This is a genomic window from Chryseobacterium sp. sg2396, from assembly GCF_042610505.1.
In the GTDB taxonomy this organism is placed as follows: domain Bacteria; phylum Bacteroidota; class Bacteroidia; order Flavobacteriales; family Weeksellaceae; genus Chryseobacterium.
In genome coordinates this window covers 1-57,671 of sequence record NZ_JBHGAQ010000019.1, presented here as the reverse complement: position 1 = coordinate 57,671, position 57,671 = coordinate 1, and the positions used below count along the sequence as shown (strand labels likewise).

Here is a 57,671-nt window from a genome sequence, read left to right as displayed (position 1 = left end):
AAAACAGGTGCTGTCTGTATTGCTTTCGTAGTCTACATTTCCGCCCAGCCTGCGCATAATCCGGTGTACGATGGAAAGGCCCACCCCGTTTCCTTTGAATTTTTTGGCATTATCCATCCGGTTAAAGATCTTAAACATTTTATGTTTATTTTCCTCAGGAATTCCGATCCCATTATCCGTAATCCGGTAAACTACCGTATCGCCTTCTTCCTTCCCTTCGATCTCCACTCTCGGATTTTCATGACGGGAAGAATATTTGATGGCATTGTTGATGATGTTTAAAAACACCTGATGAAGCATGGTCTTATCGGCAAGCACATCAGGACAGCTCTTTATGACCACTTCACTTTTCGGGCTCCCGAAAGTAATTTTTGCGTTTTCAGAAATTTTTTCGATGGTATTTGCAGTCTGAAGAACTTCCAGCTGAATCTCACTGTGTTTCGCACGGCTAAGCTGCAGCACATCATTCATCATTTCCGCCATATTGTCGATTTCCTCGATGATGGAATTGATCTTGTTCCTGCTCTTGTCCGATTCTTCGTTCAGGCTTTTCAGCAGCATCTGTGCATTAAGTTTCATGACGGTAAGCGGGGTTCCCAAGTCGTGGGAAATGGTGTATGAAAAACTGTCGAGTTCCTCATTTACCTTTTTCAGCTCGTCATTGAGCCTTTTGATCGTATTATAATTTTTGTGGGAAGTTTCAAGAATAAGGTCTTTTACCGCCTGTAGTGCCGTAATATTCCTTGAACTCCATCTTTTTGAATTTCCTTTGATGTTTTCCGTAAATATATGGAAGGAAGTACGTGGGGAAACAATCTTCCGCTCTTCGCCGTTCTCAGAAATTGTTCCAATCGTTTTCTCGGGATTTCCCGCCCAATCGATGTGCTCGTCAAATTCTTTACGGAACCAGATCAGGAGGTTGTTTTTACTTCTTTCAATAAAATAAATAGCAATCCCGGCAGCATTTTCCGTTAGCCCCAGCTCTGCGCCGTGATCTTTCAGAAAGCTTCGGCTCAGGTACATATCATCTTCTGTGTACGCATGCGCCCACTTTATGATTCTGAGTATCGTATCGTGTTGTGGTACGGAACCTTCAGTTACGATGTTTTCGTCGGCAATAATTGCCAGCCCGTCCGCTTCCGGAAGGCTTTTGATCTCTTCTTTATTCTCAATAAGAGAGTTGAATAAATTGTTGTGCTTTAAAAATTCCGTTTTCAGGTTTGCCATCTTTCCGTTAAGTTCCAGACGGTAGTTCAGCTCATTCTTCGATTTGAAAGAAGAGTAGGCATTGGAAGCCAGTGCCGTAAAAATCCCTGCCTGTACGCGGTCTGCCAGATCGATGTGTTTCGGTTCTACATTCTGGCAGGTGACAAGACCCCACAGCTGATCGTCTATGATAATCGAGATGCTGAAACTCGAAGAAGCTCCGGAATTCTTTACATACTGCCCATGGATCGGCGACATGCCGCGTGAAGCAGAATAGGTAAGATCGATGGTTTCGTGGGATTTGCTTAAAAGAGGTACGGTTTCCGCATGCACATTGCTGAAGATTCTTTTTCTCTTTTTAAGATAAAGATCCCTTGCCTGCCTGGGAATATCGTTTTCAGGATAATGCAGCCCCAGGTAGCTTTCCAGGTTTGCGTTGCTTTTTTCGGCAATCACTTTTCCGGAACCGTCCATCGCAAACTTATAGATCATCATCCTGTCGTAGTTGACGATTTTTGAAAGCGTATTCAAAAGCTGGTCCCAGATTTCCTGGTAATCATCGATAATATAAAAATTATCGTATTTATTGGAAATTCTTTTGTTCGGATTCAGGAGAACCTTTTCAAACTCAAGAAAAATAATATTTTTGCTTTTGTAGACGGAGAAATGATAATCTTTTCCACCGATAACAATTTTATCGTAATAGGTTTCGTTTTCTCTTCGGGTAAATTTGGGCAAAGAATTATAAATATCGGATTCTATAATGCTTGCAAAGCTTTCGGGAAAATCCGTAAGCTTCCTGTCGAAAAGCTGATGTAAGTTTTCGACAGAAAAAATATCCTCGATATTCTTGCTGAAAAAAGTAATGGAATGAGACTCCGCATCAATGCCAATCAGATAACCAAAACTTTGTATGTAGCCCGGAATATGGATAGGCTCTTCATGACACTCTACAAAATTCATATAATACTTTGACCAATCAAATATAACTCTTTTTTTCGTGGTACGATCTTTTTTCTATACAAATAAGTACCACAAGTTTGAAAAAAAAATCACTTTATAATGACATTTTCAGGATATTATTCAGGATATATAAGGGTTTATAGTAATTTATTTTCAAATAGATGTAAATCCAGTATTGTAGAAATAGCCTTCTTTTTTATGCTGGCTTATTTATCATCCATAATGGCCACTACCCTGGCCGGTGCAGCCGATCCGCCAACGATTTTTAACGGAAATACACATACTTTAAATCCGGAGGCGGTAAAGCGGAGAGGTTGGTAAGCTGTTCTATATGGAGGTATTCTTTTTCAATCCCTACCCTGTGGCCTTCCCAGAAATACTCGGGATTGTTGAGTTCCTTTGCTCTTTTAGCCATGAATTTCAACGGCAGATCCCATCCCCACTGGTCGATCCCCATCACTTTCACACCCTGATCGATCAGCCACTCCGTCGCTTCGCGGCTCATTCCGGTTCCTTTATTGGGAAAATCCGCTGTTCCCATCAGCCGGTCGCGGCCTGTTTTGATGAGTACGATATTTCCGGGTTGGATGGAAATTCCGTTTTTCTCCAGATCCGCTTTCAGGTCTTCCACTGTAATGGCGACAAAATCCTCCTTATGCGAACAGTCGATCACAATACCTTCCCCATAGCACCACTCCAAAGGAACCTGATCAATGGTTTTTGCAGGTTTCCCTTCCACCACCGGACCGTAGTGCCACGGTGCATCAAGATGCGTAGTAGCATGTAATCCCATGCTTTTGATCCTGTCGTCTGCCCAGCCTGTCCAGTTCTTCGGGAACAGTTTTGCCGGAAGCCCTAGTGCCAAGCGAATCAGCCAGTGCGATTTTTTATGTGATTTATGCTCGATTTTCACTTTCATAAACCACGGATCTCCCGCGTTGTACTGAATCGGCTTGGAGAGATCGATAATTTTATGCTGCTGCATGGAGAATTAAGTTTTTCCAAATTTAAACTTCTTTCTCGAAATACAGCATATAATATTTTCCGTTCTCATCTTCACCCTGTGCGATCTTCTGCCGGTCGCCGTGGATGTAGATGTGGAAATTTTTATCAAGCTTAATAATACTTTTGAAATGCCGCTGTGTTTTCTTTACTGCCGCTTCACTAATGGGAAATTCTTCAGCGATATTGATCTGCATATCCTGCTCGTAATCGGTTTTAAAATTATTAAAGCTTTCGATCACATGCTCATCGCCCAATACTTCGCTGGCAAACTCATCAAGCTTAAATTCTTCTTTTTCCTTGAAGAAATTAATGGATTTATTCAGGAAATCCGCCTGGTCCGCTTTGGAAACTTCAAATTCCTGCGGCAGCTGCTTGGTAATGTAATCTTTATACACCATCAGAGCTTCCTGGGTGTGGAAATATTCGTCGTCCCGCTGCTTTACCTTTAAGAAATCCTCAAACCAGTAATACATATCGCCGTTCTTATTGTTATCCACCACGGAAAGCACATAGCCGGTTTCTTTATCATTGTTATAGATCAGTGCGGCCTTATCGATCTTGGAAAGGCCGATCCCCTGGTCTTTTTCGATTTCAAAATTGTCTTCCTGGGAAGCAATTTTCAGGAAAGATTCTCTTTTTTCGGTTTTAAAGATTCCGATCTTATCGACTCTTTCAGTCCCTTCCCTTTCATCTTCAAAATAAACGATAAACAATTCCCCGCCCTGAACCCTTGAGTTCTCAGCCGCTTCAAAAAGATGCTTGGCAATATTTTCGGACTCCCAGAGGAATTTGGCTTTGTCGTCAAAAATTTCCGATACGGAGCTGTACACCGGATTGTTTACCAGATAAGAATCACTGTAAAAGTGAAAGGTTTCCTCCGACTTGAACGAACCTAAAAAATAGTTCTCCAGCAGTTCCGCCATTCCTTCTTCCAGCTGCAATTCCTCCTGCGAAAGGATTAGCGATTCCCCGTTGATTTTATTTCCTACCCTGTGTACTACGATTTTTGAAAACATTTCCTGAATATTTTTGGACTGCAAAGATATCAATTATATCAGAGAATCCGGTGTATTTCATTCTGATAAAATCCTTATCATTTTGAGGCGGTTTTCTCCTTGTTTCGGCAAAGGATTTACAAGTAAAATATTGAATATCAAAAACATAAAATAAAACATCCCACACAGGAACGGAATTTGGCATTATGCTTGTGAACATTTAAAACAGAAACAATGGACTTAAAAACGTTAAACAGGATTGATACGCTGAGAAGACGCAGAAGCAAAGGTCCGGAAACCCCGAAATGGCTGAAGCCTTACCATCTTCTTCTTTTTGTATTCATCTTTATTGCCACGACAGGTGTATTGATAAGATTTTTTTAACCAAAACCACAAAATATATGAACTACTTACAAGCTACCCAGGAAATTACCGTTGCGATTCCGGAAATCTGCAATGATCTGAAAAAAACCAATGTAAAGAATTCTTACCACATCATTGAATTCTTAACCGATAAGATGAAAACGATGATCCGGGAAAATAATACCGAATGCCTTTTCAAATGCCTTCATAAAATGGATGAACTGTACCGTGATGGTGATAAAACGGTAAAAAATGCCATCGAAAATTCTTTTATCTATTCGCTGGATAACTACACCGCATCATGCCATAAGGAATATCGCGATATGATCTTCAGCCGGATTTCACCCGAACTGCAGAAAGTCTATGCCAGGCAGATCTACAGCCATAGTATCTGATGATACCATTTTTAATCAAACAAAAGTACTGACCATAAATATTATTTAACATCAATTCTATGAAATCTAAAATACGTAAAATATCCGACTGGAACACTTTTAGAACCAATACCAACAGACATAACATCGAGATTCTGGCTACCCATATTGCCGTCATTGTAGGGGTATTTGTTTTTGCTGCGTTCCTGTAATAAACTTCCTAAAGAGTAATACAAGAATATGCCGGCCCAAACTTTTGGGCCGGCATATTTTTTCTGCAATGCGAATCTGAAAATCCTATGTGGAATTACCGATATTTCATTTTTAAAATCACCAGAGATTTTGCAGGAATGGTAGTGAAAATTTTCCCTTTTTTAATGGGTTCTCCGTATTCTTTCGGGACAATATTTTCCTGCCCGAAGGTATTTGTCTGATCCGGTTTCAAAACCGTAAGAACAGTCTTTGACATTTTTTTCCCAACTGCCAAATGATCAGCAATAATCTCAGCTTCTTTATCCTGATCGTCTACATTAACGATTTTGATGATTACTTCTTTTTTGAGCATGTCTTTCACTGCAGAAGCATATAATTTCTGCTGTCCTATCATTGCTTTTCCGTTTTCGCGGATGCGGAGCAGATCGGTTCCTTTGTTAAGCGAAAAAAGCTGCTGGACATAATAGCTTGGCGTTGCGTAAGACTGCAGGTTATTGAACCATATAAGATCCGGTGCCCACTGCCAGTTATCGATGTGCGCAAAAAGCGGTGCATAGGAACTCATGCAGACAACGTCGGCATTCCGTTCCAGTCCCGTCATAAAGGCAGCTTCGGAAAGCGCAGCTTCCCAGTTGTTCCTTTTGCTGCCGTCATTCCCTGATCCGCTGTGGGCAGCATATTCCCCGGCAAAAACCTTCGGGCCTGAACGGCTGTACCCGTCGTATCTTGCCGCATTTTCCAAAAACCACTGAGGAGATTTATAGTAATGCTCATCAATCAGCTGTGGGTTCAGTTTTTTAAGTTCCTTCCATCCGTACTCGAAGTATTCTCCGTCGGAATAGGGACCGCTGCCGGATACGATACTGATTTCCGGATATTTTGAATGAATAGCCTGCTCAAAAATTGCATACCGATCAATATAATCCGGTCCCCACTGTTCATTACCTACCCCGATAAATTTAAGATGAAAAGGTTCGGGGTGCCCAAGCTCTGCACGCAGTTTTCCCCACTTTGTTGCCGCCGGATCCCCGTTGGCAAATTCAATTAGATCCAGAGCATCCTGTACATACGGTTCCAGCTCTTCCAGTCCTGCCAATTCTCCGGTATTGAACTGGCATGCCATTCCGCAGCTCAGAATCGGAAGCGGGGCTGCCCCAAGATCTTCCGCCAGCTGGAAATATTCCATAAATCCCAGCCCAAACGTTTGGAAATAGTCGGGAGAAGACCGATGGGCAAATTCGGTATTCCAGCGGTTAATGATGAGCTCACGGTCTGCCACATCACCGATCGTTTTTTTCCACTGGTACCGGTTGGCCAAAGTTCTTCCTTCCACAATGCAGCCTCCCGGAAATCTTATGAAGCCGGGCTCCAGATCGTATAGTTTCTGAACAAGGTCTTTCCGAAGTCCGCCTTTTCGGCCTTTCCAGGTATCCTGCGGGAAAAGGGAAATCATATCCATCATCAAAGTTCCCTTTCCGGTAAAGGTGAGTCTAAGTTTTCCTTTTTCTACGGTTTCGGAAGCTTTCATGACGGCAGAATATTTGTGCCAGCCTGAATCTTTTATTTCAATTACCGCTGATGATACAACCTTATTATTTTCATCCAGAAGCTCAGCTTTGACCGCGGAAATATTTCCTTCTCCTTTGGATAGTATACCGCTGAAATCATAATAGGCGTCCTTCCGTATCCCAATCCCCCTGAATCCTTCATTCACCAACTGATACACTTTATCGTTGTTTACGCTAATACGGACATAATTGTGATTGGTTTTATCCGGATTGCTGAAAACGGTTGCATATCCCGAATCCGGATTTTCCGACTGGTATTGGGTTTTCGGTTGCTTCCATCCCATTAACGGTTCGTTGAATTCAAAGGAACGGTTCTTAATGAGTTCTGCATACAGGCCACCGTCGGCCGCCTGATTGATATCTTCAAAAAATACCCCGTACATGGTAGGCTGGATTTTAATGCCAGTACTGTTCATATCCAGCTGTAACATATGTCTGGATGCAGACTGCGCAGGCAGACCGGAACCGATGCAGAGGAAAACCGCAGGAAACACTATTGTTTTTTTAAATAAATTCATCTGTAATTCTTTACTAGAGATCGATTATCTGTATGAAATTGTATTCATGTGAGCTCAAGGTTAAAACGCTGGAGAAGGAAGCAGGAAGTTTCTTCTATACACGTTACTGTTGAAAGCACTGTCTCTTAAATGATCTCGTTGCACTTTGTTAAAAGAAAACGCTATTTAAATTTCTTATTTTTTCTCTTTGTTAAATCACTGAAAATAAATTAAAGTCAAATTCACATGATATTAAGAGCCTGTTTAAATTTACCTTTTATATTTTAACATTAAGAATTTAAGGTATTTTAGCTTAAAAAAATAATGTGTCGGTTGCCCGGCGATATTCAACTAAATCAATTGAAATCATCATATTAAAGTGAAGAATAAGCAAAGTTTATTTAATTCAGAAAATTAAGAGAAATGACGGAAAGTTTGCTGAATTAAAATTTAAACAGGCTCTAAGAAAAATTCCGTTCCGTTAATTTGGGGATATTTCCGGAACGGAATCTGTTGTGAGGTAAGCTATTTTTTAGAGAAAGTAAACGGCTTCCTGCTGATATAAAATTTAAAATCTCTGATCATGCCTTTTCTACTCTTATCGATCCGTGGCAATAATCTAATTCCCGATATTTTCACTTCTTCACCCAGATCTATGATTACCGTATGAGGATAAGGCGTCTGCTTTGAAAGCGAAGTCTGCCAGATCACCGATTCCTGATGATCAAACAGCTTATCTGCCGAATTATTGGCCGTGATTACCTCTTCACTGTCTGCATAGACCACTTTCCATTTCTGCGGATCTACAGCCTTTCCATCTTCGCCTGTCACTTCGAGTTCCGCCAGTGATGCGGAGGTATCTTTGCTGTCCTGTGCATTGAGAGCGACCAAGGCAATATACCGGGTATTTTGAGGTTTAACGGACGTACTTTTCCAGCCAGGCTCACCGGTAAAACTTCCCGTTGCCACAGGCTGTACATTCCTGAAATCGGGCTGTTCCCCTCCTCTGTTATGAAGCAGTGACGAATCAGCAATGATTTCATAGACCGGTTTTTCCGTAAAGGATATAGTGCGGTTATCTTTAGCCATTACATCATAAACGACGATCTCATTACTTCCCTCTTTCAGGAAAGTCCCCGGAAGGAAAAGCGTCTGCGTAGGACCGATATTCCAGTAATGGCCGAGGTTATGCCCATTGACCCAAACCATCCCTTTTGTCCAGCCGGTAAGGTTCATAAAGGTATCGCCGATGCGGTTGATATTAATATGAGCCTGATACCAGCCAGGCCCCGAAGCCTGACTGTTTTTATATTTTAATCCGTTTTCAGCAGCCAGGTTAACCGGTAAAGCATACATCTTCCAGTTCTTGAGTATGTCTTTTTTGCCGTTGTTTTCAAGGATTACATTTCCGTTGATTCCCTTTCGGTCGATAATGGCCTGCCCGTAGTTTACCCTTCCCGTCGTTTCTACCAGGATATCCAGCTGTACGGGTTTGGAAAAAGACGGAAGTTCTATGTTTTTTTCGTTCAGCCTTCTGTCCAGTTTTCCAATGTATTTTTTATCAAGAAATACCAATGCATAATCATGCGCATCTTCTATATGCAGGACTGACTTTTTACCTGTTGCCGGAATGGTTTTACGATACAGGATGCTTCCCCAGCCCTGATTCAGAAACTCCATGGTTACCGGATCTTCATCGGTCGCAGGCTTGGGAAGATTATCGAAAACGGAAGCGAAATTTTTCAGGTTAAGATCCTGAAAAGCAACCATTTCCGACACCGGTTTAGGAATTTCCGGAATGGATTCTCCCGGGTTAAGGTAATTTTTCAACAGATTGCGGATGGCAAAAAACTTATCGGTAGGTTTTCCGGTTTCATCAATCGGGGCATCATAATCATAAGAAGTTACCGTAGGTGCATACGGCGGAGCATTGGCTCCTGCCCACTGGCCAAAAGAAGTACCTCCGTGTGCCATGTACAGGCTGAAAGATATTCCGCGGTCCATCATATCTTTCAGGCTTCCGATAAAGGTATCCACGCCGCGGGTTTCATGTGGTCTTCCCCACTGGTCGAACCATCCGGTCCAGTATTCACTGCACATCAGAGGAGCGTCCGGATTAACCTGTCTGAATTTTTTAAACTGTTCATCGATATTGGATCCCGCTCCAAAATTTAAGGTACCCGCAACGCCCGGCAGCTGGTAGCGGTCGAAATTGGAAGACCAGTCGCAGCGGAACAGCTGGACTTTGTCGAAGCCGGAACTGCGTACGACATCCCGAACGGCCGCCATATATTGCGAATCGTCTCCCCAGGTTCCGTATTCGTTTTCCACCTGCACCATGATGATGTTCCCTCCATGCTGGATCTGTAGAGGAGCAAGCTGTTCCCCGACTTTTTTCATGTATTTTTTCAGGCCCGACATATACACAGCATCTTTTCCTGTTCTTACCTGAAGGTCTTTTTTCTTAAGCAGCCACCACGGAAGTCCTCCCATGTCCCACTCCGCGCATACATACGGACCGGGACGCACTATACAGAACATACCGTTTTTCTGTACGAGGCGCACAAATTCGGCCACATCATTCTGTCCGGTAAAATCATACTGATTTTCTTTCTGCTCATGAAGATTCCAGAAAATATAGATGCATATGGTGTTCATCCCCATCGCCTTACAGAGCTGTATACGTTCTTCCCAGTATTTTTTGGGAATTCTGGGATAATGCAGTTCGGCTGCCCTTATCAGGAAAGGTTTTCCATTGAGCTCAAAATGACCTTTACCGGCCCGGAAATCCTGAGCACCGGCCGCCTGCTGGGCACTGACCTGAATACATAAAAATATATTCACTAGTAATAAGGTTACTGTTTTTTTTAAATTCATTTCGTAAGATGCTTTTTCTTCCGGTATGGAATGTATGGTTTACCAACCGGACCTTAATTCTATATTATTCAGCTTTTGTTTCGATTTCAATTTTTCCTGGTTTCAAACCCTTTCCTGTTACTTTAAGCGTTATGTTTCCTGGTTTTTCCGTCGACTGGACCGTTACCACAAGCTTTCCTTTAAAAGCTTTCATGACCGGTAAATGGAACATCTGAAGGTTTGTGGCATCGCCGTTGGCCGCCACTTTATACGTTCCGGCACCGGAAACGGAAAAACTGAGATCCTGATCGGCATCAGGACAAAGATTTCCTTCAGCATCTACAACACTTGCGGTAATATATGCAAGATCTTTCCCGTCCGCACCGAGTGTTTTACGGTCGGTTTCCAGTAGAATATGATGAGGCTTTCCGGCAGTTTTTACGGTTTCTTCCGCTACTGCTTTTCCATCGGCATCATAGGCAATTACTTTAATTTCTCCTGGCTGGTAGATTGCGTCTTTCCACATCAGACGGTATCTTGCCGTATTGGAAGTTTTGTTTTTTTCCTGTCTGCCCTGACTTTTTCCATTGATGAAGAGTTCAGCCGAAGGATAGCTGGTGTATACAAATACCGGTGTTACTTTTCCTTCTCTTCCCGGAAACGTCCAGTGCGGAACGATGTGCAGGGTAGATTTTGAAGTGTTCCAGTGGCTCCGGTATAAATAGTACCGGTCCTTTGGAATTCCTGCCAGATCGATGATTCCGAAATAGGAACTGTGGGAAGGCCATTTTTCGTCATAAGGAGTGGGCTCACCCAGATAGTCGAATCCTGTCCACACAAATTCACCGATGACATAAGGCAGATCTTCCTGCTTTACGAATTCATCGTCGGGGATCTGGGACCAGTTGCAGTATTCCAGGTCGTAAGATGAAGATTGGTTATCGTCATACATTTTGTGTTTCTGCGGCTCTGCAGGAAATTTATATACGCCTCTTGAACTTACGGTGGATGCCGTTTCACTGCCGAGGATCATTCCCTGTGGGAGCCTGCCGTAAGCCATTTCGTAATGTTTCGGCTTGTAATTGAATCCGGGGATATCCAGAACGGCCGCAAAATTATTATCCAGAGCATTCTGCAGCCTGTCCATTCCTGCGGTAACCGGACGTGTAGGATCTTCACGGTGGCAGATGTCCTGAAGGAATTTCAGTAATTTCCCGCCTTCTTTGGTACCCTGGTCGGGAACTTCATTTCCGATGCTCCACATCACCACGCTGGGGCTGTTGCGGTTGGCATGGATCATATTGATAAGATCTTTTTCCGCCCATTCGTCGAAAAGGTGGCTGTATCCATTGGTAACTTTCGGAGATTTCCATTCATCAAAAGATTCCACCATCATCATAAAGCCCATTTCATCACAGAGTTTTACCAGTTCAGGTGCAGGCATGTTGTGGGAAGTCCTGATGGCATCCACTCCCATGTCTTTGAGCAAAACCAACTGACGGCGGAGAGCAGCTTCGTTAACAGCCGCTCCTAAAGGACCAAGGTCGTGATGATTGCATACCCCTTTGAATTTCCGGTATGTACCATTGAGGGAAAATCCTTTTTCGGGTTCAAATTTTAGGGTTCTGATGCCGAAACGTGTCGTATACTCATCTTTGAGCTGGTTTCCAGAATACAGTTTACTTTCGGCCATATATAAATTCGGATTCTCCGGTGACCACAGTGCCGGATTACGTACGATAATCTCCTGATCAAACTCATTTCCGTCGGTATCTTCCAGATTTTTAACCGCCGTAGCCACGATTTCTCCTTTTGCATTTTTAAGTGAGGTTTCCAGGCGAAGGTTTTTAAGATCTCCATTGACTTTGGTCTTTACACTGACTTTGGCAAAATCTTTATCGATTACAGGTGTTGTGATGTAGGTTCCCCATACCGGAATACTCGTATCTTCGGTAATGATCAGGTGAATATTACGGTAGAGTCCCGCTCCCGGATACCAGCGTGAAGCCTCCGGTTTATTTTCCAGTCCGATCGCCAGTGTATTCTTCCCTTCTTTCATCTGGTCTGTAATATCCATTGAAAAGGAATTGTAGCCATACGCCCAGTGCCCTACTTCTTTTCCGTTCAGATAAACTACAGGATAGCTCATGGCACCATCGATCAGGAGGGTTGCTTTTTTCCCTTTTTTGAATGCGGGAACCTCAAAAGTATTCCGGTACCAGCCTTTTCCTATAAAGGGAAGTCCTCCTGTCCGGCCGGTTTTAACGGTGGCTTCTTTTTCTCCGTTTTGCACGATCTGAACCTTCTGGCTGTCATTATTTCCGTCAAAAGGTCCTGTAATAGCCCAGTCATGCGGAACGGTAACGGTCTGCCAGTTTTTGTCACTGAAACCGGCCTGTACCGCTTCCGGATGGTCGCCTTTGCTGAATTTCCAGTTTTTATCCAGAAGGTATTCCGTTCGTGTCTGTGCATAGCCGTAAGCCGTACACAAGGCCAGCAGGCCGGTAAATGTAAAGCTGCGGATATGTTTTGGTAAAATCATATTTAAATTATATTAAGAATGAAAATAGTACTATTAAGCTAAATGTAATCAACAAGCTGTACTTTTTGAACCGTATTTTTCAGGGCTCATAAAGATCAGCTTCTTATTTTTCGTTCATGGGTTTGCCTATGGTCGCCAATATTCCGCCATCTACATAAATGATCTGTCCATTGACAAAATCACTCGCTTCAGAGGCCAGGAAAACCGCTGTTCCTGCCAGGTCTTCCGGGTCCCCCCACCTTCCTGCCGGGGTACGGTTGAGGATGAATTCGTTAAAAGGATTTCCGTCTACGCGTATCGGTTCGGTCTGGCTGGTAGCAAAATATCCGGGACCGATTCCGTTGACCTGAATATTGTATCTGGCCCATTCGGTCGCCAGGTTTCTGGTCAGCATTTTCAGTCCGCCTTTGGCAGCCGCATACGCAGAGACATTATCTCTTCCCAGCTCACTCATCATCGAACATATATTGATGATCTTACCGCCATTACGTTCTTTCATCCCCCTAGCAACGAGTTTTGACATGATGAAAACGCCCACCAGATCCACATCAATCACTTTCCTGAAATCTTCCACTTCCATGTCCAGCGCCATGATTCTTTTGATAATCCCGGCATTGTTAACCAGAATATCGATTTTCTGATGCTCCTGAATCATTTTCTCTACATTTTCCTTTGCGGCCTGCTCGTCCGTAACATCAAAGAGATATCCCGAAGCCCGGTATCCTTTCTCCCGGTACCGGTTCAGGGCCTCTTCCAGTTTTAAGGGTGTCGTGCTGGTAATCAGCAGTTCTGCTCCTGCCGCGGCGAGCCCTTCCGCCATTGCCATTCCCAATCCGTGGGTCGCTCCGGTGATCAGTGCCCTCTTTCCATTTAAATCGAATAAACTTTTCATAGCTGTTATTTCATTTGGTCCGGTGATACCACATCCATATCACTGTAATCCAGGTTTTCGCCTGCCATTCCCCAGATAAAAGTATAGCTGGAGGTTCCTGCTCCCGAGTGGATCGACCATTCCGGAGAGATTACGGCCTGATGGTTCTTCATAAAAATATGTCTCGTTTCCTGCGGCTGGCCCATAAAATGGCAAACGGCCTGGCCTTCTTCCAGTTCAAAATAGAAATAGGCCTCCATACGCCTTTCATGGGTATGGGCGGGAAGGGTATTCCAGATGCTTCCGGGGTGCAGTTCGGTCATTCCCATCTGCAGCTGACAGGTTTCCAGTACGGTATTGACGATTAGCTTATTAATGGTTCTCCGGTTGGCATATTTCTGTTCGCCAAGCTCTACAATCTCAGCTTCGGTTTTTGTAATTTTACGGGTAGGATACGCATGATGCGCCGGAGCAGAATTCATGTAAAAATAAGGCTGCCCTGCCTCTGTTCTGTCAAAAATGATTTCTTTGTTTCCTTTCCCGATGTAAAGTGCTTCTTTGTGATCCAGCTCATACACCACTCCGTCTACGGTAACTTTTCCTTTTCCGCCAACATTGATGATGCCTAGCTCTCTTCTGTCCAGAAAATATTCGGATTTAAGCTCATCAATGGTTTCAAGCTTCAGGGGCTGGTTCACCGGAAAAATACCTCCCACCATATAGCGGTCATAAACCGTATACACCAGTTTAATGGTATCTTCCTGAAAAAGATCTTCAATGAGGAAATGTTTCCTCAACTGTTCTGTGGTATAATTTTTTACATCTTCAGGGTGATGCGCATATCTGAATTCCGTTTTTGTCATTGTATCGTTATTTATATATTTTTTTAATTGTTTTATTTAGATGAAACCGGCTGAATGCCTTGCAGGGTCGGAATAATGGGAATAATGAATCCCCGGTCATCAAATCTGAGCCGGTCTATGCAAACCTCCCTGTTGTAACCAGCCGCATCGCCCATCGTAATACCGTCCGGAACATTAAACCTGTGATATACGATATACCATTCATCTGTTCGGGGAACCTGAATCACCGAATTATGGCCGGTCGCGTAAATACCTTTTTCAGGAACTTTGCTGATCACGATATTATTTGGGGGAATGGTAACGGGACCTGCAGGGCTGTTCGAAATTCCATAACGTACCCTGTAGTTTGGGCTCCGGGTATCATCTTCGCTCCAAAGGAAATAATATTTGCCTTTTCTGTAAAATACTTCCGTTCCTTCCCGGAATGTCGCGTCCGGTGTGATGGCTTTCACTGTATTTTTTTTAACCGACAGCCCGTCTTTATTAAGCTCGGCTACAGCAAGATATCCATTACCCCAATACAGATAGGTTTTCCCGGACTTCCGATCGGTAAAAACGTCCGGATCAATTTCCTGCCCTCCTGAAACGCCTTCCGGTTTAAAATGAATTAAAGGTTTTCCCGAATCTTTAAACGGACCATTGGGTTCATCCGAAACAGCCACGCCGATTTTTTGGGCAGCGGTGAAGTAAAAGAAATATTTATATTTTCCATGGATCTTTTTCTCTGCAATTGTCGGTGCCCAGGCATTACGGGGTCCCCACGGCACATCTTTTTTCAGATCCAGAATAATGCCTTCATCTTTCCAGTCGGTAAGATCATCTGAAGAGAATGTTTTGAAATAGGTCCCGCTCCATGAGGTAAAACCATCTGAAGTAGGATACAGATAGTATTTTTTATTTTTCCGGGAATATAAGATTTCGGGGTCGGCGTAGAATCCTTCCAGGGCAGGATTATTATTAACCACAGGAAAATCCGCAGGCTTTTTCCATTTTGAAAACAGACGTTTCAATTCGGTATTGGTGATGGGCATTACCGTACCGTGGCGCGGGTGGAAATCCATGGATATATCCTGATCGATCACGCTGAAATGTTCCAGGTCCGTACTTTTGGTAAACTGGTATTTTCCTTTAATGTACACATCATACATGAGAATATATTCATCCGAATGATTCAGCTTAAATACTCCGGCTCCTTCTACAGCTTCCTTTGTCTGTTGTTTATAATCTTCCTCTTCCGTCCATTTTCCCGAAGTAAGTTTTGTCGCAGTTGCTTCTTTGATGCCATTGCCGTCACCTTCGGTTTTGTAAAAGAGGTGATAAATGCCGTCTTTCAGGATAATATCCCCGTCGATACAGGATTTACCGTTTTTCGGGAAGAAAAGCTGCTGCGGTTTGTTTTCAAAGCCGGAAAAATCTTTATTCGCGTAAGCATAATAGATGATATCCGGGCCGTTCCCATTTTTCATAGAAAAATAAACCATGTACTTTCCTGCCTCACGGTCATAAATCGTCTGAGGTGCCCATACTCTTTTTAAATCTTCGTTTCCGGAGTAGGCTTTCTGTATATTGATACTGCGGGAGGTCCAGGTAATAAGGTCTTTCGACTGCAGCAGGACAATTCCCCGGTTGGAATCCCAGCCTTTATTTGAGGTCATGTCGGTTGCCACCATATAATAGGTCTTTCCGTCCTCTGATCTAAGAATATGGGGATCCCGTACCCCTCCGGTTGTACTGATCTTTTTTGAATCGATCACCGGCTGATTATCGTTGAGGGCATAGTAATGATAACCATCCCTGCTCACCGCAAAACGGACAGCTTCTTCTTCTACTTTATTTCCGGTGAAGTAAACGAAAAGATAAGCGTTCAGGTCTTTATCGGCAACGGTTTTCGGCATCTGCTGCGAAAAAAGCGGCGTACCGGTCATCACTGTAAATAAGATATATTTTAAAATGTCCGACTTCATAGGTTTTATGTTCAGATTTTAACCAGATTTTTAATATTAGTAAGAAATTACTTTTTTTGTGCCGTCTGCGAAATCTACCGTCACAAGGCCGTCGGAAGATGAGGCTATTTTTTTTACCGGCATCAGCTCTTTTTCCGACCATCCACTGCCTGATTTTTTCCAGAGCATTAACGTGGAATAGATGTTTTCTTTTCCGGGACTATAACGGGCCGAAGCATCCAGTACCATGCTTTTTTTACTGACCGGATGAAGATCTTCTGCTGCTACAGCTTCCACCTTTTCCCATCCGGACAGCGGGATCATTGCCAGCTGATAGATTCCGTTATCAATAATGGTTGCCGTAAATTTACCGGTTTTCCGGGTAGATATTTTTATTTTCTGTTTTAATTCGGGAAGTGCATAATGTCCTAAACGCATATCAACAGTTTTCTTGGAATTATTTTTATCTATTCTTAAAATCCCGTCAGGCAATGTGATATCTGCCAGCTGCATGGTGATGTCTGCATCGGTTTCCAGGACAACGTCCCGGTAATAGATGCCGTTTTCATATTTTTTAAAAGTGTAAAGGCGAAAAGGTTCCCATTCATTTTTCTGATTTTTCAGGACGTAGTTCATAGCCACCTCACCGTTCTTGCCGTCTGCCTGCCACGGAAAAGCCGTGTTGTAAGCAAGGCGGTTGTAATTTTCTGAGGAACGGAACTGCTGCCAGTCGTCCGCTGCTTTTTCATGGCACCAGGACCTCATCTCGGTAGCACCGATGGCCGGATAATCCGTAATCATCAGGTTGCTTATTTTCTGGAATCTGTTATAAACCCGGTCTTTTTTAAATTCGGTTTTCCACGGACCGGTATTCTCTGTAGCCGTCCAGAACGGATTGTCTTCAGGAATGAGCAGTGCCAGAAACGCTTTACCCATCCAATAGACACTTCCCCTGCAGCTGTAGATCTGTACTGCCGGTTCAAAATGACCGTAGAATCCCAATGCAGGAACATGATCTTCCATAAAATCAGGATTTTCAAGAAACTGGAGCAATGTGCCGGAAGATATTCTCCTCATCCAGCCACAGTTGGTTTCGGTGTCCTTCAGTATACCTAAGAACGGTAAAGGGCTGATGGAGGCAAACCGGTAACTGATGCTTCTTCCCCACATATTCATTTTGCCGTCTTCCGAAAAAGCATAGGGATAGTTTTCACCCATTTCTTTAAAATTGCGGATCAGTTGAGCGGCGATTTCCGGCTCATGCTTTTTACCGTAAAAATCAGACCACAGGATTCCGTACAGCTGAAATGCCCACATGCTGTAATAATCGTAAGCCGGGGAGTCGTTGTACCACCCGTCTGCCCTGTACTGTTCGAGAGATTTGGTAAGATATTCCTTCATCAAAGCCTCGTTAACTTTATATCCATTTTCCCTGAAGAAGCTGAGAATAAAGATGTTGAAAAACCTCCAGTTGGAAGCGATGGTCGGACCCTCGCCATAGCTGAGCATGGTAGCCGCCAGCTGATCCTTCTGCTTTTGGGTAAGCGGCTTCCACAATACATCCGGTGCCACAAAAAGAGAAATAGATAATGCCCCGAATTCCACCAGAATCTGGCTGGGACCGCTTTTAGGATCTTTTACCGGAATGTAGGAAGGGCTTGCCGGATCAATCAGATTCAGGATCTGATGGCGGTAATAGTCGGAAAGTTTGATACCGTTGATTTCCAGATCCGGATTTTCCCGCAGGAGTGCGGAGGCAATAAAAAGAGTTCTGCTGAGTCCTTCCAGTTTTTCGGTAGGGATCTGTTTCGGATCTCTGGGATAGCTTTTTCCGGGCTGTTTCGGAAATACCATAGGATCATCAAGGGTATGAACATAGCTGAATGCGCCCTGAAGCATATACTTTGCAGCTTCTTTCCAATGCTCACGGGTCATCCCGGTATACGGACTTCTTTTATAATCCGGATTTTTAACCGTGAAAATTTCCGGAACGGTATTTTTCGCTGACTGGGCATGGAAGTTCCCAGCCATCAGGCTCAAAAAAAGTATTGAAAATATATTACGAATCGTATTCATTCTTTTTTATTTAATTCCTATTATTTTTCATTGGGTTTCCAGTCCAGTACTTTGACGGGAGTAGCTTTTTCGTCAGACAGCCCTTCACCGTCCACCTGCCTGGTTTCCTGTACGAAGAGGCTGATATATTTATGTGTGCGCCAGAGTTCCGTATCGATATTCGGCTCCCATGATCCTACATTTTCCTCCGAAAGATCTCTGATAAACCATCTTTCTGTAAAAGGAAAGCTGTTTTCAGCCACTGAAATCCTGCTTCCGCGTTCCGCATCCCTGAAGATCAGGTATACTCTTCCAGTTTCAGAAACGGCCAGCTGAGGACGTGCCATAGGAATGGTTTTCGTTCCGCCACCGCTCAGACTGAAGGCCTGTGTCCTGAAATTCATATTATCAACTTCCCAGATATTTCCTTTTTTATAAATAAGATGATATTGCGGGATGAGACTGTTAGGTTCCCGCCAATAGCTTACAATAAAAGGATTTCCCTGAGCATCGGCAGCCATGGAAGTCTGATTGATGAGTTCGCTTTTCTGTGGAATGGAAACAATACGTTCCGCCGTCTCTATGGTCATGGGCAGCTGATATTTTTCCCCGGTGGATTTCTGCCATGTTTTGCCCCCATCGCGGGAACAGGCATATGAAAGATCGTGGTTGGATGCCACATCGGGCGATTCCCTCCACACCCATGAAAGATGGATGGTTCCCTTCCCGTCGATACAAGCCTGAATGTAAGCATTCCGTTTCCCTTCACCAGTAATGAGATTTTCGTGTAAACGCGTCCATTTTTTTGTTTTACCGTCATATCTGTTGAGGACAAGGTTCCCATTTCCTGAACTTCCGTCCCTGTAGAAAAAGATGAGATCACCTCCGGGAAATCTGTAAAATTCCGGATAGGATACTTTTTCTTCATTTTGTCCCGTCATAGGAAGGCGTTCCGTAAAATCCAGGGAGCCTGGCGCTTTGCTTCGGGCATACTGTAGAGGTGTATCATGATGGTTCCATGCGATATGCAGGTAACCTTCCGCATCGGTCATAATGCTGATGGTATTATGGGCATCCTGTGCATGTCCGGAATAAGAGGTTTCTTTTGTTTCCCATTTTTGCGAATGTATATTTCTTTTCCCGACAATCACCTTTCCCTGCGGATCGTAATAGGCAATGTACTGACTGTTATGATCCGTTACCAATGCATTTTTCCGGAATACCACCGTATTAACGGAGTTTTTTGCCCAGCCTTCCCCTACATAAGATTCTGAAATCTTATTTCCTGAATCATTCTGTACAGCGGAACATCCCGTACATAATGAAAGGATAAGACTTACTAAAATACCACAGTTTTTCTTATTCATTAGTCTAATGATTTACCCAAATATCTTAATAATGCTTCTACGTAATAATAATCGCCATAGGACAGCGGAACATCGACTTCGGTTTTATCGGGCATGTTTCCTACGCCGTGCCTGAGGATAAACCCGCCATTTTCGCCATTACGAGCAAGGTATTGCGGAGAAGAAAGGGTTTTCAGCATTATTTCTGCTGCCTTTGCATAGGTTTCTGATTTTGATTTTGGGACATAGTTTTTAAGCTCCAGGAGGGCAGACGCCATTACGGCTCCCGCAGAAGCATCCCTTTTTGCCCCGGGAATTGCAGGATCGTTGAAATCCCAATACGGTATTTTGTCTGCCGGAAGATTGGGATTATTCAGAATGAAGTCTGCAATTCCCTGCGCCTGTTTCAGAAATTCCGGTTTTTTGGTAAACCTGTACATCACCGTATATCCGTATAATCCCCAGGACTGGCCTCTAGCCCAGGCAGATTCGTCGGCATATCCCTGATCGGTGTTCTTCATTTCCACCCTGCCTGTTTCAGGATCGTATGAAACGACGTGGTAACTGCTGAAATCGGAACGGAAATGGTTTTTGAGTGTTGTTTCAGCATGCTTAAGAGCGACTGCCCTGAACTCCTGATTTTTAAAATGATCTGCCGCCCATAGCAGCATTTCAAGGTTCATCATATTATCAATGATCACCGGGTATTTCCATTTGCTGTTCCACGGTGCGGGATCCCAGGAACGTATGGTCCCGGTAACCGGACTGAACCTGGAAATCAATGACTGTGAAGAGGTATCGATTACTGCTGCATACTGAGACTGGCGGGTAATTTTATAGGCATTCCCAAAACTACAGAACATCATAAACCCTAGATCGTGTGTCGTTTTGTTGTTTTTTTCTTTTTCGAGGACAGCGAGCTTTTTTTCCGCTTCCTGAAGAAAAAATTTTTCACCGGAAGCTTTATAGAGGTAAAAAAGGGTTCCCGGATAAAATCCGCTGCACCACCAGTCTGAACTGCTGGTGATCAGTTTTCCGTTTTCAAGTGTTTTTGGGAAGCGGCCGGCAGGGGTTTCTTTTGCTAAAAACCGGTATTGCTGTTCAGCCGTCTGCAGAGCGGAGGCTGCCCATTCTTTGTCTTCAGATAACAGGAAGACTGGTTTTGTTTTGCAGGAAAACGCACACAGAATAAGTATTCCTGTGATTATACTGCTGATATATCCGGTATTTGTTCGTTTCATATGCCTATCGTTTTTAGTTTCCGGCAGGAATTTTAATGTATTTTTAATGATTCTGAAAAGTTACTTTTAAAGGATGTTTCAGTTTTTCAGCCTGCCGGATAAGCAATTGTTCCCAGTCGTTGAAATTATTGATCTGCCCGCTCTTTTCCCAGGCAAAACCTGCATAATAGGTCACTTTATTTTCAGGCCTGGTTATCATAAGGATGTTGCTCTGGTCCGGTACTTCAGAAATACGTGCAAAAGTGGAAGAAACGGCCGCAGGATCCATCACTACCCCGCTTCCAATGTACGAACCGTCTATTTTTTCCCAATAGCTCATCCATCCTTCCTTTTTTTTGATTTTATATTCTCCTTTTTTATCATGCATGGTAACGCCGACGGTATAGTCTTTCAAAGGCTTTTCAGATTTAAGGCTGATATCAAATTTTGAGAAATTGGATCCTACATCCAGCGTAATTCTTTTTACTTCTGAAGTTTTATAAGGACCATACGGAGCATAGGTCAGCTCAAACACGGTACGCAGCGGGCCTGCCGCTATGGTATTGTATGCTGTATAATTCTGAGAGATGTACAGGCTGTCGTTTTTCCAGACTCCGGTTCCCCCGGTTCCGCGGCTGTCTCCCACATGGTAAGCATCGTATCCTTCTCCATGATCGGTATGGTAATAAAACGGTGTTTTTACATGTCCTGCATACCATTCGTTGATGACGGATTTACCGGTTCTTTTGAACCAGAGGTCGATCCCACTGGAAATGGTACTTCCCTGAACTTTTTCCAAAGCCTCCTTCTGTCCTTTCGGGCCGTACGTACGGAAGGCCACCCTGTCATTCTCCCAGGTATAATCGTCGCTGCGTTCGGGAACAAACCTGGAATAGGCAACGCTGCTGCTTTGAGGTTCTTGGGCATCAGCATCAGAAAAAAGCGTGTACCGGGATGTACTTTTCGCCGGAACATCCGCCTGAAACAAAAACTCATCTGCCTTTCCGTCTTTGTTATAATCTATCCACTGGGTCCTCAGTATTTCGCCGGTTTCCGCACTTTTAATCCTCAGTGCTTTTTGGGACAACCCTTTCAGTTTTGATACCGGAATCCCTATGATTTCTTTCCGCTCAAAGCAGAGATCATTGGTAACTCTTACAGTAAGCGTCAACGTTTTTCCGGAGGGTAACTTACTGAATGAAAACGGAATTATTACTGCCGACAGTGCGAGAAATTTCAGGTTTTTACTATTCATCTGATCATATTTAGAAACTATCTGTTGTATTTTTTATTTAAAATCTTTCAGCGACCAATGGTCTTTCCATCGGATGACAGGTCTTCCGTTTTGGAATTCCAGCGGCAGCCAGATATATCTTCCGTCGATCGGGTTTTTGGGCCTCCAGCGGTCTGCCATGAAAATAAAGGCATCTTTTTTTCCGTGTACCGGAAGAACAAACGTGCTTTGTGAGTGAAAGGTGGTTTCCGCATCTTCACCGATCGCCGGATTACCCAACGATTCCCAAGGCCCCCAAATGGATTTTGCCCGGAACGATCTCGCGGCATTGGGATCCCAGCTGGTACATCCTGAAGTTATAAGATAGTACATTCCGTCTTTTTTGAAGAGGGCCGGTGCTTCATTCTGTCCACCCGGCGCAATTAAGGCATATTTTCCGGTAAACCCTTTATAATCGTCGGTAAGTTCTGAAATATGAAGGGTCATATTTTCTTCGGAAGAATGAATATGGTAAGCCTTTCCGTTGTCATCTACAAAAAGCGTCATGTCCCTGGCCATCTGTCCGTTTTTAAAGTCTCTGCGGATGTACAATCCTTCCTGTACTTCTTTTTCCCATTCGGGTGTCCAGCCTTTCAGGTCTCCTTCCGTGATTTCTTTATGTTTCCATTCTTCTTTAAATCCCAAGGGCCAGTGTCCTGCGTCGGGATTATAAGATTTTACGTAAACAAACGGCCCTGCAGGTGTTTTGCTTACGGCAACCGCGGTTTTTGCCGCTTTATATCCCTGGTCTTTAAGTTCCAGGTGAAACCACATGATGTATTCTTTATTTTTTTTATTGTAAATAACCTTCGGTCTCTCGATAATACAGCCGGAAACGATTTCCGATCCCGGATCATTACTTACCGCAAGAGCAACCCCTTCGTATTTCCAGTTGTATAAGTCTCTGGAAGAGTAGCAGGTAACTCCTATCCTCGCGTCATTGGTTTTATCTTTGTGCTCGCCGTACCAATAGTAAGTATTGTTCTGAAAAAGGATTCCGCCACCATGCGCGTTGATCGGATTCCCCTGTGTATCTTTCCATATTTCTCCCGGATGAAATTCCTGAGCGTTCATCCAGGACAGTACACTCATCAGAAGCAGGTAAAAGAGTATATTTTTTTTATTTTTCATATGACTGTTATTTTGTGAAACCATTTTTCAAACTCCATTTTCCTGATCAATTTATCATAATTTATTCAACATCATCTGTGCTTTATAAAACTTTTTTCCTGAAAATCGTTTTTGTAGGAAAAGTAATGCCCTTTGCAGAGCATTACTTAAAAATAAACTATATAAGAAGAAAATTAATGTGTTTTGCATGATATTAATATCCGGGATTCTGTTCAAGAACGGCCTGGCTGTTGAGCTGGATCTCATTCAAGGGGATCGGCAATAAAAGATTGTTTGCCGTAAGCCCTACAATCTGTCTCTGGGACGGGCCGTCGGTATTATGTGCCGCTACCCGCTGAAGCAGTGTTTTGGTTCTTACGAGTTCCTCTCTTCTGTTTTCTTCTGCCAATAATTCCCTTGCCCTTTCGTCAAGCACAAAGTCTAAGGTCATCTGGGAAGCAGATACCTGAGGGGCCTGTGCCCGAGTACGCAGTACGTTGATGGATGCCGCCGCTCCTGAGGTATTTCCCTGTTTTACCTGGGCTTCGGCTTTCAGCAGATAGGTTTCGCCTAACCTCATCAGAATAAAATCCTTCCACATGCCGAAACCGAATACATCATTCGGATCAAACTGGCCCCATTTTAATGTGTATGGGTTGATCTTTGCCAATGTATCCGATTTGGCTATATTTACGGTTGTTCCGTCTGAAAGAGTGTATTGTTTATCCTGCCCGTATGGAACAGGAAGTCCTTTGATAGAATTATACTTTGAAGCCGTATTGTTGAAATAATGCTGTCTGTGGATGCTGTATTTGGAGTTTCTCATGTCCCCCTGAGGATATAGCTTGTACAATACCCAGTTGTTGAGACGGATTCTGGAAAGGCCTCTACCCCCAAGGGAATCGGCAGGGATCATTCCGTTAATATTATGATAGCCTCCTCCCCAAACACGTCTTTGCTGAGGGCTTCCGCTGCTTCCGTTCACGATAATGCTCGGATTTTCGTTTTCCAGAACCCAGATGGCTTCTTTATTTCCCTGCGATCTGCGCTGGTTCCCTTTAAAGAACATATCGGAAAAGTAATCTCCGGGACTTCCTGCTTTTACGCCATATCTTGCATTCACCAGAGAATATTTTCCGCTATTAATGATGGCATCACACTGAGCTTCAGCAAGTGCAGGCTCGTTGGTTCTCAGGTATACTTTAGCCAGCAGTTGTCTCGCTACATCTTTATTTACACGCTGTTCGGCAGCGGTCTGTCCTACAACAGGAAGATTGCTTACGCTATAGAGGAGATCATTTTTTATCTGTGTGTTTACCTGATCGATCGGTGCTCTTACAAAATCATATCTTGGCGTTTTGATGGGTTCCGTTACCAAGGGTACACCTCCGTAAAAAGTTGCCAGGCTATTGTATGCATATGCCCTGAAAAACCTGGCTTCTGCAGAAAATGCTTTTTTCTCTGCATCTGTCATATCAGAAATTGTATTATTCTCTACATTATAAATGATGGCATTGGCATTCCGGATAATATTATAGTTGTGCGCCCAAAGCCTTGCAGCTGGCCCATCCGTAGAGGTAAGCAGCGAATAATTATAATATGGAATTTCTACTCCCTGAATTTCCTGCGGCCATACAATATCGGTACCTACCTGCCATACGGATACCCAGCCCTGCCAGTCGCTCTGGGTGTAATAATTACTCAGGTTCTGGTATAGCCCTATCAGTGCTGCCTGCAGGGAAAGTTTATTGTTCATGGTTTCCGCACTGATGGCGGAAGGCGGATCTTCGTCAAGGAAAGAATCTTTACAGGAGCTGACTGCCAAAAGCGGAAGCAGCAATATGCATGTTGATTTTATTATTTTTTTCATGGGTCTTATTTTATAAAGTTATATTTAAGCCTACGGCAAAGTTGCGTACCAAAGGATAGTTGTTGTTAAAATCTCCTGATCCTCTTGGGGCTTGGTTACTTTCAGGATCCCAGCCGATCCATTTGGTCCAGGTATAGAGGTTTCTTCCGGCCACATAGATCATGAGGCTCTGGATTTTTATTTTTTCCAGCACCGCAGGAGAGAATGCGTAACTTAACCGTATATCCTTCAGTCTTACGTAACTTGCATCTCTCGGGAACCAGTAGCCTCTGGTATTGGTATAGGCCAGTGAAGGAAAATCGTTGCTCTTGTTCTCAGGCGTCCAGTAACCTACTTCCTGAGGGATATTCCTTCTTCCGATCTCGTCGCCATAGCTGATGTCATTGTTTCCCCTCATCAGGCCCTGTGCCGTCTGAATGAAAATACTTAATGAAACATTCTTATAGGTGAAAGTATTGGTAATCCCTCCGGTCCAGTCCGGTAAATTTTTTCCCTGGATAACCCTGTCCTCAGGTGTTATCTTTCCGTCGCCATTCGTATCCGCAAATTTGATATCTCCTGGTTTTGCCGTAGGATCCCATTTGGAAGGATCTTCTCCCTGCTGCCATATTCCAACCATTTTATAGGTATAAACCGCTCCTAACGACTGCCCGATAAACCAACCATTGGCAATATCATCTTTACCATCGCCATACAGCTGTACAATTTTATTCCTGAATGTTGAGAAATTAAGCCCGGTCTCCCATTTGAAATTTTCCGTTTTAATATTTACCGTATTTAAGGTAAAATCCAGTCCTTTGTTTTCAAGTTTTCCGATATTGTCAAGGATGCTGCCGGTACCGGTAATATTTGGGATGTTCCTCCACATCAGAAGATCTCTGGTTTTACTTTTATAGACTTCTACGGTACCATTGATCCTGTGATTTAAAAAAGTAAAATCCAAACCGAGGTTTGCCGTCCTCGTGGTTTCCCATTTCAGATCAGCATTCCCGATACCACCTAAATATGTACCTGTAAGAACATTTCCGCTAAAAGGGTAAAGAACGGTCCCTAAAGTCGTTAATGTTCCATACTGAGGGATGCCCGGATTTCCTGTTTCTCCCAGAGAAAATCTCAGTTTCAGCTGATCCATCCAGCTTACCTGCTTCAGGAAACTTTCATTATTGATGTTCCAGCCCACGGCCATTCCCGGAAATACGGCAAATTTATTTGTGTTTGCTCCAAATTGTGAAGCTCCGTCCCTACGGACAGTAAGGCTTAATGAATATCTACTGTCATAAGAATAATTCACTCTTCCCATTTGTGAAATCTGGGATCTTCTGAATGCATTGGAACCGGCATTCTTTGATGTTGCAGCACCGATATTATTATATGAATAATCATCTGTAAAGAAACCTACACCGGACGCCCATGTCGTGTCACCTTTCCATTCGTATGCACCGTACAAAAATGTTGCATCCACATGATGTTTTTCAAAATCGCGGTTGTAAGTCAATATACTCTCTACAGTCCAGTCGTCATATTGATTATTGCTTTTATAGGCATTTCCCACATTATCATTTGCTTTACGGCCTGTATATGATCCATAGGCATTTGTATTGAGCGCGTAGGATGAAAGTATTTTAAAAGTAAGCCCTTTTAATCCCGGTTTAATTTCCATATAAGCATTTCCGGAAAGATTTTTGGCAACAGACATTCTGTCGGTGGCCAGCCCCAACAGCGGATTTGTATACAGCAGCTCAGGATTCATCGGAAAAATATTGTACTCTCCGTTATCTTTGTAAGGTACAGAATAAGGGCTCATCGCAGTAGCATATAAAAGATTAGCTCTTCCCCCGCTGTAATTGTTGTTTACATAGAAAAAACTGACTCCTGTTTTCAGCCATTTCGTCACATTAACATCCAGATTGGTTCTGAAATTAAACCTATGGAACTGATACCCTTTTATTACGCCTTCCTGATTAAGATAGTTTCCGGAAACATAATATTTTACATTTTCCGTACCGCCGTATACGCTAAGGCTGTGTTCATCGGTGTTCCCCGGTTGCGTTACTTCCTTCAGCCAGTCTGTGGTAATCCCTTTATTATAATTATCGATTTCACTCTGGTTAGGCAGTACAGAAGTCTGTGCCAAATTTCTGGCCTTCATATAATCCGCATATTTCTGTACGTAGGCGTCAGGCCCCATCGGTTTCAGTTTATGGGCTATATCATCGATTGAACTGGATACACTGTAACTGATAGACGGAACTCCCGTCTTACCTCTTTTGGTTGTTACCAGAATAACTCCATTGGTTCCTCTTGTTCCGTAGATTGCTGTAGCAGATGCATCTTTTAAGATTTCAATAGACTCTATATCCCTGGTATTAATATCATTTAAAGAACCGGAAAATGGTGATCCATCGATAACAATAAGCGGATCTGTACCGGCGGCAAGCGAATTAACACCACGAACCCTGATTGATCCCGTACTTCCTGGAACCGAAGAACCCGTTACAATACTGAGCCCTGCAGTGGTTCCCTGCAAAGCCTGTGTAATATTGGTGACCGGTAAATTCTGCAGACGGTCTTTCGGTACGGAAGCTACGGATCCCGTAATATCCTTTCTTTTCTGCGTTCCATAGCCTACTACCACGACTTCTTCCAGAACTTTAGTCTTGGCAGAGTCACTGGCAGGTTTCGTATTCCCTGTTTTTTGGGCATTCATGACTTCGAACAAAAGAAAAAACGCCGCAGCACAGGTTTTCCCGGAAACAGAGAACCCAATCGGGGCTTTGTTCCTTTTTAGTAAAATTTTATTCATACTCAGTTTTTAAGTTGATTCTATTTAGTTTTATTTTTAATGTATTCAGATTATTACAGGTCTTCAGCCAACGCCGGGGAAAAATGGCGGTCGCCCTTTGCTTTGTAATGAACGGGAGAAAGTTTCCTCAATATTTCAGCACTCTGCTCAGGCGTAATATCCCTTTGGGCTTCAGCCAGCATCTCATATCCCACCATAAATTTTTTCACACTTGCCGACCGGAGCAGTGGCGGATAAAAATGCATGTGGAAATGCCATTCCGGATGCTGTTCACCGTCTGTGGGCGCCTGGTGCATCCCTGCAGAATACGGAAACGATGTTTCAAAAAGATTATCATACCGTATGGTGAGGTCTTTAAGAATGGCCGCAAACGATTTTTTCTCCGCTTCGGAAAACTCCATGATATTGCTGATGCTTCTTTTGCTGATGATCATGGTTTCATAGGGCCATACTGCCCAAAAAGGCACTACCGCAGCAAAAGATTCGTTTTCCACCACCATTCTTTCTTGTTTTTCAAATTCTTTTTCCAGATAATCTTCCAGAAGTGTCCGCTGGTGCTGATCAAAATATGTTTTAAGGTTCTGCTGGGTTCTGGCGACCTGGCTGGGAATGGAAGACTGTGCCCAGATCTGCCCGTGGGGATGGGGGTTGCTGCATCCCATCACACTTCCTTTATTCTCAAAAATCTGTACATGATTGATATAGTCTACAGCACCCAGAGCTTTATATTCTTCCTGCCAAACGGAAATTACTTTTTCAATATCCTCAAGCTCCATTTCCGGCAGTGTAAGGCTGTGATCATCAGAAAAACAGATTACCCTGTTTATTCCTCTTTCAGGTTGTATCCTGAATAAATCGTCCTGAGCATGGCCTTCAGGAGCCACTTCTTCGCTCAGCAAAGCCGGAAAATCATTTTTAAAAACAAATGCTCCCCTATACTCAGGATTCACATCACCGTTTACCCTGGTGTTTCCAGGGCACAGATAGCAGGATGCATCGTGTGAAGGCCGTTTTTCTTCAGTAACCTTTTCCTGCTGCCCCTGCCACGGACGTTTTGCCCTTTGCGGAGAAACAAGCACCCATTCGTCCAAAAGAGGATTGTAACGGCGGTGCGGATGCTCAGTACGATTAAATGTGGCTTTCTGATTTTCCTTATATTGGTGGGTGCCTTCTGAAATATTCACCTGATATACTTTCATCTCTATTCCGAAAGTTTCTTTATATTTTTTCTGAACCGAGGCAATGATATTGCCGGCTTCCGTTTTTTTAATAAGGTTAATGGAACATCCGCCGAAGCCTCCGCCCATCATTCTCGCCCCGCAGACCCCTTTTTCTTTTAAGGTTTCTTTTACCAGGAAATCCAGTTCCCTGCAGCTTACCTCATAATCATGAGAAAGGCCTCGATGGGTTTCATTAAGGAGTTCTCCCAATCTTTTAAAGTCCTGGTTCTGCAAAGCAAAGGCGGCTTCTTCTACCCTGCTTATTTCTTCTATTACATACCGGCAACGTCTGAAAATGATTTCCCCCAGGTCTGCCTTCAGGTATTCCAGCATATCATGGGTGACATCCCTGAAATCCTTCACTTCAGAAAAACTGGCCTTTATGATATTGATTCCGCGATCAACTTCATTTCTCCGGTCGTTATAGCCTGACGTCAGATGGCTGTGCTTCACACAGCTGTCGAAAAGCACAAAACAGTGATCGTCGAGCTTTGCATCGTAATAAGCATATTCGAGGGTGGAACAGTTGAGCTTAATTACTTTTTCCTCTTTGCCGAATACAGATGCAAACTGGTCCATAATTCCGCATTTAACCCCGGCAAAATTGTGTTCTGCTGCCTGCCCTATAAGTGTAATTGCCTCCCTGGTAATCCCTAGCTGATAAATACTGTTAAGCATAAAGGCGAATCCGCATTCCAAAGCTGCTGAAGACGAAAGTCCGGCACCCATTGGAATATCGCTGCTTACCGCAATTTTAAAACCCCCGATTTTTTTCCCCTGCTTTTTTATTTCATGAATAACGCCGAGCATATAGTTCACCCACTTTTGTTGTACAGGCTTCAGCTCATTATGTATGTTTACTACAAAATGCTGATCCAGATCAGCTGCATAGAATTCACCTGATTCCGAATCGGATAATTTCACGGCAAAGCATATATATTTATCAATGGCTGCCGGAAGTACAAACCCATGGTTGTAATCTACGTGTTCACCAATGATGTTAATTCTGCCCGGAGACATAAAAATAGAGTCCGGATCTTCTCCGAATTGTTTCCGAAATGCCTGTACCGTGGAATTAACCAGTTTATTGTCCATGTTTTTTACTAATTGTTTTCTGTTATCTATTTGTTCTACCGGAGTACGTTGCTGTGCTGTATTATTCATCATCAATCATCATTACATTATTAATTAATTATAACCATACTTTGTATTTATTGCCATCTTACCAAAAGATCACCAAAAAAACCATCAACATTCTTTAATTTTACCTATATTCTTAAAAATTATTTAAAAAAACATCTTTAAATGGATTTTAAAAACACCATAAGTAACAGTCTTTTAGTTAAATAACCAGATATGTTAATTATTTGTTAACTGTTTTTGAAATATATAAAGTTTGTGGTACATTGCAAACCAATACCTACCAGTTTTTACAGTTTTACTACCAGATTTAGTATGAAATTCATCCACATCGATAAAGAAAGCTCTGTTGCATTTTACCAGCAAATCATGTCCAGCATTGAAAAAGCTATTATCGAAAAAAAGCTTTTGCGCAACGATAAACTGCCTTCTGTAAATAAAATCTGCATAGAACATAAAATATCCAGAGATACGGTTCTCCTGGCGTATGAAAAGCTTAAAAAGAAAGGTGTTGTGAAATCCATTACAGCCAAAGGCTATTATGTAAGGACGGAAGATTTCAGTTTTGACGAACGGTATTTTCTTCTTTTCGATGAACTGAATATTTTCAAGGAAGATCTTCTTAACTCTTTTCTGAAAGGCCTTGCCGGAAAAGTTCAGGTCGATACATTTTTCCATCATTTTGATCCCGTTATGTTTTCCAAACTGATTTCAGATAATATCGGAAACTACTCAAAATACATTATCCTGGCGGCAAATGTAGAGGGGGTAGAAAGTTCTATTGCCAAACTTCCAAAAAATGATGTATACATCATCGACCAGATGAGGGAATCCCTGAAGATATATTCCGGTATCTACCAGAATTTCGCGGAAAATATCTATACGGCGATGGAATCGGTTTTGGACCTGCTGCAGAAATACAACCGGTATATCCTGATATTTCCCGGCCAGAAAGAACCTTATGATATGGTTACCGGTTTTGAAAAATTCTGTAAACAACATCATAAAAACCATTCGGTTATCCCGGATCTTAAAAATTTCAAACTCAGAAAAGGACAGGTATTCCTTATTCCCAATGACCGGCAGCTGGTGGAGACCATTGAAAAATGCAACCAGAATAGTCTGATCATAGGAGAAGATATCGGCATTATCTCCTATAATGAAACGCCTCTGAAAAAGGTGGTACAGAATGGCATTACCACGCTGTCCACAGATTTTTCGGAAATGGGAAAAAAGCTGGCGCAAATGGTACTGAAGAATGAAAAAAAACAGATTGAAAATAAATCGACCCTCCACCTTCGGAAATCACTGTAAAATTTTTATTAAATTTTGGAATTTACTTGATTTTGGTACAATTTTCGCGATACTATGGAAACTCTGGAAAATAATTAATTATGGAGAATGTAACAATGCAGACGATTAATCAGGCAAAAGCGACTGAATATTTAAAATTTTTCTACCCACAGCTACGCACCGAAATCATCCAATTGTCCATACAGGGTAATTTTGCAGGAATCATACAGTCCACCATCAATTATTTGAGGAGGCTTCTTCAGGAATCGAAAGTAAATATTATGGTCCATCACATCACAATGATGGAAATGATATACAAAAGCGGAGATTCCTATGTAAAAAATATGATCGAAAATCTTTTTATACGATCTTTCGAAAGCTTTAAAAAACGGGCTAAAATTTCACACTGGAAACGTCTTTATCAATATATGCCGGTCACTTTTCAGGTAATTTATAACGATCAGCAGGAACAGGACAAAATATTCTTCGGAAAATAAAAAATGCCCTAAGATTTTATTTTCCCAGGCTTAAGTTTCTTCTGGTAATTTCACCATCTTATTTTTCAGCTTCGTTTTCATATTTTGACGAATCAGCGTAAATATTTACGTTATTTGCAGATATGATGAAAAACGAAACCAAAATCTGCCTATACAGTGCTTTTTTAATCACGTTGGTGGTTAATTCAGCAAAGTTACTGGCACTTAAGAGCGGCGGGATTATTGCCCGTTACTGGACTTTCGATATATGGGAATACAGCTTTCAGTTTGTATACAATATGCTGTTCTGTCTTTTGCTGTTCCGGCTTAATCTCACTGAGAACAGGTTTTTCAGTGTTTACCGGCAAAACCGGCAGCGGGCAACATTTTATACTTTCAATTTGCTGTTGATAATTGCTGCTCTTATTCTGGGAAGCATTATTCATTCTGCACTTTTTGGGAGCGTACATCTGCCCGGGACGATAGCGCGGGGATATTTCATCCGTTTCTTGCTCAGTACGGTCATGGTGGCCGTGATGATCCGGCTTATTCTCCTGATCCGGGAAGGTAAAAAGAAAGATACTGTAAACGAACAGCTTCACACCGCTTACGTAAAAGCCCAGCTGACGCTACTACAGGAGCAGCTGAACCCTCATTTCTTTTTCAATACGCTCAGCAGTATTTCATCCATTATCAGAGAAGATCCTGAGCGCGCTCAGGCTTATATTGTACATCTTTCCAAAGTTTTCCGGTATACACTGGCGCATCCGGGAAGTGAACCTGTGTCATTGGAAACGGAACTTCAGCATTTGGATTCTTATACGGAATTAATAGCCATGCGGCTGGAAAATGCATTTAAGATAGAGATTAATATACGCCCGGATCTTCTGCAGAGTTCCGTTCCTCATCTCTCCCTGCAGCCTTTGGTGGAAAATGCCGTTAAGCACAATACCGCTACCGTTGATAATCCGATCATCCTTGGTATTTTTGATGAAGGGGACGTTCTTGTTATTCAAAACAACTTACAGCCTGCCCATGCAACAGACAGCACGGGGATGGGACTCGCCAATCTTAATGAAAGATTCAGGCTACAGACTTCCCGCGAAATAGAAATCCGCCGTACAGAAAATCATTTCATTGTAAAACTACCGCTGTTATGACCAGAGACCTTAGCATTGTTCTGATAGAAGACGAACCTGCCATCGCCCGAAACCTTGAATATATCATCAGGGAAATACGTCCTGCTGCCCGGATTATCAAGGTCTTGCCCAATATCAAAGAGTCCCTGAGGTGGTTTTCCGCATCAGAAGAGGTATATGATCTGATTTTTTCAGACATCAGGCTTTCCGACGGATTATCTTTTGAAATTTTCAGGAAAATCCCGCTTAAAAAACCGGTAATTTTCGTGACAGCCTATAACGATTATGCTATTGATGCTTTCCGTAACAACGGTATCGATTATGTTTTAAAGCCTTTTGACAAAGAGGAAATACACCGTTCCTTAACAAAATATGAATTTTTTTTTACTTCCGGTACAGAAAAAGAGTCCCGGATCGGGGCTTTGCTGCGACAGCTGCAATCCCCTGTCAAAATTTATAAAAAATCCTTTCTCATCCATTACTGCGGCAGGCTGATTCCGCTGGAAGCTGCTAAAATCCACTGGTTTTATACAGCCCATGAGATCGTATACGCCTGTACGGTGCAGGGACAGCAATATATTATCGAGTTTACCTTAGAACAATTGGAGCAGCAACTCGACCCCGGCATATTCTTTCGGGCCAACCGCCAGTTTATCCTCAACCGGAATGCTGTGGAAACGGTAGATTATTTTTTTAACGGCCGGTTGCTGGTCACCATGCATCCGTCATCCGATGAAAAAATTATTGTAAGCAAGGCAAAAGCAATGCTGTTCAGGAAATGGCTGGACCAATAAGAGTTTTTAATTAAGCTTTTATTTTTAATGTGAACCCGAAGTAGAAAATGGATTAATAGGCTGGAAGAGAGAAGCTGGATGCTGGAAGTATCTTCAGTTAAGATACTTCTGAAATCAAAATGATTTTTACATTAGGACAAGAAAAGGCTTTATTAAAGTTTCCCATCATGCCTGTTTATTCAAATAATTGGAAATTAATGGAATAATGTAGAACTCAAGTAGAACTCAAGTAGAACTCATTTAAACTTTTTACTTTTCTTGAGTCCAATCACAATAAAGGCGATGTAATTTAAAGGTTTCCAACTGATTACAGTTGTATCATATCTATTCAGCAGTGATCTTAAGCTGTCAAGCCAGGCGTTTGTTCTTTCAATTGAATATCTTTCTTTGTAAAGTTGCAGATCGAAGCAGATATCATCTTCTACTGTTTTGCTTCTTTTATTTCTGGCAAAGTTCGGGATTATTCCATACTGAAAGCATAGTATTATGAGCTCATGGCAATCAAAACCAGAATCTGCATTCATAAATAAACCATCCAATCCACACTGATCTTTGAATCTTTAAGTACAGAAATCACTTCGTTAAAATGAGTATGGATTTCATAACTGTCATGGTGTTTTCCTGATTCAGGTTCGCTCATAGCCAGGGGAATGCCGTTTTTGTCGGTAAGATATAAAGAGTTTGTTGTTTTTCTTTTTTTTCTGCCCTGATAGCTTACTCTTTCTCCACCTTTGATTCACGGAGTGTGGCTGCCGTCAAAATTAATATGGGACAAATCCATCTTTATCCTCCTGGATTTCAATAGCCTTATCCATATTTTTTCCCAGACTCCCATCTTATTCCATTTCCTGAAATGATAATATACACTGTTCCAGCTGTAATCGAATTCCGGAATAAGGCTTTTTACAGGAAGCATATACCATTGAAGTCCGGTCTTTAATTTATACAAAATAGCATTAACGATCGAAAGAGTCGCGACCTTGGGTTTAAAACCTCTTTTATTTTTTGGAATATGTTTTACTAATTCAAATTCTATTATATCTTTGCCTAGTACTTCGTACACGGGCTGGGAAATTTAATTTGTTTTTTGCAATTACAATATCTTAAATCCCAGCCTTTTTTCCAAACAGAAAAGTTTAAATGACTTCATAATTAGTATCTGTCGTAAAATATCCCCTAGTTAGATATTATCCAATTAATGCCGCCTTTTTGCACATTAACAAGCAGAATTCCAATGTTAATAGTAGACATTTATTTTAACTCAATGAAGTCGTCAACTCCATTACATTTTAAATTAATAGCATTAGGTATACCAGTGGTAAAATCTACAATTATCTTTTCCCTGCAATCTTTGTTATTAAAGTATAATTTATTATGAAACAATTTCCAAGGCAATTGATTAATATTACTCAAATAATAATAGCCGACAAATTCGTTTTTATAATTATAAACAAAAATTTGACTTTCTGCCATTGCACTTTTATTTAAATTAAAAATGTACGAGGATTTTACAATAAAATAAGTCTTACCTGTTTTCGTTTTAACCAGACCTAAAAAGCTGCCTTTAAATTCATCATTATTAGTAATCTGCTTTTTAACCATATTATAACATTGATTGACTATAAGTTTTTTATTAAACTTGTGCCTTTCTTCTGTATAATTTATTTCCTTTTTCTGTGCGAAGGAGAATCCGCATTTGATAAAATATATTATAAATAATACAATCTTTTTTGTCTTCATATTTTTAATAATTTGAAGGTTTAGGTGTTCTACTTTGATTTAACATTGTTTGAATATATTTTTCATAACCTTTTACACCTCCGCCATTATAACCTTTAATTGCTTCATTCCATCCTCTCCAAGACCAGTTTCTAGAAATTATTTTACCACTACCATCTTTTGAATAATTTGGACTGGAAGAAAATCCCTTACCGATTGCATATCTAATAGATAAATTAATTTCTTTATTTGTTGAGAATGTTGCTCCTTTTGTAATTCCAATTGCTGTTTTATCCGGTGTAAAATCCCCATTATTATTAACTTGTAAAATTGAACCATTCGTTCCAGCATGTGATTCTTGCATACTCCAAGCTTTTACTAAATTTACGGAAATATCAGGAACATCTTTTAGAGCTTTTTGAGGGATGATATTTCCGTTCTTATCTCCTACTATCATATTACCAGAGTTAAGTTCATTATTTGCCAGATGTGTACTTGCAGCTATTTGATAGTCATTTACTTGATATTTTGGACCACTAACATCTTCACCACTTTGAGTTCTAGTTTGAATTATATTTGGCATTTGAGCTTCTACAAAAAAACCAGATATACCGCTTCCTACAGGCGCAATACTTGCTTGTCCACCTACAATTTCAGAAAAGGTAGAAGCTTGTACGAATGTTCTAAACTCAGTATTACTTTTTATTCGATATATTTCTTGTCCTAGCATATTAAAATAAACAATATCATTTGGAGCTCTTCCGTCGGGATCGATATAACGTACCGGATTATCAAACGCGTAAGCATACGGCGACCAGCTCGGCATTTTCTCCGCCAGCGGATCTACTCCATACCAGGTACTAATTCTAGGATTGTAATATCTGGCCCCATAATAATAAAGACCGGTTTCGCTGTCTAACTCTTTAGCGTTAAACTTGTAAGGATTGTTATAGGTTCCTGTTACCTGTTGCTCTACGAATGTTTCCCCAAATGGTAAATTTAAGAAAAATTGGGTAGCATTGCCCTGGGAATTGGTGACAAATGTTGCGGTTCTAAAACCCTATTTTTTTGTTTTTATCCTTATCACTAAATCTGATACCCGAGGAATGATCTTCAACCATCTGCACATATTTTTTTCGAATAAAACAAACACGAGTAAAGAATCCTTACTCGTGTTGTTAATAGTTCATTTTTAATGATTATTGAAATTCAATGAGTTAATCATCAAAAAATGTCATCACTAAATTTGATACATTACCCGGAAATTAGGAAGTTGACACTAATATAGCATCTTCTATTTCCCAATAATTATCATGCAATCTTAGTTTAAATACAGCAGCTCTACCGTAATAATTTTTTATATTATGGTCAACAAAAACTAATGCTATTTTTTTTGAAGTATCGAATACAATCTCTGAAAAATAGACAACACCTATCTCACATTCATTTGTATGTTTATCATACTCTGCCAGATCCAGCACTTTTGCGGTACATAAATTAAATTGATTTGCTTTTATAGAACTTCTTGTACTTAATTTTTGAATAATGTCTGTATTACTGGAAAATTCTTTTAAAAACTCCTTCCTACTTTTTTTGTAATTTATAGGAGCTTCGGGATGACCTGTAATAAAATTTTTACTACCTGTAGCAAAATCTGTATTTTTATTTTTAGTAGAATCTATATACAAATTGCAAAATTTTTCAGGATGATTAAAAATTTCGTTGTGCGCTTTTGTCTTCTCTTCGATATATAAATCCTCATTATGAACTCTTAAACTATCAAAATTTTTTTTTCACCTAAATAATCTTCTCTAAAAAAATAAGGTATCAACTGATCTGTTAAATCATTATATAGTTTTACATTAGTATCGGTAGATTGACTTACACATTTTTTCATTTCCTCCTTACAATTCGTAAGTAATAAAGAGGATAATAAAATCATAACTATTTTTGTTTTAAAATTCATATTGTTTAGGGATTTTGGGTTAATAACATGGTCTTACTCGCAAATTATCTTTTGGTTTTTTATAATTATCTAAAACAGATGGCATTTTTTGTGATTTCAAGTCCCTGATTTCAATTTGTTGCCTAAAATTTTTTCTAAAATTATTCCTCCTAAATCCATCAAACTTTTCAGTAATTATATCACGATCAGAAGCAGCAGATTGAGTATCTGTTCCAAAATAAATATATTCCCAATTATCTCCCGCATCTGGTAAACCACTTTTTGAATGATAACCCGTCTTAAAAAGTGGATCATCTTCCTCGGATTTACCGTCCATTTTAAAGTCTGCCCAATGACCACCTTCATGAATTATAATTTCTGCTAAAAGATCAATATACTTTCTATCTCCTTTATGTTTTGAAACATCATTTACTACCTTAGGATCTATTAGAATAACATTGGGATTCGTTTCTGGCTTATAAAGGCCCAAAGCATTTATAGATTCATTCATTATAACAGTGGGGCCATCTCCATCTTTGAGCATTTTCTGTATCATTTTATCATCTACCTTAAATTTCTCTTTAAACGCTTTTCGAAATCCTGAATCTCGAAACACCGCTTTTATAGTTTTTATTGCCTCTATATATAATCTTCTTTGCTCTCTCGTAGCATTTGCCGGTAATCTAAAATTTCCATCAGGATCAATGTAATTAATAGGGTTGTTTCCACAATATGCATACGGCGACCACCCTGCGTACTTCTCCGCTAGTGGATCCACACCATACCAGATACTCAATCTAGGATTATAATACCTCGCTCCATAATAATAAAGACCTGTTTCGCTGTCTAACTCTTTTGCGTTAAACTTGTAAGGGTTCGGATATTTCCCGGTGACCTGCTGCTCTACAAATGTTTCCCCGAATGGTAAATTTAAGAAAAACAGGCTTGTAACACCAATCTTATCACGAAGGAAAGAGCGAGACACTTGTCCTAGCAGATGACAAGTGCTATAATCTTATTTTACAACTGATCTAGGACCTAATAACAGAGCCATTCATTTAGTTGACTTAATTTCTCTATATGCCTTCTCCCATTTTTTAGTATCAGAATAATAAATATCAGAATCCCCCATTGAAGACTCAGCTTGAATCCATATTATATAGTTTGATAAACCAATTCTCTTATAAAATACAGGACCTTCTTCCGTTTCTTTTACTCCAATTTCGTTAAGATTCTCAGGAAGTTTCTTGTTTGATTTTCTATATTCCTCTATTTTATTTATGATATGATTAGCTTCTTGCATATTTTCTGATACACAACTAATTATAAAAAAAAGCATGACGAATAAAAATTTACTTTTAAGTTTCTTCATAATATTAATCTCTATTGCTTTGATTTAGTTGGCTGGCATAATGAGCAAGGATTACCATTTGTTCCTCCTTTATCTCCTTTAATATAAACTGGTTTTGTACTATAATTTTTTCGTGGAGGGGATTTAAGATTATCCTGTTTAGGAAGTTCATTATAATTAGGAGCATTTTTAGGATTTGTTGCACCTAATGAATTTAAATAATTTTGCAATTGCTCTCCAAATGAAAATTTGCTTTTAGGATCAAAATAATTTGCTCCGAATTCAGCTCCAAATTTATCGCTAGGCAAATCTTCATAACTATATGCAGAATGTTCTGCAAACATAACATCTGACGCTTCCTGCGCATATCCATCTTGCAATGATTCACTGACTGGATTCATCCTAGATTCTCCTAAAGTTTTTAAAGACACAGAACCACCTTTTGCCAACACTTCTGCTTGAGCTCTACTTTTATCTTGTTTATAGTTATAGGCTCTACCTGCATAAAATAGAAAATGTACCATATCAATCCAACCGCCTTCGGTTGTATAGATATATCTTCCATCCCGGTTATTAAAATATGCCGTACTAGTAGGAAGACTTCTACCTTGGCTCCAACTAAATTCAGTGTTTCCTAATCTTGACATTGCTGCTGCTGCATTCGCACCTGAAAGCGTTCCCATTCTAGAAGGTGTATTATTGAATGTTCTCAAGAACACAGCTATTGTCCCGACAAGAGGTAAAATAGGATATCTTCCATCCGGATCAGTAAATCTTATAGGATTATCAAATGCATAAGCATACGGCGACCAGCTCGGCATTTTCTCCGCCAGCGGATCCACCCCATACCAAATACTCAATCTAGGATTATAATACCTCGCTCCATAATAATAAAGACCGGTTTCGCTGTCTAACTCTTTGGCATTAAACTTATAAGGATTAGGATATTTGCCGGTGACCTGCTGTTCTACAAATGTTTCGCTAAACTGCTATTAAGATAAATTTTGTTGAAAAATAATAAGTTAAAGTTTCTTAACCCTATAAAATAGGCTTCTTTCTAAATATAAATGAAATTGTGTAAAAATTTAGTCAGACTTTTGCTGCTTTTTATCTGCTATAATATCGCTAGACTTTATAGATCAGGGGACTTATCACGGTTCATTGATGTTAATTATTTGACAATTTTTATATTTTAGCAAAATCTTTTTTTCAAAATTTCTAACATCAAAATTAGAAAAGTTTACAAGAAGTACCAATGAGGGTTTTATTTTATATACTTTATTTATTTTAATGTTATATGGATCTATACAGTTTTTAAATTTAATTTGTCGGATTATACTATCACATTTATCATAATTTTCAAAACAGACAATTTCACCATAAAACATATTTCCTTCCTTCTCTTTTCCAAAAAGATTAATTGCCTTTTCTATATGATAATCACCATTTTTGAAGGGTATATTACAGTGTGAGGTATACAATTTAACAAAATCTAGAATATCTCCTTTATTTGGAAAGTTTACATAGTATTTCTCTTTATTCATACTCTCAATATTAGAAACTAAATTCTTAATTAAGATCGGATCGCAACTTTTTTCCTCTGTGTTTTTACAAGAAATGAGGAGTAAAAAAAATATAAACAAATATTTAAACATTATTTTGTCTTTTTAAATTCTAAATTATCTATTCTTGCTCCCATATCTTTTGCGCCAGTGTTGCCTACTTTCTTTCCATCTATAATTTTTTGTCCAGAATAATATTTTGCGGCACCAATATAAAATTCCTTAAACTTACTCTCTAACTGATTCCCTGTAAAGACTCTTGCACCACCACCATCTTCAATATAGAGAAATATTGGATTGGATACACTAGATGTATAAGTTATATCATGTTCATTATCTCTAACCTTTGTTCCGTCATTATAAGCGGTAACTATAGTGCTGTGATATCCATTGGCAATTCCAACTCCAAAAACAAAAACTCCTTTGTTTCCTTTTAGTTGATCCATAAGATTATCTACAATACCTGTGTTGAAGTTTTTATCCGAAAATTCTGATACAGAATTACTGCTATTCAAAACTTTACCATTTAAAGTCGGCTGTGCAATTTCTCTATCTCCTCTATATCCTAACTGCCCAACTTGCTGCATCATTTTATCATAATTGTCAAGCCTTTTAAACTTGTTACTGTATAAAAGACTCAAATTTGAGGATAGAGCATTTATACAGCACATTGAGCAACTGTACCCCGATCTATCATCCTTATTGCTGTGATGCAAATTATACATAGCATTAAAATATAATAAATTAAATTTTAAATGTCCTGCCCCTGCCCAATTTGAACCGGGCTTAATTCTATTACCATCCGGATCTATAAAGTTTATAGGATTATTAAGCGTGTAAATGAAAGGGCTATAAGATGGATACTTCTCCGCCAGCGGATCTACCCCATACCAGATACTTAACCTCGGGTTATAATACCTCGCTCCATAATAATAAAGACCGGTTTCGCTGTCTAACTCTTTAGCGTTAAACTTATAAGGATTGTTATAGGTTCCTGTTACCTGTTGCTCTACGAATGTTTCCCCAAATGGTAAATTTAAGAAAAATTGGGTTGCAATACCATCACCATCCGTTACAAATGTTCCCGTTCCTAAGTAATCCCCGTGGATGTAGTAGATACCATTCTGAGCAGAACCTGATTTCAGCTCTGTCGTAATACTTTGTACATCAAGCCCTGCCTTTTCCGCATAGTGGTTGAAGTCCGCTTCCGTATCAGGATCAGGTGTTGTGTTACTTCCTGCTACGGCGTTAGCATCTTGGGATCTGTTGATATTTCCGCTGTTGGTGGAGAGATAACTGGCTATTCTTTGGGTTCCCGTATAATAATGTTTGGTATATTTTCCATCCGAAGTTACTGTCATAAATGGGTTCGGATAAACCGCATACGATTGCAGGGACATTGAACCGTCAACCAGGGCTCCATTCTGATATAAGGATGATTCCTGGCCCAGAATGTATTTAATTGTCCTGTCCTTTTGGTCATCATAAACATTGTACTGGAATATTCCTTCTTCAGGTGAAGAATATGCTTTCATGTTATTTTCTTCATCCCAATACATAAATCTTGGCCCGGATGGAGATGCATCAACAGCAGGGTTACCATTTTCGTCATATTCGAAAGAATTGCCAATGTTGGTATTCTGATCTACTGCAGACTCCAAACGATGGGTACTACTTAAATAGCTGTAACTGTTATCGTAGGTGTTTAAAGGATCAACTGTTCCCTGGTGTATTACCGTCTGCTTTTTAGTATCAATTCCGCTGCTATGAGTATAGGTAAGCGAAGTATTGTAGCTTGATGCAATATTATTCGGATCTGTATGATCTTCTTTTAATTCTTTGAACATCGCACCTTCCGAAGAGATCAGACGGTTCATGGTATCATATCCATAAATCATTTCATAGGGTCCTCCCAGCATATTTGGTGTAGGGTATGCCGCGTTCGTATTCTTAATAACATTACCTACCAGGTCGTATTTGTATTGATTGTTAAGGAATGTCGCATAATTATCTTTTGTGAGCGTGTGATTTTTTAACATACGCCTGGTAGGATCATATGTATAAAGAGAATAAGTATCATTCCCGTTGAGTACTTTTGTCCTTTGTTCATACAGGTCATATTGGATATCTTTAATATAATCCCCATTTACATCGCTTGTAACCTGCTTTAGGTTTCCGCCGCGATCATAATGATAACTAAGATACTCGTCATCTGCATAACGCATTTCAGTAATCCTGTTCCAGCTGTCATAGGTGTAATTGGTGGTGAAAGACATTGTAGGGATATTATATCCCATGATTCGTCGCCGTTCTCGCACGATCTCGCCCATATTTCCATATCTATATTGCACAGAACCGGTTCCGTCACTTTTATATGTAACTCTGCCTATTCCGGAACCATTAGTCGCATATTGATAAAATACATTGTTAGGATTAGGGGAACCGTTTGGCAGCGGAGGATAAGTAATATTGGTAAGTCGGTTTAGGTCATAAGTATAAGCAATATAATTTTGAGGTGCTGTAGAACTTAAAAGGTTTGCGGTAAATCTTCGGATAAGATTCCCGCCTAAATCATATACAAATCTTGACAGTCCGCGGTCCGGATGGCTTTCTTTTATTCTTCTACCTCCCATATCATATGCGTAAGAAGTTGTCTTATTCTCCGGATCTGTGGAAGAGAGAAGCTCTCCTATATTATTATAGTTGAATGTTGTTGATAATACCTGTCCTCCGACGAAATTATTTGTTTTAACCACTTTTTCCTCGGCATTGGTAAATGTTTCATATTTCAATGGTACCGCAAGATTCTGAAGCTGCTCCGTAGTCTTCTTATACATGCTGTTATCGATGGTATATTTATACTCCGTGAGGTTTCCGTCTTCATCAAAGCTGTTAACGACTCTGTTAAGCGCGTCATACACGACTGAAGTATAATATTGTGCCGTAGTGAGCTTCAACTTTTTATTGGCTACAGCATCTTTATTTTCATCTGTCGGATGATACTGTTTAACGGCTCTTCCGAAAACATCGTACAGCGTAATGCCCGATACGGACATTTTTTCAGTACCGTCTATTTCGATATCCTTTTTTACCTGCACGGTTCTTCCGGTAAAATCTGCCAGGCTGATCGTCTCTATAGGATTGGATGGATTTTGGCTATCGTAGTTCTGGGTAAGAGATCCATAGAGTTTCGGAAGATTATTTCCGGTTCCCAGCTCGGAATCAAAATAGCTGTATTTTATCGTATACGGAGATATTCCCACTTCTTTTGGTCCCAATACGGAAGTTACACGGCCCAAAATATCATAAGTATATTTTACTTTATTTCCTGCGGGATCTGTAGATTCCAGAACCGTATCAAAACTCGGATCATAAACAGCAGAAGAGGAAACGAAATTATCCGCAACAGTCTGCACGTATTTTCCCGTCGGATCATAAGTGTAAGTCAGTTTATATCCGCTTGGATAGGTAATTACTTTTACATTTCCAAATGGATCATAAGATAAGGCGGTCATGGCAAAAGTGCCGGGAGAAACTTCAACAGAAATACGAATAGGATCGCCCGTAGTCTGATCGATCTCGGTATTTCTGTGGCGAAGCAAATTACTTCCCGTTCCATACACTTTAATATCTGCCGGTACATCAAGAATATTAGCAGCAGTAAGCGAAGGGTAGCTATGATAGGAAACTTCCGAAGAATAGTTTCCGCTGGCCACATTACTGTTATACTGGTAATTGGTAAGCTGCCCTTTGTTGTTATAGGACATAACGTCACTGGTTGTGAGCGAAACACCTCCTTCAATATCGGTTATGCTTGTCCCGACTAATTTTACAAGTGCAGTCCTGTTTCCTTGCGTGCCTCCTACGTCATAAGTTTCAAATTGTGCGGCCGGAATTTCCGAAATAAGGGTATGGTTATTAGTATAGTTAAATAACTTGAAGCTTTTAACCGTACTGTTGCTTAATGTACCGTTGGCAAATACTTCGGTTTTTCGTTCCAGTCCATTATTAAAATAAGTGCTGTTATAGAAAGTCTGTACCGTCTGACGATATACCGATGTTCCGTTCATTTCTTCCGAGGTTACGGTAGCGAATCCATAGGAAGTCCTTTCTCTACGGTCATATCTGGATTTATCGTATTTATAACGAATGACCTGATCTTTACCGGCAGTAGATTGCGTATAAGTGGCTGAGTTTACGTCAGGATTTAGAATTTTAACTGTACTCATTACCAATTTTGCATGCGGATCGTCATACGACGGCTTGGAAAATTCATAATCGATGGTAAAGGATCCTTTGCTTTTCAGTTCAGTGACCTTGGAAAGCTTATTGGTTCGTCCTACTCGTGAGTAGTTTACCTGAAGTCCACTACCCGTATTAACTACCAGATCGGGAAATCCATCGCCGTTTATATCCCGCAAAGCTTTATTGATTTCAGATACTGTAAGACCTAAGTTCGCATTAGCATCTATTCCCGCTCTTACATACAGAATTGTAATACCAAATAAGGTAATCGTTGGTATGTTAAGATAATAGCCAACATTCAATGAAAAAGCTCCGTTGTAATTTCTGCTTTCATTTGCGTAATTTACTATAGCGCCTTGTTTTGATAAAGCTTCGGGAATAGCAAACTTATTTCCCATATTATAGCTAACACTGGCATTACCGTTATCTTCTACGGTTATAATATCGGCCAGTCCGTCACCATTTACATCCTGAAAAGTTTTTTTAGAAGTTCCTGTAGACGAAGATGCTGTTAAGTTTCCTGATATACCGAATCCTGAACTGAAGGTTGATGTTTGAGAGATTAATCCCGAAAGTCCTCCTCCAATACTAACCGAAGTAGCGCCAACGGGTTTGGAGTTATAGGTGTCCAGTCCTTTAAAATTTTCATAAAAATTAAGTCCTGTTCCGTAATTTAGCCTGTACTTGAATTCATTTCCAATTTTATCGACACGGTCTACCAATCCATCTCCGTTAATGTCTGCCCAGAATTTCAGTCCTTTATCGTAAGAATTCGGATAGTTGGAAAAACCTAAACCGCCGGACCATGGGCTAGACTCATCACCTTTTGCATCAGCATTTTTATTGCTTATCATTCTCCCTACCGTTTTCACCGCTGTATTGGTAAAAGCGATGGTATTGGTTCTCTGGAAGCTATCAGCGGAAGAGATTGGAGAATCACCATTGTTTTCCAGATTGGGCTGTACTCCAAGAAGTCCTCCAAGTGAATTTGTTAATTGTGCCTGTGTCCGGTAAAGCATATCCGGATAGCCATCACCGTTTACATCAAAAAAGTCTTGGGTATTGATGTTGCCATAGTCTCTAAGTTGAGAAGTAGATGTTGAAACTACCGGAATACCAAGCCCGAAGTTCGTGGTTTTCGATTTGCTTTTCTGCTTCTTTTCTATTGCATACATCGCCGTATTATCATTCCCCTGAACTTCGGTATCCGGCTCATCCGGATCATCGCTTACGAAGAAAGGCGTAATACTCTCTTCATCACGGAAGCTCGATGCCATTGCGTACTGTTCTGTAAACATTCCGTTTACCCACTTCTGTGTAAACTGATTATCTTTCTTCACATTATAAACAATAAGTGGAATTACCGGGGTCATACCTGCCAACACATTGGTATTGCCTATATTCTGGAAATCTGCCTGAAGGATATCACCTACACAATTTGCGTAATCATCTGCATTGGTAATCCCTGCACACGAATTGAAATTATGGTTAAAACTTCCAAATGGAGAATCTAAAAACTCACTGTTAATAAGCGCTCCATACTGATCCTTCGGTGTATTTGGATTTGGAACGTAGTCTGGCCCATTGGATTGGGTAGGTCCGGTAGGTCCGTCCTTAGGATCATTGTAAGGCGGGTCAAGAGGATTGTCTCCTTTTTTAATATCTCTTGCTTCATTGTAAATAAACTGCCCCCAGTTATGATAAACAGCACTTATTGCATTAAATTCTGAAGTATTGACGGATGTTTCCGTGGTAGAACCTACAAGCTGGTTACCGCTACCGTAGTAAATATCGAAAGCTTTACCCTGAAGCTGTGATCTTAAAGATTCATAAGCAGCACGATCCTGAGGAGTGGCACAGAATACCAGGATGTTAATTTTGTCAGCCAATTGAACTGGCTGTGACGGATCGCCATTATAAAATGGAATTGGATCTAAACCAGTAATCGCTCCTCCAAACATGGTATATTCAGAAATTCCGGAGGGTTTAATCTCTACTTTTCTTTTTTCAATTACAAGTCCGTTCTTCTTAATGGCATACATAAAGTTACCTGTTACGGAAGGTGTAAATGAACCTGTTTTATTAATTGAGACTGCATAAGAATTTGTTCCTTGTGGTAGATTGCCTAAATCAGCGACATGAAACTTACTTTTCATATCGGAAACAAAATAGGAGGGATATATAGCTACGTCATGCGTTTCAAGTGCAGTCGAACCATTATTTACATAAATGTCTTTCCATTCTAAATCTTTATATACATACGAATCAGACTCAACGATAAATTTTAAGTGTGATCCTACTATGGCAGGTGCTAAGAATGTAAGATTTACAGGGTCAATGGCTACAGGACCAGTATTCTGGCTGTATGTTTTAGAATATAATATCTGAATATCAGTCGCCGGATTTACAATATCATGTTTGGATAAGGTAATTTTATAAGTTACGTCATCGTTTAATTTAGGAACCGTAAATCCGGGGATATTTATCTCTCCATGACCCAAGCTTGTAAAATCAATTGTTTTGGTAAGATTATTCAGGAAGAATTTCTCTTCGTATTTCAGGGCATTGGGCTGAAATCCGTCCTGCTCCTCTTCAGGAGTATCGGTAATTGCATTACCGGTATCATCCGTATAGGTGACCATAGGACTTGTGTTGACTACATAATTAAGCCCTTTCTTTTTATGCAGTCTGAAATATACCTTTTCGCCAGATTTTACTAAAATCCTGTCAGATGTATTTATTCCTAAAGGGGTACCATTATAATCATTATAATGTTCGATATTTACGGAAACAGGAGGATTAGGACCGGCTAATTTTTTTAAATAAAGCCTGCCGTTTTTCGGAAGATCAGTAGGATTCAGAATTTCGATCGAGTAGACAGCCACAGCTTCCTTTATAGGATCTGCCATGGAAATGACATCGGAAATTTTAATGTAACCGGTCTTCGGTGCTATCCACACTTTTACCACATCATTTTTTCCTCTCGCAGCTTCATCTTCAGTATCATCTTCTTCCTCTTCAGGTTCGGTATAGGGAGCCGGTATATTTCCTTTGATTACCATATTTTCAGTCAGATCACTGGTCGTTACCATCTCCGGCTGGCCATTTGCACCAATTCTGTTGAACCATACTTTATCATCTTTTACCACATCAGGAAGTCCGTCTGAGTTGGCATCAATAAGATAAACCGGAGTATTGGTTTTGGTCCTTGACCATGATTTTGTAAAATCAAATCCCATTTTCCACCAGTTGAACAATACGGTTGCACCATTGGTCCATGTACTTCCGATGGTATGGCCAAAATTACTTTTTAAGTTGAGAACATTCTGCTGTGGGGAACTGAACTGTAAATTTCCATTCGTATCAAGGCTTCCTGGAATTAGTTTTATCCCATTATCCCCATTTCTTTTACGGTAAAGGATGTCGGTAACACCATCTCCATTAAAATCTATGAGTTCAATGGCCCTCTTACTATCCGGATAGGATTCTCCAAAAAATCCGGAAATCATAAAGTTTTTATCTCCGGAACGGTGTGGTTTGAACAGCGCGAATCCGCCACCTGCCCGAACCGACCAACCCCATTCGAGATTATTGTCCGCACTGATTTTTGATGGGCTTAACAATGAGTTTACTGTCCCCGAAAAAGCGTCAGGAGTCGGCGCATTCACCGTTTTATCCGGACCGAATATTGTACCATTGGTATCGTTATGATAATCCAACTGATAAGTCACTCCCGGAGTTATAATTTTTGAAAGTAACGTTTTGTAAAAGGCACCGGTATAATATTCGAAGAAGTATTTTCTTATTCCATTGTTACTTCCCGGTGGTTTATAGGATACATTAATATCCGTCAACCGGGACGTTTCAACTCTTTTCACACCCTCTTTTGCATTTATAGATAAATCCGGCCTTTGTCCACTGTCAGAACTAAAAGCAATTTCATACGGACCGTCATTGTCATCTCTTCCCGTATAGGTAATTCTTTGAATGTGGAATTGCCTGCCGTTGGCCAGGTTCAGGTTATCGCCTGTAGCCGGTGCTACTCCGGCTTGAAATATCTTATTATCATAGTAATATTTTATATTGTTATTATGAATATCAAGTTCTTTTGTGATTCCCCACTGAACAATGTTATTCTGGTCGGTTATTACAATAGCGTTTGTATTAACGTTGTTTTCATTACCTCCGTAGTATTTTTTTGTACCATCTGTACCGGTTACTACCCAGGTATACGTTTTCGGATCAGTTCCGTATCTTTCTATTCTGAGAAAACCATTATTTTTTCTCAGATAAAAATTCTTTTTACCGTATGTATTCCTCGCCTGACGCGCCACATCCATTGCTCCATTTCCATTGGTATGTCTGTGCGGCAGATAATCTCCTTCATACATCAGCATTTCTCCATCCAGCAAATAAATTTCGGATTCGTAGGTGGGATCAAACTTAGGTGTTCCCCATCTCGTGTCCAGGGTTATATCTGAAATCCCGGAAACATTCCATCCTTCTCCCATCCATCCGTTTCCGGAAGCACTATTATACGCAACCGAAATCTTTGGAGCCATACCTTGTACGCCAGCAGGAATTTCGATAGGATATGACGTGGAAGCAGAACCGGAAGAATTGGCGGTAGGAGGAGACATAAACTGTAGGCCCGCAGCGGGATCCACTGTTTTTAAACCACTTATGGCAGTAGGTGCAAGTGCATTGATCTGAGGTGATTCCGGAACTGAAATAATCCCGCTTATATAATCTCCATTGCCTTCCGCTTCAACACTTACTGTTTTTGTTTTTGTATCTACGACAGCTGACGTTTCGGCAATCCATTTTTTCTTTTCATAATCGAACCTGAAAATTTTAATATCGTTTGCTTTTAAAAGGCCTAATCGTTTTTCGTCGTAGGGAATTGTTATTTTGATTCTTTTACTGAGTTTTCCCGAAATTAAAGAAAGACGGTAACCCATATTATCAAAAGTTACATTTTTAAGTCCTTGGGAAGTCCCTGGAAAATCTTTGTTTCTAAGTTTTAGTACTTCAATATAGGCTGCTGCTGCAGATCCTTTTGGAATCGTTATGTTGGCCTTTTCATAATCGACGCTTAATTCCTGATCGTTTGTGACAAAAATACCTTTTGCATTAAAAAAGTTATTATCCACTGTCTTGTAAGATCTGGTATCCTGAGGCAATTTATAGGTGGTATTATTACCATTTTCAGAAATTGAAAATACACCTTTTGATTTTTCATCGGCAGCAAGGGTGATCATCTTTTCAAATTCTCCTTTCTGAACAGGTATTTCCTTGTTATTAATCCGCAATGTCAGTGAATGAGAATAACTTCCTTTGATATACAATTTATCTCCGGATAATAACGAGCTAATTGGTAAAGCCGGATTTTTTTCCTTTTCAAAAACAATCTTCAGGTTTTTTACCTTATACTTTATACCTTCTCCTGGGGAAGTAAAAAGGATTGTGTTGGTTTTTCCATAAAGAAGGTTACTTATTTGCTCTTTTTGGTGGGTCCATTGGGAATTAGGAACAATAATTTCACCTCCTATAGCAATATTGTGGTTAATAGATCTGGCAACGGACTGGTGTGAAGCCAAGCCGAACAGGTCGTACTCCAGATATGCTACCATATTGCCCCCCTTTTTCTCTGGTATATCCACAGTGAAAAAATTATCGGATAGACGATCTTCCTCTTTATTGGAAAATGTTCCAATAGTACCTTCCTTTTCCTTTGCCTGATAGGAGATAGCATTTGAAGCTGCTATACCATTATTCTCTTTCAAAAACGCAGGTTCATAATTGTAATCCTCATTAGAGATCATCCCTTTTTGTTGGGATATTTCTGCTTTACCTTTTGTATAATGATTTTTTAAATGGGGTTTAGCAACCAATACTTCATCAGTATTATCCGCAAGGGAATGATGGATGTATTTTTCCATCATTTTTAATTTAAAAGATCTTACTTTTTGACGGTCTTCTTTAGAAAAGCTTGCAAATATGAGCATACTTGCAAATAGGCATAAAAGAATAGCCGGTCTTTTATAAAAAGATTTTTGATTATTGTACTTTTTCATGGCTTTAGTTAATCGACAATTAGTTTGAAAGTTTTTATAATTTTCCCATTACGTGTAAGACTAATAAGATAAGAACTCTGTATTGACAGATGGCTTGTATAAGATTTAGCCGTATCGCTTATTTTCTCTAATTTTACCAGTCTTCCGCCGCCATCATATATGGAAATGGCGAGATTATCCATTGAAGGAAAAGTGATGCTAAAGTTCTGGTCTTTCTTTACAGGGTTGGGATATAGAATGATTTTATCGGAATTTATTGAGATATCGTCCAAACCATATTGTGATGCTGTTCCTATGGTTGAATTATTTTGTGATTCTATATTTCTAACCGGACTTACAGCAAACGTAAAATGTGTTGAATTTCCCACATCAAATGCATCCATAAATTCTACTTTGTCAAAGATCACATCACCACCGCTTTCTTTTCCAACAATCTTTTTAACTTCACCATTATTCTTTTTTAAAAGCATCCAGTAGGATAATGGCTGAGACCTCGGATTAACGGCTTCTTTTTTTATTCTTACGCTGTAATTTGTTTTCGGAATATTCTTTCCTAAAAAATTAATTTCCCAACTTCGCTCCAATACATTCATTTCCTTGTCTCCTTTTAACTCCATTTTTTTATTGTCATCAGACCACATCACAAAATGATTATTATCGATTATGGTAGGATTTTCTGAATTGGTTCTTGTAATGGTATTAAATCCAATTGTTAAAAAGAGATCTTCTTGGTTACAGGATTGTTTCTGATTTAATTCGTTATCGTTATCCCTACCTAATCCTGTAGGTCTATAACGGTATTCTTTATGTTTTTTAGGATCCCATAATTCAGTTCCTTCGCTTGAATAATAAATCCCCTTTTCCAAAGAGATTCCGTACTTTATGGAAAGATAAGAATGGATCTTGATGAGATCCTTTGCCGTTACTTTTTTGGGATAAAAAATTAGCTCATAAAGATTTTGATCTTCAAATTGAATTTTTAAGCTGTCCTGCTTTGCATTTTGTTTGTCAGCCAGCTCTGTATAAGAAAATATGCTGGGTCTTTTCCCCAATTCGGTTATTCTATTTCCCTTGCTGTACTTATAATTATTTAAAGATACATTTTTGTTGTCTTCTTTCCATATAGGTTCGTCTTCTTTAGATGAATGTACTAAGCTTAAAGTATGACTTTTATGATTGCTATATCGGATATATTTTTTCAAGACCCTATCGTTTATACCGCAGTGAAAATTAAGTAAGTTTTCATCCGGACATTTTACAGCTTTTCTTGTACCGGGATCTATTTTTTCCCATATCTCGGGAGGTGAAGTTTTAAGCTGGGAAAAAACCGTCATTGAGAAAAAGACATTGCTGAGTAATGCAATTCTTTTAAGAAAGAGCTTATTCATGGTATTATTTTTTTCATTTTAGTGTAAGCATTTAAAAATGCTTTAAAAAGAATTTTTTTTGAATTCTATTTCTTCTGCAATATTACAAATTATTTTAAAATAATCACCATAAAAAACTGATATTTATGTATGATTTTTGCGGTTTTATGTGATTTACTTATATTTAAAGTAAAATTGATGATAAATTAATAATTGATAAGACAATTGAACTTTAATTTTAAAATCAAAATTAACAGAGACGGAAAATCTGCTGAGCTAAAATTTAAACAGGCTCTAAGTAATTTCACCTTAAAATTTGGAAGGCTCACCTTTTTTTATTCCGAAAGAACAGGCCGTTATCAATACATTTGTTTCAGAAAAAACTTAGAGAGATGATTTTAAAAACAAAAAAACAGTTATTTGCATTTGCAGCTTTCTGGATAGGGGCATTATTTGCCCCATTTGCCGCACAGCAGAAAAGCATGCAGGACAGTACACCCGAGCAGCGCGCAAAAATACAGACCGAGTGGATGAAAACCACACTGGGACTGAACAGTTCCCAGGCAACACAGGCCTATAATCTTAACCTTCTTTATGCACAGAAAAATGAACCTGTTCTCAAAAGCAGCGAAGGCAAACTTGCCAAGTTAAAAAAAATGAGACCATTACAGAAAGAAAAAGATGTTGCCTTAAGTAAAATCCTGAATACTGAACAATATAAAAAATACCAGGAACTCAAAGATCAATTAATTAAGAAGCTAAAAGACAAAAAAAGATGAAAAAGCTACTTTTCCCTATGCTGCTGATTCTGTTCATTACAAACTCAGCCTGTTCCTCAACTACAAATACTGATGATGAAATCCGGTCATCTGCCACTAAAACAGACAACAGCCTGGAAGGGCCTATCCAAAAGCCAACCTCCGGCTATGGCTCGGACGGAAGCTATGAAGTAGCGGAAATAGATTTTGATAATCCTCAGTATGCAGGAACCCAGGTTTCGGTTTTTTATCCGCAAGGAACCACTTCTCCCCGTCCCACCATCTTTTTTTCGCATCCATACGGCGGAGAAGATAAAACCTATAATATGGGACTGTATCGTTTTATTGCCAAAAAAGGTTTTGTAGTGGTATTTGTGCCTTACCGCACAATCGACATCAGTGTAGACCACCGCTACCAGACCCTCTGGCAGGGATTTGTGAAGGCTGCTAACGATTACCCGAATATCATCGACACGAAAAAAGTAGGATTTATGGGACATTCATTCGGTGGCGGTGCATCGATCGATCTTGCGTATAAGGCCTTTACGGAAAAAGGCTGGGGCCAGGATGCCCGCTTTCTTTTTACGATGGCACCGTGGTATGCCTTTAACTGGAACAGCCCGCTTACTACCGAACAGCAGCTGCAGAATTTCCCGGCCAATACAAAAATGATCTCCCAGGTCTATGATGAAGATGATGTAAACGACCACCGCCTGGCCATCGACATTTATAAGCACATTAATATCCCCAACAGCGAAAAAGATTTTATCTATGTAAAATCTTCTACCATCAACGGCTATAATTATGTAACGGATCACGCTACGCCAAGTTCCCGAAAAGCCTTCGATGCCCTGGATTATTATGCTGTATACCGGCTGCTCGATGCTATGATGGATTATAGCTTCAACGGAAATGCGAATGCTAAAAATACGGCTTTAGGAAACGGATCTTCCGCTCAGGTAACCATGCCTTCTTACAACGGCCAGACCATGGCACCTCTGGAAGTGACGGATAATCCCGTTCCGAACTATCCGCAAAGTAAATATCAGTTCCCGTGCAGCAGCAGTACAAACCCAAGAATTGCCTACTGTAATTAAATTTCAGAGCCTTTTTGCATCTGTTTTAAGATTAAGGAATGAGAATTCATTTAATTTAAAATCAACGATTTGTTCAATAAGCTGAATTTGGCTAAACTGAATCTAAAGCTTTCTCACTATTGAAATTAAGAATAAACTCTGTTTATATGAATGAAGCACATTAAGTTTAAGCCTATAAAATTATTGAGCAAATATAAACAAGCTTAAAAAACAGTTGCTTTAACTAAAGATAAAAAGCTGTCCTCATCACGGACAGCTTTTACTATTTTAAAAATGCTTTTCTAACGGCCTGAAGTTCGTTATCATTCATTCTGGAAGATTTTTTGAGCTTCGCGAGAAAGACATCCACTTCTTCCGCTGTCGAAGGGCAGCCAAGATTTTCCTTTTTATCATTAAAAGAATCGGCCAGAACTTCACCTTTAGCATTCAGGATCAGCCAGAAAGGAAGTCCGGCATCTTTCCCTTTGTATCTGTTCATCAGCTCTTCACCGCCGGGATTTTCAAGTTTTTTCTTATCTCCCATTTCCTGCACGTCCACATAAGCGGTAACAAATTTTTTCTCGAAAACAGGCTTTGTTTCCGGAAGTTTCATATTGTTTTCCATCGTATGGCACCATTTGCACCAGGAAGCATGAAACATCAGCAGTACGTTTTTATTTTTAGCCTTCGCTTCTGTTAATGCTTTTTTCAAAATCACATCTGCCTTTTGCTGAGCAAAATTTAACTGAAACAAAAGCAATCCCGCCATCAAAAGTATTCTCGAAAATTTCATAGTAAATCATATTTTACACGAATGTAAAAATTTTCCGGTTTACGAAAACTAATTTACATAACAAATTAACTTTTCAGGAATAAAGAATTTCTATTTTTGCAGATTAGCACATGGTTATGAAGTTTAAAATTTCTTTGTATTGTCTACTGACGGTATGCTTTATCAGCGCACAGGTATCCCATAAAGTGAAGGCTCTGGCAAAACCTTTGGAAAATATTTCTTATGCAGAATCTCTGCATATTGGGATCGGAGGCGAAAGAAGTGTCCTCTATGAGGAATTCAGAAAACTGTCTGAAGCAGCCCGTGCAGATGAACTTTATTACTTTTCTAAAAACGGAAGCAATGCCCTGAGATTGTATTCCGGCGCGGAGCTGTTAAAGAGAAATGATGCCCGGTTTATTACCGTTTACCAATACTACCTTCACCATCCTTTGATTATGAAATATCAGGACGGCTGTATAGGCAGGAAAGATAATATTGCCGGTCATTTGAAAAGGGAACTCTATTCCGCAAAGGAAATTATTGCGGTAAGAGATTCTTTACTAAAGGAGAAAAGATCGGATTTCATCACAAGTCAGCTGAAAAGCATCAGCGATGCTGGTTATGGAAAGCTGAGCCAGAAAAATGCAGCATTTTACATCAAGGAAATTGAAAAAACAGAATCCGGAAAACCTTCTCTATAAATTAAAAATCATAATAACAGTCAGCCATCACCCAATTAATAAAACAACAGAATGAATATACGTTTCTTGCTTTTTCTCTCGTGCTTAACGTTTACGAAAGGTTTTGCCCAAATTCCTTCAGCAAAGGTTCTGAAAAAAGAATTTCTTTTTACGGAAGGTGCCTATTTCAAACAATGCCACGCCTCTACCATTGCGCAGGCTGCTGACGGAAAATTACTTTCAGCCTGGTTCGGAGGCCCTCACGAAGGAAGCAAAGAGGTAGTGATCTGGGGAATCCGTACGGAAGAAAACAGCTGGAGCCAGCCGGAAATATGGGCGGACGGACGCATTAGTGATTCCGTGCGGTACCCCTGCTGGAACCCCGTACTGTTCAGGGCAAAAAATGAAAAAACGATTTACTTATATTACAAAGTGGGACCCAATCCACGCGAATGGTGGGGGATGGTAAAAACTTCAGAAGATAACGGCAAAACCTGGAGCCAGGCAAAACGTCTTCCGGAATCTATCCTGGGACCTATTAAAAACAAACCTATCGAACTGTCCAATGGCAATATTATTTCTCCTTCCAGTAAGGAAATTGATGAAAACCGATGGACGGCACACGTCGAAATCAGCAAAGATCATCAGAAGAACTGGACTTCTTATCCTATTGATCCTTCATCAAAATTCAATGTGATCCAGCCCAGTATCCTGATGCATAAAGACGGCAGCCTGCAGGCGCTCTGCAGAAGCAAGGAAGGCGTAGTAGCCACCTCATGGTCGAAAGATAACGGAATCACCTGGACCGCATTAGCCGCAACGAAACTTGCCAATCCCAATTCCGGGACGGATGCCATCAGCTGTAAAGATTTTTTCCTTATTGTCTACAATCCGGAACTTCCCGGAAAAGAGTGGTGGGAAGGCCGAACCAAATTGAGGCTGGCTTATTCCTATAACGGTACCGACTGGCAGGATCTGATGTCGCTTGAAGATGAAAAAAAAGGAGAATTCAGCTATCCTACTATTTTTAGGGATAAGAAAGGTCTTGTGCATATAACATATACTTACAACAGAGTGAATATCAAACACTGGATTTTGAAGTTTTAAACTTTCTGATAATTATGTAAAAATCAGCTTAAAGGCTGGAAGAGAAAAACTGGATGCTGGAAGCTTCCTGGCACGTGTATGACCAAATGACTTAATTATCAATGATTTTTATTGAGGGCAACTCTACTATGGTTTAATTTTCAGCATTTATATGATATAAAAAAGGGGCGTCTAAAATAGACAGCCCCTTCGTTATAATCATTTTGAAGAATGATTTAAGAAAGCATGAAAATTATTTCTTGATGAATTTAAAGGTCTGCATACCGCTTCCTGTAAATACCTGAATCAGATACATTCCCTGTGGCAATGAATGAACCTCTATGCTTCTTTCTCCCGACTGCAGTTTCTTTTCGGTTACCATTCTTCCGTCAGCAGCAATGATTACCGCTTTAGTAATGGTTTCCGCACCACTGAAATTCAGGATATCTCTCACTGGATTAGGATAGATCTGAAGCGGTGACTTCGATTTTGTATTATCACTAACCCCAAGCGTGCTGTTGATCGCCAGTACTGCCAAGTAAGCCGTCGACTCACAAGTTCCTGATGTCTGCGTAGCATAATAGGTCGTATTGTTTACCAATGCTGTGCTGAGCGGCAGGCTGTTTATGTGGTTCTGAGCATTTGAAGCTGACGCATACCATTTGATATTCTGACCCGTTACCACTAAAGCACTCAGCGTACTTCCCGGAGCAAAGTTTTGTGATGCTGCGCCGGTAGGAGCTGCTACAGGTGCAGACTGTGTAATGGTAACTGTTCTCGATAGTGTACATCCGTTGGCATCGGTAACGTTTACCGTATAGGTTCCGGCAACCAGCCCTGATGCTGTTGCTCCGGTACCGCCTGATGGAGACCAAGAATAGGTATAAGGTGACGTTCCGCCGGTAACAGTAATGGTTGCCGTTCCTGTAGATCCGCCATTACATGCAATATTCGTCTGGGAAGTAGTTGCAGTGAGAGCCGTAGGCTGCGTCACCGTAGCATTAACAGTTGCTGTACATCCGTTCGCATCAG

General features: G+C 40.4%; 38 protein-coding genes and 4 pseudogenes (1 of these 42 running past the window's edge). 11 read left to right on the top strand and 31 right to left on the bottom strand.

Annotated features, from left to right (window positions below; translation table 11 throughout):
- From ACED20_RS17745 to ACED20_RS17735, 3 genes are all read right to left on the bottom strand, one after another.
- On the bottom strand, positions 1 to 2,169 hold the 5' portion of the coding sequence (locus ACED20_RS17745; protein WP_294224500.1) for an ATP-binding protein. It extends 24 nt beyond the left edge of the window; only the first 2,169 of its 2,193 coding nucleotides appear in the window; it begins with the start codon at positions 2,167 to 2,169; its stop codon lies off the left edge, out of view.
- A 265-nt stretch (positions 2,170 to 2,434) separates the two neighbouring features.
- Positions 2,435 to 3,154: a cyclase family protein gene (locus tag ACED20_RS17740; protein ID WP_294236716.1), complete on the bottom strand. Its 720-nt coding sequence runs from the start codon at positions 3,152 to 3,154 to the stop codon at positions 2,435 to 2,437.
- 22 nt (positions 3,155 to 3,176) lie between these two features.
- A complete protein-coding gene (locus ACED20_RS17735; RefSeq protein ID WP_378106091.1) occupies positions 3,177 to 4,190 on the bottom strand; it encodes a nucleoid-associated protein in 1,014 nt (337 codons plus the stop codon).
- Positions 4,191 to 4,403: 213 nt separating this feature from the next.
- On the opposite strand from ACED20_RS17735, the gene ACED20_RS17730 reads away from it, so the two are divergent.
- From ACED20_RS17730 to ACED20_RS17720, 3 genes are read left to right on the top strand one after another with little or no spacing between them, the layout of a single operon-like run.
- Positions 4,404 to 4,553, top strand: a complete 150-nt coding sequence (locus tag ACED20_RS17730) for a hypothetical protein (RefSeq protein ID WP_294201729.1) — start codon at positions 4,404 to 4,406, stop codon at positions 4,551 to 4,553.
- Positions 4,554 to 4,570: 17 nt separating this feature from the next.
- On the top strand, positions 4,571 to 4,927 hold the full coding sequence (locus ACED20_RS17725) for a hypothetical protein (protein ID WP_294230127.1): 357 nt from the start codon (positions 4,571 to 4,573) through the stop codon (positions 4,925 to 4,927).
- 59 nt (positions 4,928 to 4,986) lie between these two features.
- Positions 4,987 to 5,118, top strand: coding sequence for a hypothetical protein (locus ACED20_RS17720; protein ID WP_294201732.1), 132 nt, complete (start codon positions 4,987 to 4,989; stop codon positions 5,116 to 5,118).
- Positions 5,119 to 5,213: 95 nt separating this feature from the next.
- Here ACED20_RS17720 and ACED20_RS17715 read toward each other — a convergent pair whose 3' ends face one another.
- The 15 genes and pseudogenes from ACED20_RS17715 to galK all read right to left on the bottom strand — a co-directional run.
- Entirely contained in the window at positions 5,214 to 7,205 is a 1,992-nt protein-coding gene (locus ACED20_RS17715; RefSeq protein ID WP_378106088.1) for an alpha-L-arabinofuranosidase C-terminal domain-containing protein, read from the bottom strand.
- A 504-nt stretch (positions 7,206 to 7,709) separates the two neighbouring features.
- Positions 7,710 to 10,061: a beta-galactosidase gene (locus ACED20_RS17710; protein ID WP_294236722.1), complete on the bottom strand. Its 2,352-nt coding sequence runs from the start codon at positions 10,059 to 10,061 to the stop codon at positions 7,710 to 7,712.
- Between the two features lie 64 nt (positions 10,062 to 10,125).
- Positions 10,126 to 12,582, bottom strand: coding sequence for a beta-galactosidase GalB (galB, locus tag ACED20_RS17705; RefSeq protein ID WP_378106085.1), 2,457 nt, complete (start codon positions 12,580 to 12,582; stop codon positions 10,126 to 10,128).
- A 103-nt stretch (positions 12,583 to 12,685) separates the two neighbouring features.
- The gene (locus ACED20_RS17700) at positions 12,686 to 13,474 is read right to left on the bottom strand and encodes a gluconate 5-dehydrogenase (protein WP_295212868.1); all 789 of its coding nucleotides are present in this window, start codon (positions 13,472 to 13,474) and stop codon (positions 12,686 to 12,688) included.
- Between the two features lie 5 nt (positions 13,475 to 13,479).
- Positions 13,480 to 14,316 (bottom strand): 5-dehydro-4-deoxy-D-glucuronate isomerase, encoded by an 837-nt coding sequence (kduI, locus tag ACED20_RS17695; protein WP_378106083.1) that lies wholly within the window; start codon positions 14,314 to 14,316, stop codon positions 13,480 to 13,482.
- Positions 14,317 to 14,348: 32 nt separating this feature from the next.
- The gene (locus tag ACED20_RS17690; RefSeq protein ID WP_378106081.1) at positions 14,349 to 16,280 is read right to left on the bottom strand and encodes a family 43 glycosylhydrolase; all 1,932 of its coding nucleotides are present in this window, start codon (positions 16,278 to 16,280) and stop codon (positions 14,349 to 14,351) included.
- A gap of 36 nt (positions 16,281 to 16,316) precedes the next feature.
- On the bottom strand, positions 16,317 to 18,335 hold the full coding sequence (locus tag ACED20_RS17685) for a DUF2264 domain-containing protein (protein ID WP_378106079.1): 2,019 nt from the start codon (positions 18,333 to 18,335) through the stop codon (positions 16,317 to 16,319).
- Positions 18,336 to 18,355: 20 nt separating this feature from the next.
- Complete coding sequence (locus ACED20_RS17680; RefSeq protein ID WP_378106076.1) at positions 18,356 to 19,681, bottom strand: BNR-4 repeat-containing protein; 1,326 nt, start codon at positions 19,679 to 19,681, stop codon at positions 18,356 to 18,358.
- Entirely contained in the window at positions 19,681 to 20,901 is a 1,221-nt protein-coding gene (locus ACED20_RS17675; protein ID WP_378106074.1) for a glycoside hydrolase family 88 protein, read from the bottom strand. The genes ACED20_RS17680 and ACED20_RS17675 overlap by 1 nt, the downstream gene beginning before the upstream one ends.
- Positions 20,902 to 20,944: 43 nt before the next feature.
- Positions 20,945 to 22,135, bottom strand: a complete 1,191-nt coding sequence (locus ACED20_RS17670) for a DUF4861 family protein (RefSeq protein WP_378106072.1) — start codon at positions 22,133 to 22,135, stop codon at positions 20,945 to 20,947.
- A 33-nt stretch (positions 22,136 to 22,168) separates the two neighbouring features.
- Positions 22,169 to 23,284, bottom strand: coding sequence for a glycoside hydrolase family 43 protein (locus tag ACED20_RS17665; RefSeq protein WP_378106070.1), 1,116 nt, complete (start codon positions 23,282 to 23,284; stop codon positions 22,169 to 22,171).
- 193 nt (positions 23,285 to 23,477) lie between these two features.
- On the bottom strand, positions 23,478 to 25,133 hold the full coding sequence (locus ACED20_RS17660) for a RagB/SusD family nutrient uptake outer membrane protein (protein ID WP_294201751.1): 1,656 nt from the start codon (positions 25,131 to 25,133) through the stop codon (positions 23,478 to 23,480).
- Between the two features lie 10 nt (positions 25,134 to 25,143).
- Entirely contained in the window at positions 25,144 to 27,936 is a 2,793-nt protein-coding gene (locus ACED20_RS17655) for a TonB-dependent receptor (RefSeq protein ID WP_294221072.1), read from the bottom strand.
- A 53-nt stretch (positions 27,937 to 27,989) separates the two neighbouring features.
- Positions 27,990 to 29,114 carry a UDP-glucose--hexose-1-phosphate uridylyltransferase gene (locus ACED20_RS17650; protein WP_378106133.1) on the bottom strand — a complete coding sequence of 375 codons (1,125 nt, stop codon included), beginning with the start codon at positions 29,112 to 29,114 and terminating at the stop codon, positions 27,990 to 27,992.
- Positions 29,109 to 30,251 (bottom strand): annotated as a pseudogene (gene galK, locus ACED20_RS17645) (galactokinase); the annotation flags it as partial. The pseudogene galK and the gene ACED20_RS17650, both read right to left, overlap by 6 nt.
- Positions 30,252 to 30,611: 360 nt before the next feature.
- Here galK and ACED20_RS17640 point away from each other — a divergent pair.
- The 4 genes from ACED20_RS17640 (at position 30,612) to ACED20_RS17625 (ending at position 33,998) form a co-directional block, all read left to right on the top strand.
- Positions 30,612 to 31,610, top strand: coding sequence for a substrate-binding domain-containing protein (locus tag ACED20_RS17640; RefSeq protein WP_294201756.1), 999 nt, complete (start codon positions 30,612 to 30,614; stop codon positions 31,608 to 31,610).
- Positions 31,611 to 31,690: 80 nt separating this feature from the next.
- A complete protein-coding gene (locus tag ACED20_RS17635) occupies positions 31,691 to 32,086 on the top strand; it encodes a hypothetical protein (RefSeq protein WP_294236738.1) in 396 nt (131 codons plus the stop codon).
- A gap of 122 nt (positions 32,087 to 32,208) precedes the next feature.
- On the top strand, positions 32,209 to 33,225 hold the full coding sequence (locus ACED20_RS17630) for a sensor histidine kinase (RefSeq protein WP_378106066.1): 1,017 nt from the start codon (positions 32,209 to 32,211) through the stop codon (positions 33,223 to 33,225).
- Positions 33,222 to 33,998 carry a LytTR family DNA-binding domain-containing protein gene (locus tag ACED20_RS17625; protein WP_294231631.1) on the top strand — a complete coding sequence of 259 codons (777 nt, stop codon included), beginning with the start codon at positions 33,222 to 33,224 and terminating at the stop codon, positions 33,996 to 33,998. The genes ACED20_RS17630 and ACED20_RS17625 overlap by 4 nt, the downstream gene beginning before the upstream one ends.
- Positions 33,999 to 34,234: 236 nt before the next feature.
- Here ACED20_RS17625 and ACED20_RS17620 read toward each other — a convergent pair.
- The 11 genes and pseudogenes from ACED20_RS17620 to ACED20_RS17570 form a co-directional block, all read right to left on the bottom strand.
- Positions 34,235 to 35,073 (bottom strand): annotated as a pseudogene (locus ACED20_RS17620) (IS5 family transposase).
- Positions 35,074 to 35,249: 176 nt separating this feature from the next.
- Positions 35,250 to 35,738: a hypothetical protein gene (locus ACED20_RS17615; protein ID WP_378106064.1), complete on the bottom strand. Its 489-nt coding sequence runs from the start codon at positions 35,736 to 35,738 to the stop codon at positions 35,250 to 35,252.
- 4 nt (positions 35,739 to 35,742) lie between these two features.
- Positions 35,743 to 36,447: a hypothetical protein gene (locus ACED20_RS17610; RefSeq protein WP_345766303.1), complete on the bottom strand. Its 705-nt coding sequence runs from the start codon at positions 36,445 to 36,447 to the stop codon at positions 35,743 to 35,745.
- Positions 36,448 to 36,489: 42 nt separating this feature from the next.
- Positions 36,490 to 36,699 (bottom strand): annotated as a pseudogene (locus ACED20_RS17605) (RHS repeat-associated core domain-containing protein); the annotation flags it as partial.
- 283 nt (positions 36,700 to 36,982) lie between these two features.
- Positions 36,983 to 37,405: a hypothetical protein gene (locus tag ACED20_RS17600; RefSeq protein WP_345766304.1), complete on the bottom strand. Its 423-nt coding sequence runs from the start codon at positions 37,403 to 37,405 to the stop codon at positions 36,983 to 36,985.
- A 297-nt stretch (positions 37,406 to 37,702) separates the two neighbouring features.
- Positions 37,703 to 38,647 (bottom strand): RHS repeat-associated core domain-containing protein, encoded by a 945-nt coding sequence (locus ACED20_RS17595; protein ID WP_345766305.1) that lies wholly within the window; start codon positions 38,645 to 38,647, stop codon positions 37,703 to 37,705.
- Between the two features lie 69 nt (positions 38,648 to 38,716).
- On the bottom strand, positions 38,717 to 39,034 hold the full coding sequence (locus tag ACED20_RS17590) for a hypothetical protein (protein WP_146941309.1): 318 nt from the start codon (positions 39,032 to 39,034) through the stop codon (positions 38,717 to 38,719).
- A gap of 11 nt (positions 39,035 to 39,045) precedes the next feature.
- Positions 39,046 to 39,963, bottom strand: a pseudogene (locus tag ACED20_RS17585) (RHS repeat-associated core domain-containing protein); the annotation flags it as partial.
- A gap of 201 nt (positions 39,964 to 40,164) precedes the next feature.
- Positions 40,165 to 40,557, bottom strand: a complete 393-nt coding sequence (locus ACED20_RS17580) for a hypothetical protein (RefSeq protein ID WP_378106060.1) — start codon at positions 40,555 to 40,557, stop codon at positions 40,165 to 40,167.
- 110 nt (positions 40,558 to 40,667) lie between these two features.
- On the bottom strand, positions 40,668 to 50,897 hold the full coding sequence (locus ACED20_RS17575) for a SpvB/TcaC N-terminal domain-containing protein (RefSeq protein WP_378106057.1): 10,230 nt from the start codon (positions 50,895 to 50,897) through the stop codon (positions 40,668 to 40,670).
- 8 nt (positions 50,898 to 50,905) lie between these two features.
- The gene (locus tag ACED20_RS17570) at positions 50,906 to 52,285 is read right to left on the bottom strand and encodes a T9SS type A sorting domain-containing protein (protein ID WP_294293673.1); all 1,380 of its coding nucleotides are present in this window, start codon (positions 52,283 to 52,285) and stop codon (positions 50,906 to 50,908) included.
- Positions 52,286 to 52,656: 371 nt separating this feature from the next.
- Between ACED20_RS17570 and ACED20_RS17565 the strand changes: the two genes are divergently transcribed.
- Both ACED20_RS17565 and ACED20_RS17560 read left to right on the top strand, forming a co-directional pair.
- Complete coding sequence (locus tag ACED20_RS17565; protein ID WP_294201762.1) at positions 52,657 to 53,043, top strand: hypothetical protein; 387 nt, start codon at positions 52,657 to 52,659, stop codon at positions 53,041 to 53,043.
- Positions 53,040 to 54,119 (top strand): alpha/beta hydrolase, encoded by a 1,080-nt coding sequence (locus ACED20_RS17560; protein ID WP_294293669.1) that lies wholly within the window; start codon positions 53,040 to 53,042, stop codon positions 54,117 to 54,119. Before ACED20_RS17565 ends, ACED20_RS17560 begins: the two co-directional genes overlap by 4 nt.
- A gap of 262 nt (positions 54,120 to 54,381) precedes the next feature.
- Here the strand turns inward: ACED20_RS17560 and ACED20_RS17555 are convergent, their stop codons facing one another.
- Entirely contained in the window at positions 54,382 to 54,891 is a 510-nt protein-coding gene (locus ACED20_RS17555; RefSeq protein ID WP_294201766.1) for a DUF255 domain-containing protein, read from the bottom strand.
- 116 nt (positions 54,892 to 55,007) lie between these two features.
- On the opposite strand from ACED20_RS17555, the gene ACED20_RS17550 reads away from it, so the two are divergent.
- Entirely contained in the window at positions 55,008 to 55,574 is a 567-nt protein-coding gene (locus tag ACED20_RS17550; RefSeq protein WP_294201767.1) for a hypothetical protein, read from the top strand.
- Positions 55,575 to 55,625: 51 nt separating this feature from the next.
- A complete protein-coding gene (locus ACED20_RS17545; RefSeq protein WP_294201768.1) occupies positions 55,626 to 56,660 on the top strand; it encodes an exo-alpha-sialidase in 1,035 nt (344 codons plus the stop codon).
- Positions 56,661 to 56,892: 232 nt separating this feature from the next.
- On the opposite strand, the gene ACED20_RS17540 is transcribed toward ACED20_RS17545, so the two are convergent.
- Positions 56,893 to 57,671, bottom strand: a 779-nt coding sequence (locus ACED20_RS17540) for a T9SS type A sorting domain-containing protein (protein WP_378106051.1), incomplete at its 5' end; no start/stop codon positions are given.

Coding starts and splice junctions, on each gene's coding strand:
- galB (WP_378106085.1), bottom strand. CDS start 12,582: ATGATTTTACCAAAACATATCCGCAGCTTTACATTTACCGGCCTGCTG.
- ACED20_RS17655 (WP_294221072.1), bottom strand. CDS start 27,936: ATGAATAAAATTTTACTAAAAAGGAACAAAGCCCCGATTGGGTTCTCT.
- ACED20_RS17710 (WP_294236722.1), bottom strand. CDS start 10,061: ATGAATTTAAAAAAAACAGTAACCTTATTACTAGTGAATATATTTTTA.
- ACED20_RS17670 (WP_378106072.1), bottom strand. CDS start 22,135: ATGAATAGTAAAAACCTGAAATTTCTCGCACTGTCGGCAGTAATAATT.
- ACED20_RS17560 (WP_294293669.1), top strand. CDS start 53,040: ATGAAAAAGCTACTTTTCCCTATGCTGCTGATTCTGTTCATTACAAAC.
- ACED20_RS17575 (WP_378106057.1), bottom strand. CDS start 50,897: ATGAAAAAGTACAATAATCAAAAATCTTTTTATAAAAGACCGGCTATT.
- ACED20_RS17735 (WP_378106091.1), bottom strand. CDS start 4,190: ATGTTTTCAAAAATCGTAGTACACAGGGTAGGAAATAAAATCAACGGG.
- ACED20_RS17720 (WP_294201732.1), top strand. CDS start 4,987: ATGAAATCTAAAATACGTAAAATATCCGACTGGAACACTTTTAGAACC.
- ACED20_RS17680 (WP_378106076.1), bottom strand. CDS start 19,681: ATGAATAAGAAAAACTGTGGTATTTTAGTAAGTCTTATCCTTTCATTA.
- ACED20_RS17590 (WP_146941309.1), bottom strand. CDS start 39,034: ATGAAGAAACTTAAAAGTAAATTTTTATTCGTCATGCTTTTTTTTATA.
- ACED20_RS17665 (WP_378106070.1), bottom strand. CDS start 23,284: ATGAAAAATAAAAAAAATATACTCTTTTACCTGCTTCTGATGAGTGTA.
- ACED20_RS17660 (WP_294201751.1), bottom strand. CDS start 25,133: ATGAAAAAAATAATAAAATCAACATGCATATTGCTGCTTCCGCTTTTG.
- kduI (WP_378106083.1), bottom strand. CDS start 14,316: ATGACAAAAACGGAATTCAGATATGCGCATCACCCTGAAGATGTAAAA.
- ACED20_RS17625 (WP_294231631.1), top strand. CDS start 33,222: ATGACCAGAGACCTTAGCATTGTTCTGATAGAAGACGAACCTGCCATC.
- ACED20_RS17545 (WP_294201768.1), top strand. CDS start 55,626: ATGAATATACGTTTCTTGCTTTTTCTCTCGTGCTTAACGTTTACGAAA.
- ACED20_RS17700 (WP_295212868.1), bottom strand. CDS start 13,474: ATGAAAAGTTTATTCGATTTAAATGGAAAGAGGGCACTGATCACCGGA.
- ACED20_RS17675 (WP_378106074.1), bottom strand. CDS start 20,901: ATGAAACGAACAAATACCGGATATATCAGCAGTATAATCACAGGAATA.
- ACED20_RS17690 (WP_378106081.1), bottom strand. CDS start 16,280: ATGAAGTCGGACATTTTAAAATATATCTTATTTACAGTGATGACCGGT.
- ACED20_RS17635 (WP_294236738.1), top strand. CDS start 31,691: ATGGAGAATGTAACAATGCAGACGATTAATCAGGCAAAAGCGACTGAA.
- ACED20_RS17565 (WP_294201762.1), top strand. CDS start 52,657: ATGATTTTAAAAACAAAAAAACAGTTATTTGCATTTGCAGCTTTCTGG.
- ACED20_RS17555 (WP_294201766.1), bottom strand. CDS start 54,891: ATGAAATTTTCGAGAATACTTTTGATGGCGGGATTGCTTTTGTTTCAG.
- ACED20_RS17550 (WP_294201767.1), top strand. CDS start 55,008: ATGAAGTTTAAAATTTCTTTGTATTGTCTACTGACGGTATGCTTTATC.
- ACED20_RS17570 (WP_294293673.1), bottom strand. CDS start 52,285: ATGAATAAGCTCTTTCTTAAAAGAATTGCATTACTCAGCAATGTCTTT.
- ACED20_RS17730 (WP_294201729.1), top strand. CDS start 4,404: ATGGACTTAAAAACGTTAAACAGGATTGATACGCTGAGAAGACGCAGA.
- ACED20_RS17580 (WP_378106060.1), bottom strand. CDS start 40,557: ATGAATAAAGAGAAATACTATGTAAACTTTCCAAATAAAGGAGATATT.
- ACED20_RS17740 (WP_294236716.1), bottom strand. CDS start 3,154: ATGCAGCAGCATAAAATTATCGATCTCTCCAAGCCGATTCAGTACAAC.
- ACED20_RS17615 (WP_378106064.1), bottom strand. CDS start 35,738: ATGAAGACAAAAAAGATTGTATTATTTATAATATATTTTATCAAATGC.
- ACED20_RS17685 (WP_378106079.1), bottom strand. CDS start 18,335: ATGAATACGATTCGTAATATATTTTCAATACTTTTTTTGAGCCTGATG.
- ACED20_RS17725 (WP_294230127.1), top strand. CDS start 4,571: ATGAACTACTTACAAGCTACCCAGGAAATTACCGTTGCGATTCCGGAA.
- ACED20_RS17610 (WP_345766303.1), bottom strand. CDS start 36,447: ATGCTAGGACAAGAAATATATCGAATAAAAAGTAATACTGAGTTTAGA.
- ACED20_RS17715 (WP_378106088.1), bottom strand. CDS start 7,205: ATGAATTTATTTAAAAAAACAATAGTGTTTCCTGCGGTTTTCCTCTGC.
- ACED20_RS17640 (WP_294201756.1), top strand. CDS start 30,612: ATGAAATTCATCCACATCGATAAAGAAAGCTCTGTTGCATTTTACCAG.
- ACED20_RS17630 (WP_378106066.1), top strand. CDS start 32,209: ATGATGAAAAACGAAACCAAAATCTGCCTATACAGTGCTTTTTTAATC.